The organism is Candidatus Micrarchaeota archaeon (genome assembly GCA_028866575.1).
Lineage (GTDB): Archaea > Micrarchaeota > Micrarchaeia > Micrarchaeales > Micrarchaeaceae > UBA12276.
Genome location: JAGWHU010000007.1, coordinates 1 through 56,333, shown reverse-complemented (window position 1 = coordinate 56,333; position 56,333 = coordinate 1). Strand labels below are relative to the sequence as shown.

Annotated in this window: 65 protein-coding genes and 2 tRNA genes; 35 read left to right on the top strand and 32 right to left on the bottom strand. The window is 47.1% G+C overall.

Annotation, left to right across the window (positions count from 1 at the left end; genetic code table 11):
- Window positions 1-7: 7 nt before the first annotated feature.
- The 4 genes from KGI06_04805 to KGI06_04790 are packed head-to-tail and all read right to left on the bottom strand — an operon-like array spanning window position 8 to window position 3,580.
- On the bottom strand, window positions 8-1,390 hold the full coding sequence (locus KGI06_04805; protein ID MDE1871527.1) for a DUF87 domain-containing protein: 1,383 nt from the start codon (window positions 1,388-1,390) through the stop codon (window positions 8-10).
- On the bottom strand, window positions 1,390-2,124 hold the full coding sequence (locus KGI06_04800) for a hypothetical protein (GenBank protein ID MDE1871526.1): 735 nt from the start codon (window positions 2,122-2,124) through the stop codon (window positions 1,390-1,392). The genes KGI06_04805 and KGI06_04800 overlap by 1 nt, the downstream gene beginning before the upstream one ends.
- Before the next feature lie 7 nt (window positions 2,125-2,131).
- Complete coding sequence (locus KGI06_04795; GenBank protein ID MDE1871525.1) at window positions 2,132-3,181, bottom strand: hypothetical protein; 1,050 nt, start codon at window positions 3,179-3,181, stop codon at window positions 2,132-2,134.
- A 12-nt stretch (window positions 3,182-3,193) separates the two neighbouring features.
- Window positions 3,194-3,580, bottom strand: a complete 387-nt coding sequence (locus KGI06_04790; protein MDE1871524.1) for a hypothetical protein — start codon at window positions 3,578-3,580, stop codon at window positions 3,194-3,196.
- A 216-nt stretch (window positions 3,581-3,796) separates the two neighbouring features.
- Between KGI06_04790 and KGI06_04785 the strand changes: the two genes are divergently transcribed.
- Window positions 3,797-4,582, top strand: a complete 786-nt coding sequence (locus KGI06_04785) for an Ig-like domain-containing protein (GenBank protein ID MDE1871523.1) — start codon at window positions 3,797-3,799, stop codon at window positions 4,580-4,582.
- Window positions 4,583-4,589: 7 nt separating this feature from the next.
- Here the strand turns inward: KGI06_04785 and KGI06_04780 are convergent, their stop codons facing one another.
- The 3 genes from KGI06_04780 to KGI06_04770 all read right to left on the bottom strand — a co-directional run bounded on the left by KGI06_04780 (window position 4,590) and on the right by KGI06_04770 (window position 7,108).
- Entirely contained in the window at window positions 4,590-6,149 is a 1,560-nt protein-coding gene (locus tag KGI06_04780) for an AAA family ATPase (protein MDE1871522.1), read from the bottom strand.
- A gap of 89 nt (window positions 6,150-6,238) precedes the next feature.
- The gene (locus tag KGI06_04775) at window positions 6,239-6,646 is read right to left on the bottom strand and encodes a hypothetical protein (protein MDE1871521.1); all 408 of its coding nucleotides are present in this window, start codon (window positions 6,644-6,646) and stop codon (window positions 6,239-6,241) included.
- Window positions 6,647-6,685: 39 nt separating this feature from the next.
- Complete coding sequence (locus tag KGI06_04770; GenBank protein ID MDE1871520.1) at window positions 6,686-7,108, bottom strand: ribonuclease HI family protein; 423 nt, start codon at window positions 7,106-7,108, stop codon at window positions 6,686-6,688.
- A gap of 68 nt (window positions 7,109-7,176) precedes the next feature.
- Here KGI06_04770 and KGI06_04765 point away from each other — a divergent pair, with 68 nt between their 5' ends.
- From KGI06_04765 to KGI06_04740, 6 genes are all read left to right on the top strand, one after another.
- A complete protein-coding gene (locus tag KGI06_04765; protein ID MDE1871519.1) occupies window positions 7,177-7,794 on the top strand; it encodes a TIGR00296 family protein in 618 nt (205 codons plus the stop codon).
- A 16-nt stretch (window positions 7,795-7,810) separates the two neighbouring features.
- A tRNA-Ile gene (locus KGI06_04760) sits at window positions 7,811-7,886 on the top strand.
- 115 nt (window positions 7,887-8,001) lie between these two features.
- On the top strand, window positions 8,002-8,889 hold the full coding sequence (locus KGI06_04755; protein ID MDE1871518.1) for a hypothetical protein: 888 nt from the start codon (window positions 8,002-8,004) through the stop codon (window positions 8,887-8,889).
- A gap of 577 nt (window positions 8,890-9,466) precedes the next feature.
- Complete coding sequence (locus tag KGI06_04750; protein MDE1871517.1) at window positions 9,467-10,798, top strand: hypothetical protein; 1,332 nt, start codon at window positions 9,467-9,469, stop codon at window positions 10,796-10,798.
- A 66-nt stretch (window positions 10,799-10,864) separates the two neighbouring features.
- Window positions 10,865-11,605 carry an SDR family NAD(P)-dependent oxidoreductase gene (locus tag KGI06_04745; GenBank protein ID MDE1871516.1) on the top strand — a complete coding sequence of 247 codons (741 nt, stop codon included), beginning with the start codon at window positions 10,865-10,867 and terminating at the stop codon, window positions 11,603-11,605.
- Window positions 11,606-11,617: 12 nt separating this feature from the next.
- Window positions 11,618-11,893, top strand: coding sequence for a peptidylprolyl isomerase (locus tag KGI06_04740; GenBank protein MDE1871515.1), 276 nt, complete (start codon window positions 11,618-11,620; stop codon window positions 11,891-11,893).
- 5 nt (window positions 11,894-11,898) lie between these two features.
- On the opposite strand, the gene KGI06_04735 is transcribed toward KGI06_04740, so the two are convergent.
- Window positions 11,899-12,543: a hypothetical protein gene (locus KGI06_04735; protein ID MDE1871514.1), complete on the bottom strand. Its 645-nt coding sequence runs from the start codon at window positions 12,541-12,543 to the stop codon at window positions 11,899-11,901.
- Here KGI06_04735 and KGI06_04730 point away from each other — a divergent pair.
- Window positions 12,506-12,724: a peptidylprolyl isomerase gene (locus KGI06_04730; protein ID MDE1871513.1), complete on the top strand. Its 219-nt coding sequence runs from the start codon at window positions 12,506-12,508 to the stop codon at window positions 12,722-12,724. The genes KGI06_04735 and KGI06_04730 overlap by 38 nt on opposite strands.
- A gap of 18 nt (window positions 12,725-12,742) precedes the next feature.
- Here the strand turns inward: KGI06_04730 and KGI06_04725 are convergent, their stop codons facing one another.
- On the bottom strand, window positions 12,743-13,126 hold the full coding sequence (locus tag KGI06_04725) for a VOC family protein (GenBank protein ID MDE1871512.1): 384 nt from the start codon (window positions 13,124-13,126) through the stop codon (window positions 12,743-12,745).
- A gap of 73 nt (window positions 13,127-13,199) precedes the next feature.
- A complete protein-coding gene (locus KGI06_04720) occupies window positions 13,200-14,339 on the bottom strand; it encodes a glycosyltransferase (protein ID MDE1871511.1) in 1,140 nt (379 codons plus the stop codon).
- Window positions 14,340-14,442: 103 nt separating this feature from the next.
- Between KGI06_04720 and KGI06_04715 the strand changes: the two genes are divergently transcribed.
- The 4 genes from KGI06_04715 to KGI06_04700 all read left to right on the top strand — a co-directional run bounded on the left by KGI06_04715 (window position 14,443) and on the right by KGI06_04700 (window position 21,460).
- Complete coding sequence (locus tag KGI06_04715) at window positions 14,443-15,834, top strand: TldD/PmbA family protein (GenBank protein ID MDE1871510.1); 1,392 nt, start codon at window positions 14,443-14,445, stop codon at window positions 15,832-15,834.
- A gap of 5 nt (window positions 15,835-15,839) precedes the next feature.
- On the top strand, window positions 15,840-17,198 hold the full coding sequence (locus KGI06_04710; protein ID MDE1871509.1) for a TldD/PmbA family protein: 1,359 nt from the start codon (window positions 15,840-15,842) through the stop codon (window positions 17,196-17,198).
- 10 nt (window positions 17,199-17,208) lie between these two features.
- A complete protein-coding gene (locus KGI06_04705) occupies window positions 17,209-19,749 on the top strand; it encodes a M1 family metallopeptidase (GenBank protein ID MDE1871508.1) in 2,541 nt (846 codons plus the stop codon).
- Window positions 19,750-19,999: 250 nt separating this feature from the next.
- Complete coding sequence (locus KGI06_04700) at window positions 20,000-21,460, top strand: DNA primase (GenBank protein MDE1871507.1); 1,461 nt, start codon at window positions 20,000-20,002, stop codon at window positions 21,458-21,460.
- 159 nt (window positions 21,461-21,619) lie between these two features.
- Here the strand turns inward: KGI06_04700 and KGI06_04695 are convergent, their stop codons facing one another.
- Together KGI06_04695 and KGI06_04690 are read right to left on the bottom strand one after the other, a co-directional pair.
- The gene (locus tag KGI06_04695; protein ID MDE1871506.1) at window positions 21,620-21,904 is read right to left on the bottom strand and encodes a TRAM domain-containing protein; all 285 of its coding nucleotides are present in this window, start codon (window positions 21,902-21,904) and stop codon (window positions 21,620-21,622) included.
- A 192-nt stretch (window positions 21,905-22,096) separates the two neighbouring features.
- Entirely contained in the window at window positions 22,097-22,819 is a 723-nt protein-coding gene (locus tag KGI06_04690; protein MDE1871505.1) for a hypothetical protein, read from the bottom strand.
- Between the two features lie 69 nt (window positions 22,820-22,888).
- Here KGI06_04690 and KGI06_04685 point away from each other — a divergent pair, with 69 nt between their 5' ends.
- Window positions 22,889-23,245, top strand: coding sequence for a hypothetical protein (locus tag KGI06_04685; GenBank protein MDE1871504.1), 357 nt, complete (start codon window positions 22,889-22,891; stop codon window positions 23,243-23,245).
- Here the strand turns inward: KGI06_04685 and KGI06_04680 are convergent.
- Window positions 23,237-24,433, bottom strand: a complete 1,197-nt coding sequence (locus tag KGI06_04680; protein ID MDE1871503.1) for an IS5 family transposase — start codon at window positions 24,431-24,433, stop codon at window positions 23,237-23,239. The genes KGI06_04685 and KGI06_04680 overlap by 9 nt on opposite strands.
- Window positions 24,434-24,698: 265 nt before the next feature.
- A complete protein-coding gene (locus KGI06_04675; GenBank protein ID MDE1871502.1) occupies window positions 24,699-25,649 on the bottom strand; it encodes a hypothetical protein in 951 nt (316 codons plus the stop codon).
- A gap of 155 nt (window positions 25,650-25,804) precedes the next feature.
- Between KGI06_04675 and KGI06_04670 the strand changes: the two genes are divergently transcribed.
- The 6 genes from KGI06_04670 to albA all read left to right on the top strand — a co-directional run bounded on the left by KGI06_04670 (window position 25,805) and on the right by albA (window position 31,326).
- Window positions 25,805-26,179 carry a PadR family transcriptional regulator gene (locus tag KGI06_04670; protein ID MDE1871501.1) on the top strand — a complete coding sequence of 125 codons (375 nt, stop codon included), beginning with the start codon at window positions 25,805-25,807 and terminating at the stop codon, window positions 26,177-26,179.
- A 4-nt stretch (window positions 26,180-26,183) separates the two neighbouring features.
- Window positions 26,184-27,179, top strand: coding sequence for an ATP-binding cassette domain-containing protein (locus tag KGI06_04665; protein ID MDE1871500.1), 996 nt, complete (start codon window positions 26,184-26,186; stop codon window positions 27,177-27,179).
- 4 nt (window positions 27,180-27,183) lie between these two features.
- A complete protein-coding gene (locus KGI06_04660; GenBank protein MDE1871499.1) occupies window positions 27,184-28,323 on the top strand; it encodes an ABC transporter permease in 1,140 nt (379 codons plus the stop codon).
- 18 nt (window positions 28,324-28,341) lie between these two features.
- Window positions 28,342-29,958 (top strand): COG1361 S-layer family protein, encoded by a 1,617-nt coding sequence (locus tag KGI06_04655; protein ID MDE1871498.1) that lies wholly within the window; start codon window positions 28,342-28,344, stop codon window positions 29,956-29,958.
- Window positions 29,959-29,994: 36 nt separating this feature from the next.
- Window positions 29,995-30,867, top strand: a complete 873-nt coding sequence (locus tag KGI06_04650) for a hypothetical protein (GenBank protein ID MDE1871497.1) — start codon at window positions 29,995-29,997, stop codon at window positions 30,865-30,867.
- Between the two features lie 138 nt (window positions 30,868-31,005).
- Complete coding sequence (albA, locus tag KGI06_04645; protein ID MDE1871496.1) at window positions 31,006-31,326, top strand: DNA-binding protein Alba; 321 nt, start codon at window positions 31,006-31,008, stop codon at window positions 31,324-31,326.
- 6 nt (window positions 31,327-31,332) lie between these two features.
- On the opposite strand, the gene KGI06_04640 is transcribed toward albA, so the two are convergent.
- From KGI06_04640 to KGI06_04625, 4 genes are all read right to left on the bottom strand, one after another.
- Window positions 31,333-31,713 (bottom strand): CBS domain-containing protein, encoded by a 381-nt coding sequence (locus tag KGI06_04640; GenBank protein MDE1871495.1) that lies wholly within the window; start codon window positions 31,711-31,713, stop codon window positions 31,333-31,335.
- A 95-nt stretch (window positions 31,714-31,808) separates the two neighbouring features.
- Entirely contained in the window at window positions 31,809-33,026 is a 1,218-nt protein-coding gene (locus KGI06_04635) for a translation initiation factor IF-2 subunit gamma (GenBank protein MDE1871494.1), read from the bottom strand.
- A 15-nt stretch (window positions 33,027-33,041) separates the two neighbouring features.
- A complete protein-coding gene (locus tag KGI06_04630) occupies window positions 33,042-33,431 on the bottom strand; it encodes a 30S ribosomal protein S6e (protein ID MDE1871493.1) in 390 nt (129 codons plus the stop codon).
- Window positions 33,432-33,436: 5 nt separating this feature from the next.
- Window positions 33,437-35,581: a CDC48 family AAA ATPase gene (locus KGI06_04625; protein MDE1871492.1), complete on the bottom strand. Its 2,145-nt coding sequence runs from the start codon at window positions 35,579-35,581 to the stop codon at window positions 33,437-33,439.
- 602 nt (window positions 35,582-36,183) lie between these two features.
- On the opposite strand from KGI06_04625, the gene tuf reads away from it, so the two are divergent.
- From tuf to speD, 3 genes are all read left to right on the top strand, one after another.
- The gene (gene tuf, locus KGI06_04620; GenBank protein MDE1871491.1) at window positions 36,184-37,461 is read left to right on the top strand and encodes a translation elongation factor EF-1 subunit alpha; all 1,278 of its coding nucleotides are present in this window, start codon (window positions 36,184-36,186) and stop codon (window positions 37,459-37,461) included.
- 12 nt (window positions 37,462-37,473) lie between these two features.
- Window positions 37,474-37,782: a 30S ribosomal protein S10 gene (gene rpsJ / locus KGI06_04615; GenBank protein MDE1871490.1), complete on the top strand. Its 309-nt coding sequence runs from the start codon at window positions 37,474-37,476 to the stop codon at window positions 37,780-37,782.
- 104 nt (window positions 37,783-37,886) lie between these two features.
- On the top strand, window positions 37,887-38,315 hold the full coding sequence (gene speD, locus KGI06_04610) for an adenosylmethionine decarboxylase (protein MDE1871489.1): 429 nt from the start codon (window positions 37,887-37,889) through the stop codon (window positions 38,313-38,315).
- Window positions 38,316-38,353: 38 nt separating this feature from the next.
- Here the strand turns inward: speD and KGI06_04605 are convergent, their stop codons facing one another.
- The gene (locus KGI06_04605) at window positions 38,354-39,109 is read right to left on the bottom strand and encodes an SIMPL domain-containing protein (protein ID MDE1871488.1); all 756 of its coding nucleotides are present in this window, start codon (window positions 39,107-39,109) and stop codon (window positions 38,354-38,356) included.
- A 60-nt stretch (window positions 39,110-39,169) separates the two neighbouring features.
- Window positions 39,170-39,727 carry a PH domain-containing protein gene (locus KGI06_04600; protein MDE1871487.1) on the bottom strand — a complete coding sequence of 186 codons (558 nt, stop codon included), beginning with the start codon at window positions 39,725-39,727 and terminating at the stop codon, window positions 39,170-39,172.
- 69 nt (window positions 39,728-39,796) lie between these two features.
- Between KGI06_04600 and KGI06_04595 the strand changes: the two genes are divergently transcribed.
- The gene (locus KGI06_04595) at window positions 39,797-40,849 is read left to right on the top strand and encodes a threonylcarbamoyl-AMP synthase (protein MDE1871486.1); all 1,053 of its coding nucleotides are present in this window, start codon (window positions 39,797-39,799) and stop codon (window positions 40,847-40,849) included.
- On the opposite strand, the gene dcd is transcribed toward KGI06_04595, so the two are convergent.
- Window positions 40,850-41,395, bottom strand: coding sequence for a dCTP deaminase (gene dcd, locus KGI06_04590; GenBank protein MDE1871485.1), 546 nt, complete (start codon window positions 41,393-41,395; stop codon window positions 40,850-40,852). It lies immediately after the preceding gene.
- A 68-nt stretch (window positions 41,396-41,463) separates the two neighbouring features.
- Here dcd and KGI06_04585 point away from each other — a divergent pair.
- The 6 genes from KGI06_04585 to KGI06_04560 all read left to right on the top strand — a co-directional run bounded on the left by KGI06_04585 (window position 41,464) and on the right by KGI06_04560 (window position 44,288).
- Window positions 41,464-41,538, top strand: a tRNA-Glu gene (locus KGI06_04585).
- Window positions 41,539-41,577: 39 nt separating this feature from the next.
- A complete protein-coding gene (locus KGI06_04580; GenBank protein ID MDE1871484.1) occupies window positions 41,578-41,964 on the top strand; it encodes an inorganic diphosphatase in 387 nt (128 codons plus the stop codon).
- 19 nt (window positions 41,965-41,983) lie between these two features.
- The gene (locus KGI06_04575; GenBank protein ID MDE1871483.1) at window positions 41,984-42,586 is read left to right on the top strand and encodes a hypothetical protein; all 603 of its coding nucleotides are present in this window, start codon (window positions 41,984-41,986) and stop codon (window positions 42,584-42,586) included.
- Between the two features lie 179 nt (window positions 42,587-42,765).
- The gene (locus KGI06_04570; protein ID MDE1871482.1) at window positions 42,766-42,924 is read left to right on the top strand and encodes a hypothetical protein; all 159 of its coding nucleotides are present in this window, start codon (window positions 42,766-42,768) and stop codon (window positions 42,922-42,924) included.
- A gap of 52 nt (window positions 42,925-42,976) precedes the next feature.
- Complete coding sequence (locus KGI06_04565) at window positions 42,977-43,771, top strand: hypothetical protein (protein MDE1871481.1); 795 nt, start codon at window positions 42,977-42,979, stop codon at window positions 43,769-43,771.
- Window positions 43,764-44,288, top strand: a complete 525-nt coding sequence (locus KGI06_04560) for a hypothetical protein (GenBank protein MDE1871480.1) — start codon at window positions 43,764-43,766, stop codon at window positions 44,286-44,288. Before KGI06_04565 ends, KGI06_04560 begins: the two co-directional genes overlap by 8 nt.
- 347 nt (window positions 44,289-44,635) lie before the next feature.
- Here the strand turns inward: KGI06_04560 and KGI06_04555 are convergent, their stop codons facing one another.
- The 3 genes from KGI06_04555 to KGI06_04545 all read right to left on the bottom strand — a co-directional run bounded on the left by KGI06_04555 (window position 44,636) and on the right by KGI06_04545 (window position 48,684).
- The gene (locus tag KGI06_04555; GenBank protein ID MDE1871479.1) at window positions 44,636-46,978 is read right to left on the bottom strand and encodes a PQQ-binding-like beta-propeller repeat protein; all 2,343 of its coding nucleotides are present in this window, start codon (window positions 46,976-46,978) and stop codon (window positions 44,636-44,638) included.
- Window positions 46,979-47,163: 185 nt separating this feature from the next.
- A complete protein-coding gene (locus tag KGI06_04550) occupies window positions 47,164-47,508 on the bottom strand; it encodes a hypothetical protein (GenBank protein ID MDE1871478.1) in 345 nt (114 codons plus the stop codon).
- Between the two features lie 162 nt (window positions 47,509-47,670).
- Complete coding sequence (locus KGI06_04545) at window positions 47,671-48,684, bottom strand: Lrp/AsnC family transcriptional regulator (protein MDE1871477.1); 1,014 nt, start codon at window positions 48,682-48,684, stop codon at window positions 47,671-47,673.
- 238 nt (window positions 48,685-48,922) lie between these two features.
- Here KGI06_04545 and ftsZ point away from each other — a divergent pair, with 238 nt between their 5' ends.
- On the top strand, window positions 48,923-49,990 hold the full coding sequence (gene ftsZ, locus KGI06_04540) for a cell division protein FtsZ (GenBank protein ID MDE1871476.1): 1,068 nt from the start codon (window positions 48,923-48,925) through the stop codon (window positions 49,988-49,990).
- 78 nt (window positions 49,991-50,068) lie between these two features.
- Here the strand turns inward: ftsZ and KGI06_04535 are convergent, their stop codons facing one another.
- From KGI06_04535 to KGI06_04520, 4 genes are all read right to left on the bottom strand, one after another.
- Window positions 50,069-50,596, bottom strand: coding sequence for a hypothetical protein (locus KGI06_04535; GenBank protein ID MDE1871475.1), 528 nt, complete (start codon window positions 50,594-50,596; stop codon window positions 50,069-50,071).
- A 59-nt stretch (window positions 50,597-50,655) separates the two neighbouring features.
- The gene (locus KGI06_04530; GenBank protein ID MDE1871474.1) at window positions 50,656-51,264 is read right to left on the bottom strand and encodes a hypothetical protein; all 609 of its coding nucleotides are present in this window, start codon (window positions 51,262-51,264) and stop codon (window positions 50,656-50,658) included.
- A gap of 24 nt (window positions 51,265-51,288) precedes the next feature.
- The gene (locus KGI06_04525; protein MDE1871473.1) at window positions 51,289-51,573 is read right to left on the bottom strand and encodes a hypothetical protein; all 285 of its coding nucleotides are present in this window, start codon (window positions 51,571-51,573) and stop codon (window positions 51,289-51,291) included.
- An 86-nt stretch (window positions 51,574-51,659) separates the two neighbouring features.
- Window positions 51,660-51,971 (bottom strand): Rieske (2Fe-2S) protein, encoded by a 312-nt coding sequence (locus KGI06_04520; GenBank protein ID MDE1871472.1) that lies wholly within the window; start codon window positions 51,969-51,971, stop codon window positions 51,660-51,662.
- 99 nt (window positions 51,972-52,070) lie between these two features.
- Between KGI06_04520 and KGI06_04515 the strand changes: the two genes are divergently transcribed.
- Entirely contained in the window at window positions 52,071-52,361 is a 291-nt protein-coding gene (locus KGI06_04515; GenBank protein ID MDE1871471.1) for a DUF59 domain-containing protein, read from the top strand.
- Here KGI06_04515 and KGI06_04510 read toward each other — a convergent pair whose 3' ends face one another.
- The 4 genes from KGI06_04510 to KGI06_04495 form a co-directional block, all read right to left on the bottom strand.
- Window positions 52,362-53,027: a hypothetical protein gene (locus KGI06_04510; protein ID MDE1871470.1), complete on the bottom strand. Its 666-nt coding sequence runs from the start codon at window positions 53,025-53,027 to the stop codon at window positions 52,362-52,364.
- Window positions 53,028-53,098: 71 nt separating this feature from the next.
- On the bottom strand, window positions 53,099-53,563 hold the full coding sequence (locus KGI06_04505) for a hypothetical protein (protein ID MDE1871469.1): 465 nt from the start codon (window positions 53,561-53,563) through the stop codon (window positions 53,099-53,101).
- Window positions 53,564-53,659: 96 nt separating this feature from the next.
- Window positions 53,660-54,073, bottom strand: a complete 414-nt coding sequence (locus KGI06_04500) for a DUF1801 domain-containing protein (GenBank protein ID MDE1871468.1) — start codon at window positions 54,071-54,073, stop codon at window positions 53,660-53,662.
- Between the two features lie 23 nt (window positions 54,074-54,096).
- Window positions 54,097-54,660, bottom strand: a complete 564-nt coding sequence (locus tag KGI06_04495) for a nucleoside-diphosphate kinase (GenBank protein MDE1871467.1) — start codon at window positions 54,658-54,660, stop codon at window positions 54,097-54,099.
- Between the two features lie 73 nt (window positions 54,661-54,733).
- Between KGI06_04495 and KGI06_04490 the strand changes: the two genes are divergently transcribed.
- The 4 genes from KGI06_04490 (at window position 54,734) to KGI06_04475 (ending at window position 56,113) form a co-directional block, all read left to right on the top strand.
- Window positions 54,734-54,901 carry a hypothetical protein gene (locus tag KGI06_04490; GenBank protein MDE1871466.1) on the top strand — a complete coding sequence of 56 codons (168 nt, stop codon included), beginning with the start codon at window positions 54,734-54,736 and terminating at the stop codon, window positions 54,899-54,901.
- A gap of 67 nt (window positions 54,902-54,968) precedes the next feature.
- The gene (locus tag KGI06_04485) at window positions 54,969-55,376 is read left to right on the top strand and encodes a hypothetical protein (GenBank protein ID MDE1871465.1); all 408 of its coding nucleotides are present in this window, start codon (window positions 54,969-54,971) and stop codon (window positions 55,374-55,376) included.
- Window positions 55,377-55,462: 86 nt separating this feature from the next.
- Window positions 55,463-55,642, top strand: coding sequence for a hypothetical protein (locus KGI06_04480; GenBank protein MDE1871464.1), 180 nt, complete (start codon window positions 55,463-55,465; stop codon window positions 55,640-55,642).
- The gene (locus KGI06_04475) at window positions 55,643-56,113 is read left to right on the top strand and encodes a hypothetical protein (protein ID MDE1871463.1); all 471 of its coding nucleotides are present in this window, start codon (window positions 55,643-55,645) and stop codon (window positions 56,111-56,113) included. It abuts the gene before it with no gap.
- Window positions 56,114-56,333 lie beyond the last annotated feature (220 nt).

The window sequence follows — 56,333 nt, the reverse complement described above, 5'->3', positions numbered from 1 at the left end:
AAAACCACTACGTTTTAGAAATACGGACTGCGCTGTTATATGCCATAACTATATGCTCGTCCTTTAGTCCAAGAAGTCTAAGGTAATAAACTATTTCTAATCTCGGAATGCCTGCATTCACCATGAATGCCACTAGATGTACATCATCCAGTTCCCTATTGTTTTCCGAAATGAATCCGATGAGCCTTTCTTTTATTTCATTGCTTGCATTCAATTTACTTGTGGATTCCATAAGTAATCTATGAGATATTCTTCTCCTCATTTTACCACTTTTTATGTTGTAAAAACTAGTGCTGATTCCATCTGTGGATTCTATAAAAAATTTACATATTTGATTATTATCATTTTTGAATGCTATCGAAAACATGCAACCTCCAGTTTGTAATTGCATTATAATTTTTTTATCCTCCTCCCTTATAATCCCAGAATTTAGAAGAAGACTATAGTCTGCCTCATTCTGTAATCTGAATATAACTATGGATGCGGCATTAGAAATCACTTCGTTGTCGATATCCTGCACAAGTTGTGTTGCAGTAATAATGCAGAACCCATACTTTCTACCCTCTCTATAAAGTACTCCAACGTCATTTGAATTCTTTATGAGTCTCCATGCTTCATCAAGAATTATCAATTTTTCTTTTTTTGCTTCTATTTTCGTGTTGTGCATCAGTTCTATTATGATCATAAATATAGATCTCGATATATCATTTCTTTGCACGTTGTCTTTGAGCATCGAAAAATCAATATTTATGATACCATCCAGTATTTCATCAACGGCAAAATCAGTTCCTTCTGCAAACATGGGATTCTCTTTCAGCTGTAAAAGCTTATTTGCAAGTTTTTCAGAATCTGGATTCGTATCATTTTTGAATCCTGTAATCAATTCAGACAGGTTTTTGATTACACTATTAGGATAGCACATAGATAAGATCTTATTATATATTATGTAACTTTCTTCTTCGTTCAAATTTAGCGAAAGCACTATACAATCGGATACAATTTTTATATTTTTTATGCTCTTTAGATCGTACAATTTGAATACGTTTACTTTAAAATCAGTTCCTAAAATTAAATTTTTCCCACCTAGAAATTCTATCACACTATTATATTCTCCATTCCAATCTATTATCAATACATATGAGTTCCTCTGCAAAGCGCTTCTTATTACGAAACTTTTAAGGAAATAGCTTTTTCCTGCTCCCGACATGCCTAAAATTGCCATGTTTCTATTTATCAAGTTATCAAGATCTAAAAAGAACGGGATTTTGTATATTTTGCTTTTACCTACGTATATTCCTCTATCACTATCAGTAAAATAGGGCTCTGACATTCGCCCTAAATAAATGCTTTTGCTTGCCTCTTTCGAATTTGAATTCTCATTTATATTCATCAAATCGCCATAGAATCGAATTTTAAAAGCTCAAGCAATTCGTTGCCACTCATTATATTCGATGATGTTCCAAGTAACGCCCCAAACTCACTAACTAATTCACGCAATTGAGATTTTGCCTGTTCTTGTGCACTGGATTTATTAGCAGCCATTGCACTTGTCATTATATATTGTGAAATCTTCAATGGAGTGCCTCCAGAACTTATGCTGTCCAATTCATGATTTATTTGATCTATTCTACGTTTTAACACGTTTATTTTTAAGGAATTATTTTTAGTTACATGATCATTGAGTTTATCTAACTCTATTTCTAACATGCTCCTTTTTGTTTGAAGTCTATCAAGCAACTTGTTGACATCTATGTGTTCAATTTGCATAATGAACCTGAATGTAAAATGTGAATTTTCCAAAATATTTTCTATTTTATCTCTTGTTATTGGTTCTTTAGAATTGTTTTTGAGGATTGCAACTGCAGTGGCTATGAAATTACCTTTTACTCTTCTCACTGTGGTTGTCCTATCTCCACTAAGTTCATTCCCGTCTATTAATTGTACTATTCCCGTCCTTTTAATTATTGATGCTTCAATTATGTAATACATTTTGTAAAATACGATTGATAATCCGGTAATTGTTAAGCTTACAATTATCAAAATCCATTTTAATGTGAATAAACTTGCTATAGTTAGTAATATTAGAACACTGGCAATCACATAAAACCTTATATCATGCTCCAAGATATCACTAAAATATGTAAAGTTTCCCAAAACTTATCTCAGAACCTAAAATATTTGCAAGTTCTCTTATTGATATCACAGTTAATATGAGGCTAAAAACGGGTAGGAAAAATACCTCTATTATTATAAGTGCTACCATGCTTGTAAGTTGATTAAGAAAACCATCAAATCCTTTTACGAGATTATTTATTGCATTTGTAAAGTAACTAACAAATCCAAATGTGTCATTTTTGTTGCTTTCGCTTATTTGAGTCGTCATACTTATTATATTGTTATTTGAATTTGTTTCAGAAGCTATGAAAGTACTTACCGATCCACTACTTAAACTAGTAATGTAACTATTTGCAAGGCTTGCATCCAAGACGTATGTCAATGGAAATACTGCATATAATCCAATTGCAATAGCCATTACTGCACCACCAAGTTTCCTAGTTACATAGACTGTCCTTAACAGTATGCCTACTGGAAGAAGAACAGGTATTGCAATTATTGATATAAATTTTAGCAGAATTCCTTGCACCTCTATGCTTATTATTGCCGCTGTAAGTATCTCTATTATATAATTCAGTGCAGTTAAAATCGGATTTAATGCACTATAAAAGCCGATACTTATTACACCCAAACTAAGTTTTATAGAACCCAAAAGGCTCAAGCTAGTGTATAACACGGAAACTGGAGCTAGTAGGCCAACTGATGTGTCTATAAGTGTAGGGTAGTTTGCACCATTTATGCCTACTGGCTGTAAGCCTACTAGATAATTGTAAGCAAAACATATCGCATAATTGGAGCTCATGGCTTGCTCGCATGTAGCTGTAATAGCAGCTCCTCCAGTTATATTGTTTATTAATAAAGTAAAAAATCCACCACTACCAAATGCAATTATTAATATTCCCACTATGGCTCCATTTATAACCGATTGATAAATTTCAGATTTCCCGAATTCTTTGAGTTTCCTATCATCAATTGCATAACCCAAACCCAAAATCATGCCTGCTATAGAAAGCATTATTGATATCAAAGCTATTGCAATTGTATATACTCCAAAACCAAGGGCCAAAAAATTCACCATTTATATTAAAGAATTCCCAGAAGTAAAGTTACCGATAAGATGCGTGGATGCAATAGCAAGAGACGTCGATGCTACACTCAATACCCCAACAACTATTGCACCAATAATCATGTTAACTGCAGCAGTGTGAAAATTAGCTTTTTTGTCTGGAGGCAACATTTGCCCTATTGCATAGAATATGCCTGCCAACACAAACAGTACAGCGCTTAATGCAGGACCTACTTGTGTAAGTACTAATTGAATATTATTTATTTCAGTTACTAACGGTACACTTCCTGCCTCAACAAATCTCGATGCTAACACTATAATTACCAAACTGGGTATTGTCAAATATTTTGTTATCTTCCTAACAAATTCGGGATAATTACGGCATATTTTAGGGCTCATACACTCATCCAAGTTCTTTTACTTTAGTATATATATTTTACCACAAATAAATATTTAAACATTTTGATAAAATGGGCTTTGTCGGATTAATTATTATTTTGTAGGAAAAATAGGTTTTTATGTTTTAGCAGAGCTATCTGGTCTATGGATAAGAATAAAATATCTCTAAAATATTTTACTATAGTCATAAAAAAAATATAATCAAAAGTAAGTTATATGCGTAATGAAAATAATGCACAAGCAGCCATGGAATACATGGTCACTTTCGGGTGGGCGATACTTATACTTGGGATAGTGATGGGGGTGCTTTACCTGTACCTTTATGCCCCGCAGAAGATCGTGGGCGACACGTGCAACTTTCTAAGCAGCATATACTGCAACGAGGTTATCGTTGGTACAAATACCATATCCCACAATACGGTAATAGCTCTGTTCCTCACGAATTCACAGCAGTATCCCATAACGAATCCGGAGATTTACGCACGGGTGAATAGCGCCAACACGACTGCAGTGCCATGCTCTCCAAGCTTCGTCCTCCAGGGCGGGTCAATGATATGCACGCTAAGCCTGAATTCGTACGTAAGCATAGGGGAACTTTCATCCGGGGACCTTTACCTCAACGCCACATACTGCGGCCTTTCCACTTCGCCCAAGAGTTGCTCCAACGGCGAGAAGCAAACCTATTCCGGGAGCTTTGCTGCTCACGCGCAGCCGATAGTAACCACAAGGTATTCGATCAAGCTGACGGCACTAAATTACACCCAAAAGGCAAGCGGCCAGGGAGACCAGCTCACGGCTTACGTCACGCTCCTTGGCTATCCACTGAAGGGCGCCACCGTGAACTTCACGGAAAGCAATGGCAACTACGTGCTTTCGCGCAACACGACCACGAACTCAAACGGCATAGCGATAGGCAGCATATACGGCACAGCCGCAGGCAACGTTATAGTTACGGCGCATTACGCCGGGCTTAGCAACAGCATAGCGATAAGCTTTGTTTGACCTGGAATCAGAATGCGTTGACTGCAAACCATCTCACGAACTTCCTTATGAATATGACCATGCTGCTGGTGTTCCTCTTTATGTCGCTCACCATCGTCTTGTATAATATCTTCTCCTGGGGGTCCAGCTTGCCCTCCTTCACTATCTCCTGCTTCTTGCCGTCTATTATCTGGACCTCGGTTTTGGTTATGACGTCCTTCTTAACCATCGCGTACCATTCGTCAAGGGAGCTCCCGCTGTAGTCCTTGTCGCGCAGTATGGAAAGTACGTCCTTCATGCTGTATTCCCTGCTCATGTTCAGGGTGTACTCGTGGAGCAGCGGCAGCATCGCGGCCTTGTCAGCCACTCTCTCTATGTCCGCAGGGGAGTATCCCATTGTTGCCCTAGCCAGCCTCCCGTAATTCAGGTTGCCAATCGGCTTGTTCCTGGTATAGTACTTGAACAGGTTCCTCCTGTCCTTATAGCTCGGGGGCTTTATGTAGACGCTGTCCCCGAACCTCCCGCTCCTCTTGAGCGCCGGGTCTATGTCCCACGGGTTGTTGGTTGCTCCTATTACGTATATGCCCTCCGGATTGCTCTCTACGCCGCTCATTTCCACGAGGAACTGGTTGACCGCGAGCCTCAGTGCCGAGCTGTTGCCCCCTCCGGGCTCGTCGCCGCCCCTCTTCACCCCGAGTGCGTCAAGCTCGTCGAAGAATATTATGCACGGGGTGTTCTTCCTTGCCTGCTCAAATATTGCATGTAGGTTCTTCTCTGTATTTCCTGTGTACATGTCGACTATCTGGTTCACCCTTGCGATTATCACGTTGGCCCCAGCCTCGCCGGCTATCGCCCTGACTATGTATGTCTTTCCGGTGCCCGGAGGGCCGTATAGCAAAAGGCCCAGTCCCAGCTTCTTCCCGTACTTCTTGAACAGCTCCGGCTTCTTTATCGCAAGGACGACGTTTTCCTGCAGGTAGCGCTTCACCTTCTCAAGCCCTATCACGTCATCGAACCTTACGTCAGACTTGAGGAATGCCACCTTCTTTATCTGCCCTTCCTCTATCACGTCCTTCTGCTCCTCCTTCTTCACCTGCACCTGCTGCGTGCCCTGCTTGCCCGCTATGTCAGTATCCATGTGCATCAGGGAATCTATGTGCTCGAGCCTGTTCTTCGCCTCCGTATAATCCGGGTTGTTTGCAAGCGACTTCTCGTACCAGTACTTGGCGCTGAGCAGGTCGTTGGCGTTCTCGGCTATGTCCCCTATGAGCAAAGGCGCGTCCGCGCTCTTCGGCTGCAGGCTCAGGACCATTTCCAGGTCGTTCTTCGCTCCGTCGAAGTCGTTTGTCACCCTTTTCGTAAGCGCCCTGTTGAAATACGCATCGGCATACTTGGCGTCTATGCGTATCGCCTCGTTGTACTCCCCTATCGCCTCCTCGAACTTGCTTTCCTCAAACAGGGAGTTGCCCTTCTTCCAGTGCTCCTTTGCCGCGATGTCCACTGTGTGCACTTCCTCCGCCTTCTGCGTCTCCTCGGACTTCTGCTTGCCCTCGTGATCTCCCTTTGGGTTCTTGCTCGCTGCCGGCATGTCTACACTCTATATCATAATAATTGCGTCCTATGTCTTATTTATAGTTACTGTTGCGGCAATATGCCGCAAATACAACCAAGCATGCATCAGGCCTTGTTCCGCAGCAGCACCCTCTTCAGGAAGGTGTTGTTGTACATCCTGTTTACCTCATCCTCAAAGGCCTCGGAGATGCTCTTGTCCTTGGGCACGTCGATGAATACCTTTTTTTCGCTGCCATTCCTCCTTATCAGGTTCAGGAAATTGCTGTCGGTGCCGTAATACTCGTTAATTGTTACAAAATGCAGGTCCTGCGGCTTTCTTCCCATCGCAGCGACATAGTCTTCCATCTCCCAGTCGTATGCCTTTCTCCCGTGCATATACAGGGATTTTGTGCCAAGGTCTATTCTGATGCCGAAGGAGCCGTTGCCCATGCTGATGCTCCTGTCAATCCTCGCGGACCAGTTGGGGCCTGAGCCATTGGAACTTTCGTTCACGATTTTTATCCTCTTTTCCATTTTATCACAGACATCATCAAGACGGACAGCGCCACAAGCTCAGTCCTCCATCCTGTCAAGCAGCTCGTTCAAGGACCTGTCTACCGCTGCTATGTAGATGTTCTCCCTCCTCACGTTCCTGAATTCGATTTTCCCGAATTTCCTTGATGTTTCCCTTATTTCCTCGTTGAGCGGCCGTAGCGACTCGGATTTCATCTTGTACCTTCCATTGAGCTGCCTTACGACGAGCTCGTTGTCCGAATACAGCGAAACGTGGAGCTCTTCAGCATCGAGGTTGGCAACGCACCACTTCAGCGCAAGAGCGACAGCCCTGTACTCCGAGTGGTTGTTGGTCGATTTGCCGTTGTATTCCGAATGCCTGTGAAGCAGCTTCCCCCCTTCATATACCATGAATCCGGATGCGCTTGGCCCGGGATTGCCGCGCGCGGCGCCATCAGTGTATACGGTTAGCCTCCTTTCCATGTAACCCGTGCCTAATTCGTATGTCAAATATTTATACTTGTATTGTAAATCTAATCCTAGTGTATATCATGCATGTGCTTGCAGCGAAGGAGGGCGAGAGGCTCGTCAAGGCCGCGAGATATGCGATAGAGCTGTTCATAATAAATCCCAATTTCGAGAAGGAAGTTGTTTCAAGCACACTTGAGGAGTTCGGCAGGCCTTACGGGGTGTTCGTGACGCTGGAGCACTACCCCACGAGGTCGTTGCGCGGCTGCATAGGTTTCCCGAGGGCGATAGCCCCGTTGGGCGAGTCGCTTGTAGATGCTGCGATAGCGGCAGCGTTCGAGGATCCTAGGTTCGTGTCCGTATCAAAAAAGGAGCTTGACGACCTCCTTGTGGAAGTTAGCGTGCTCTCAAGCCCAGTCCTGATAACTGGTGGCGAGAGGAAGAGGCTGGACAGCGTAAAAGTCGGCAGGGACGGCCTGATGGTGGAATACGGCATGCAGAGCGGCCTGTTGTTGCCCATAGTAGCAGTTGAGCAGGGATGGGACAGGAAGAGATTCCTGGAAGAGACGTGCGTGAAGGCAGGCATGCACAGGAATTACTGGTCGCAGCCAAAACTGAAGCTCTACAAGTTCGAGACGCAATTATTCAGGGAGGAAAAGCCCGGGGGCAAGGTATTAGAGGTTAAGTATGATAAAGATTAAGCATTAAACCCAACATGGGCTCGTAGCTTAGCCTGGTTAGTAGCACCCGACTGATAATCGGGAGGTCAGGAGTTCAAATCTCCTCGGGCCCATTTCTTATTACTCATAATAATACCTGGCTTAGTATTTGCAGGAAATTTTAGTATAAAGTTATTGGCACTTTTAGAGATGGTTCTAATTTTTATACTTATTTTACTAAATTGAAATATGACTTTAAAGGATGAAATTAAAGTATACTATACTAAAAATAGACCTTACCTATTTTTTGAACTTATAATTGTAATTATTGGTAGTTTATTCGGTGCTTATTTTGGTGGTGCCTTTAATCATACATATACAACAACTACAACTACTTCTATATCTATAATTACAACCACAATAACATCAAAGCCATTTGTCTCTATATTGGCATATAACGAAACTACAGCACCTAATCATTACTACATAGCCATACAAAATCAGGGTAATTTACCCTCTCAAGGTTTGGCGTTCTATATAAATCCAACCAATAATCTGGTAAAAATAAATGCCATAAAACCATTCATAGGTTATCCAAATATTAACTCGACCATTTTGGATAATTCAACTACTGGTTATGTCAGATTAGATAATATACCAATAGGAGATTGGGGAGTAATAAGTTTAATTTTAGATGGAAATTCAAAGATTAAAATAAACCCAAACTCTGATGCACAACTTTGTAGTTCGATATTGTACAATATAAATGGAACAACTTCCTCATATCAAGACGAGATGAAAAATATAATTTATACAGGAAATTGTACCCCTGATGTGTTGGGAAAACCGATGATAATAAATGTACCTATTGGACCAACCAAAAACCCAACAGATTGTGCAAATCTTCAATTTTATAATATATTTTTAAATGGTAGCCCATATGTTAATCTTAGCCAAAAGAACTTACAAGGGTTAAATTACTATATATATCGAAATTGGCATTTAATAAGTGAAACCAATGCTAATATAATAAACATAAGTTCTGTTGGAGCCAATTCAATTACATTTTATACGACTGGGAATAGTATTATAAACTGCTCTGGCACTCAATTTACTTTTAATTATACAAAAAAATAATCTACTTGCTTGATTTTATCAAGTGAAACCACTTATTCCTTTCATTTTCTATACTGATACCAGCTACATCTGGTGGTATACGATCATTTAGAGCCCTTGCATGATATATTACTTTGTCGTTTTCTTCCTTGTTAATATACCTATGTCCATCACAAACTTACGCTTTACTACCTTTGTGTTGGAATGCCCTTTATAAATAGCTATTATCTCTGACTTTTGCGAGATTGCCTCTTTTGCTTTTGTTGGAATAGGGGTATATATATTGTTGGTCTGTTAATTAATTTATTGACTAAAAAGGAATAGTGAAGAAATTGGGATTAACAAGTAGTTTTATTTTGGGTGTAATATTAGCATTTGTTGTAATAATCATTTTTTACTTACTGAAAAATAGGAAAGCAATAACGAAATTTAGTGGAGGATTTTTAAAAACTGATTAGTATAGCGAAAATAACCAACCGAATTGAGGTCCGAAGTTCGATTCTCCGCGGGCCCACTTGGATTTGCCTGCCTGTTTTATGGAATTTCGCATCCGAAGAAGCATATTTATATCACGCCAATGTCATATAAATTGATAAAATTGGTTACGGTCTCAAAGGAAAATAATAGCGACAACGCCAACCCTCTGTCCAAGAAGTTCTCGAGCGAGATGGAAGGCAATTTCAGCGCTTATTCGGATCTGTATGCCGACTACGATGCTTCGATGAAATCAGTATCAAGAGGGCTTTATCAGCCGGATACGGCATCAAAGCTGTCGGACAGCATTGAAAGGCTTTCCCTGTCTGTCCATGAAGCTAAAACCAGCGACAGGCTTGACGAAATACTGAAACTAGAGCTTTCTGCACGCCTGGAAATGATGGGCGCTAGGGTTCAAGCAGTCGCAAGCAATGAATTGGATTACAAGACTGTGCTCAGGTCATACGGAATTGAAAAAGAGGACATGAAGGAAATCGAGGGGCACTTCAAGAGGAAGGATTTCGGCAAGGCTGCTGAAAAATGGATGATAATAAACGGAAACAGCTATGAGGACAAGGCAAAAGACAGGGAGGAGCTGGGCATCATAGAGAACATGTACAGGGGCATAGTCATGAGCTCGTTTGAAATGGCCCCAAATAGCATAAAGTCCATATTCAGGGATTCCGAGGACTATATGAAAACAGTGAGGTTTACGGAAAAGAGCGATGAAGAATCCTACCAGAATCTGAATACGGTGTATTTGAACCTCTACGGCCCGAAGTTCGTAAAGATAAAGGACGGCCTCAAATACATAGCTGTCCCGGACATGTTCAGCGCCGCAAGTGCAGTGGGCAGCGAGGGCCTGCTGGGGCACCAGGGACAGTTCTTCATCACAGAGATAAAAAAGGCCCAGATTCCAGGGTTTTTGGCATATCCTCAAAGCCAGCTTTCTGCATCAAGCACCGCGGCACTGGGGAGGATGGGCTCGTCAAGGATGGTGAGGGAACTAAGCAACGGAATAGGCACCCTCGGCGACGAAGACAAAAAGGCCTACTCCAAGATCCAGGAAAGGTTCCTTGCAGCTTATGAAATGAAATCCTTGAAGAATTTCGTCAATGCATACGAGATGTACGCATACTCTGACAATAACATGGATCCGAACGCAGCGGCAAAGGCCGTATATTCCATAACAAGAAGCCCGGAGATGCTGTCCGAAACGCGCATAAAGGGCATCGGGTCCCAATCCGGTTCTCTGGTGTCGTTGGAGAATTGCGAGCAGTCTGCTAGCATAATCGCAGATCTACATGCCGGCATAATCGCAGACCGCATGGACAAAAAGCTTGAGAGCATGAACGAGGAGTCAAGCGACAGGGTTAGGGGCAGCATAATTACGGGTTATTGGACCAAAAGGGGATTTGAGCAGTACTTTGACTATCTGGTGGAGAAATTCGGCTAAAACCGCAAGCTTCAGGTACAATTATTATTGAAGCCCTTGCATATAATAATGTCAAATGGTGGTTTGGTGAAGACAAGAGGCAACGTCGTATTGATCACTGGCGGCAGCTCTGGCATCGGTCTCTCTCTCGCGGAATCTTTCGTCAAATCCGGGAACGAGGTCATAATATGCGGGAGAAGCACTGAAAGGCTGGAGGGAGCAAGGGCAAAGCTCCCATCGATACACACAAGAAAGTGCGATGTGTCAAAGGAGGACGAATGCAGGGCCCTCTACGACTGGGCTAGCTCGAACTTCAAGGTTAACGTGCTTGTAAACAATGCGGGAATACAGCGCAGGATAGACCTGAAGAAGGGGCTTGAGGACCTGGAAAACAGCGAAGACGAAATAACAATAAACCTGAAATCCCAGATATACATGTCCGCCCTTTTCATACCATTGCTCTCAAAAAGGGAGGAATCAGCGATAATCAACATATCATCCGGGCTGGGGTTCGTGCCGCTTGCGATATTCCCGGTTTATTCTGCGACGAAAGCGGCAATACACTCGTTCAGCATGTCCCTGAGGCACCAGCTAAGGGACACAACCATAAAGGTATTCGAGGTCATTCCACCCACTACCGATACTAACCTGAAAGGCGCAAGGAAAAACGACTACCCCGACAAGGGCATACCTCCTTCGGAAGTGGCCGAAGCGGCAATGAAAGGCATCGAAAGCGACCAGTACGAGATAGCAGTTGGGAGGGCGCAGGGCCTGAGCCAGGGGTCAAGGGAAGAAAAGGACCAGATGTTCAAGAACATGAATCATTGAAATGGTGTAAACATGGCAAACAAGATAAGGTGCGCGCACATATTGGTGGAAAAGGAATCCACCGCAAAGGAGATACTGGAAAAGCTCTCAAAGGGCGAAAGCTTCGCAAAGCTGGCCGGCGAGTATTCACTTGACGGGACAAGGAAGACGGGTGGAGACCTTGGATTCTTCGGCCGCGGCATGATGGTGAAAGAGTTTGAGAATGCAGCATTTTCATTGGAAAAGGGTCAAGTATCAGGAATAGTCAGGACGCAGTTCGGCTACCACATAATAAAGCGCCTTGAATGATGCAATTAGGTTCTGACTTTGGACCTTTCCGCCTTTCGGAGTATTTGACCTGCTTTATCGAGTATCTGATCGGCGCCATGCCCTGTCCTCAGCCTTTCGGTCATCGCGTGCCTCACTTCCTCCAGGTTTGTACCGTCATATTTGATTACCTGCCTGTGCGAATAGTCCTCATTTGATTTATTGACTGGCATTATGACTAGGCCGTTTTTCCTCCATGTGAGCCAGCGTTCCGCGTATTCCGGGAAATCATCCACTAGTATCTTGCCGTAAACTAGCCCCTTGTCCCTTGTTATTGTTATATCGACGTCCTGTCCCAGTTTTTCGTCTATCCATAGCTTCTTGCCAGTCCATGCTGAGGGGTTCTTCCGAGGGCCCTGCGTCAATATCATTATCCTATAATCAAGTTCCTGCGCAATCTCGAGCACGTCCCAGCCGAGCTGCAGCTTAGGGAGGTTCTTCCACCAGTCTTGTGAGGATCTTAATATGTCGGCCCTCCTTTTTACGTAATCCGGCGCTTTGTCTATCCTGCCACTAAATTCTGACTCTCCCGGAGACATCAACCCTTTCAAATCTTTAGAAAGCTGGCCGTCATAATCGCACAGCGTTCCATCCATGTCGAAAAGGGCAACATTTTCATTTTGCTTAATCATTTTACCACAGATAAGCTCTGTCCTAAACAATATAAAAATATATCTTTCAGGGTTTGGAGCATGTGGCCGCGGCATGATTATAAAAGAGTTTGAGAATTCAGCATTCGCACTGGGAAAAGGCCAAGTATCAGGAATAGTCAGGACGCAGTTCGGCTACCACACAATCAAGCGCCTTGAATGATTGGTTTGCCGAATATGCCTACTTCTTCATGTATTGCCAAAGCGCTAGGACGTTTCCCTCAGTATCCTGGAACCAGGCAACGAATCCCATGTCCATGACGCTGTCCTTCCCCTTCACTATCTTTCCGCCTCCCTTCTCGACGTTTTCCAGGGCCTTGTCGATGTCGTCAACTGTTATCGTTATGGTCGGGTTCTTAAACGTTCCTTCCCTCTTCATCATCCCGCCGTTGATTGCCCCGGGGCGCTTCGGCCTGTTGGAGTTCTCGTCGGTCTCGGCTGTTATGAGCCCTGTGTAGTCCACTCCTGGCACGTCATTGGTCTTCCACCCGAAAACCGAGCTGTAGAACTTTTTCGCGCGCTCCTTGTCATCCGCAGGTATCTGAAAATCGGTTACGCTGTACATATTCCCACATTCTTATTATTTTGTACTGGTATTAAAATGCATCGTTATGCTTTGGTTCGGATGAACCTGTAATTCATCTGGCCTTTCCCTTGAGCCTGCCGAACAGCGCAGCGTAGAATTCGTTGGTGTGCGACGCGAGGAAGCTGTTCAGGCCGCTGGCGTTGGTTATGAATTGGCCCTTGTCCTTGCTCTCCAGCATCTTGCCAAGCTCTTTTGGTATTTCTTCCTCGTCCCTTACCACGCACATCTCCTTTACTTCCTTCGGTATTGGCGAGTATTCGGGAAGCAGGACAGGCGTTCCAAGCGCAAGGCTCTCCAGCACTATTATGCTGAGTCCCTCCCTCTCCGACATGTGCAGCAATACCTTCGAGCCCTTTATTGTCCTGTACAGCTCGTTCTTGTCCTCCGTATGGTAGAAATCCCTGAGCTCTACGATGCGGTCCAGATTAAGCCTCTCTATTTCGCCCTTTATGCTGCTCTTCTCCGGCCCTTCCCCTATGAGCACAGCTTTCATGCCCTTTACGCCCCTGCTCGCCTCCTTTACGACCTTCAGCCATTTGTCCACTCTTTTCTCCTTTATGAGCCTGCCTGAGAAAACAACCTGCTTCCTGCTGTCCTTTGCCCTTATCTTCCGCAGCTCGTTGTCGTTTATCACCGGGGAAAACGTGTGTATCCTTGACCTGTCAATCCCGAGGCCCTCCAGCCTCTCCGCTGTCACGCTCGAGTTGGCTATGTATGCATCGGCCATCTTAAGTACAGTAGATGCGAACCAGTTTGCAAGATGGCCTCGTATGCCCCCGCCAAGGTAGCTAGTCCAGTATTCCTTGTCCCAGACCTCGTGCATGTCCAGTATGAGCTTGCATCCGTTGAGCATGCAGTAGAGCTTGAGCACGGGTATCTGCAGTATCGGGAACTCGTTGGACTGTATGTAGTCGAACTTGTAGAAGAATATGCGCGCAAGCCCTATCGTGTATATGATTGCCTGCCTTATGGACCTCCTGCCGTGGCTGTAGAACTTCTCAGTGGTTATGTCGTGCAGCGTGTGGTACATTATGTTGTTGTGCCTGAAGTCCTTCTCCATGCCCGGCCATCTGAGCGAGAAGAAATGCACATCGTTTGCCTTCGCCAATTCCTGCGCCTCGGTGCTCTCCAGCGTCTCGAGCCCCCCAACGTTCCACGGGTATACTGCATCGGAAACAAACGCTATTTTCATTCGCACACTACTGCATATTGCAACTATATAAAGTTTTTAACACAAGGTTTAAATTAACAGCTTAAATATAGGTATGTACTACAAACGCGCGCTACTTGATGACATGGAAATCGATTACGGCATAGCAGACTATGCCATGTCCGTTGCAGGGAAGGCTGGGTTGGATTACGCCGAGGCCTACCTGAGATACGACGTGGACAATTCCTATGCGATAGAGCAGGGCATCTTCAACGGCGGCCAGTATGCGGAAAGCGCGGGCCTGCGCATACGACTCATAAAGGGGAAGAAGCTTTACACATTCTCCACTAACATGCTGGAAAAGAAGGTGCTCGACAGGGCCATCAGGGGCTTCAGGGGCTTCAAGGGCATCGACACCGAGCTTTCCAGCGAGCCTGATCTGCATTCAAGCTACGGCGTAAAGGAAAATGCGAGGACAAAGCCCGAGGATTTCCTTGACGATTTGTCTGAAATAGACAGGGCGATGGGAAGTCTCAGGTACGTCAAATACAGGGGAGTGTACGGTGGATTCGGCTCCGGAAAGGAATACATAGTGAATACCGAAGGCAATACCGTGAGGAGCAGCATACCCGTGTTCTCTGCCGTAGTGAGCATGAGCCTTGCAGAAGGCAGCGACAAGAGGGACAGGATACTGCAATACGGCATAAAGGGCAGCTACCGGAATTTCAAGGCGCTAGGGATAATGGGGGACGTGCTTGACAACGCCAAGGAGATGCACAGCGTTATGAGGAATGGCGTAAACATGAGCGAGGACCAGATAAAAAAGGTAAGGAACGTGGTCATAGCCCCGGAAATAACAGGGATAGCTGTCCACGAGAGCGTCGGCCATCCGAACGAGGCGGACAGGATATACGGAAGGGAGGCGGCTCAGGCAGGGACGAGCTATCTCACAAAGGACAACCTCGGCATGAGCATAGGCAGCGGGATTGTCTCGATATACGACGATCCAACCATAAAAAACACCTACGGGTTCTATATGTTCGACGAGGAGGGCGTAAGGGCCGGCAAGCGGTGCATAGTCAAAAACGGAAGGCAGAACGAGCTGCTGACGAACCGCGAATATGCGCATATCCTTGGGAAACACAGCAACGGCTCATCGAGGAGCGACTCGTATTCGAACGAGCCCATGGTGCGCATGGGGAACACATACCTCGGGAATGGCACGTCAAGCCTTGACGAGCTGGTCGAGGAGGCAAGGGACGGCGTATACATAAAGAACTTCACGGAATGGAACATCGACGACACAAGGAGCTTCTCCAGGTACCAGGGGAACGTTGCGTACATGATAAAAAACGGAAGGCTGGGAAAACCGATAAAGAACTACAGGCTCGAGAAGGGCACGCTTGACTTCTGGCACGCTGTAAAGATGCTGGGAAACGACATCAAGCTTTACGTAGGCACATGCGGGAAGGGCGAGCCCATGCAGGGCGTACCTGTTACCATGGGCGGCCCGTCCGTGCTGCTTTCGTTCAAGTGACTTACATGGGAGAGACCACCGATGGGATAGTGAGGATCGCGAAGGGCATGGGTTTTGACGACGTTGCCGTGGACATAGGGACCGGGCGCAACCTGTACCTCAAGATAACAAATTCCGAGATCGATTCTGTTGTCGAAAAGCTGAACATATCCTGCAACATATTCCTGACGAAAGACAAGAGGATACTGCTGCTTTCAGACATCTCCGATACCAGCAGGCAGGGGATAAGGAGGATCATAGGCAGCGCATCTAAGGCCCTTGCAAGCGTCAAGCCGAAGGAGGACTATTTCGGGCTCGCATCGCCGCGAGGCGGCAGGCCAAAATACGTTTATCCGTACGACAGGAGCATAGAGGACTGCGGCAGCGCGGAAATGGCAGACAAGGCGATAGCTGCTGTAAACAGCGCATTGGACAACGGCGCGACTTCAGTTGCCGGAATGGTAGTGGTAGGATCAGGATCAGATACCGTAAGCACCAGCAACGGGTTCAACGGCACCGACAGGGGCACCTTCGCCAGGATGTCCCTGAGGGTGTTCCGCGGCAAGCTCTCCTACCAGAACGTTTTCGCCTCCAGGATGCTCAAGGACGTCAAATTCGACAGGGAGCCCAAGGAAATGGCAGAAATACTGGGTAGCACGAAGAAAATTGGCAAGATAAAGGACGGGAAATACGACATAGTGTACATGCAGTCTCCAGGCGGCTCCCTGCTTACGAATGCAGCTTCAGCTGCATGCATGGGCAACGCCGAAACCGGTAGCTGCTTCACCGGCAAGCTGGGCAAGGTGGTCGCAGGCAAGGATATCATGCTTTACGATGACGGAAGGATAAGGGAGGGCATACAGTCATCGGCCTACGATTTAGAGGGCACTCCATCCCAGAGAACAAAGGTGGTGGAAAGCGGGATACTCAGGACGTACCTGCACAACCATTCAACGGCAGAGAAGTACAACACCAAGAGCACCGGGAATGCGGGGCTCGTGAGGCCCAGCACCAGGACGCTGGTGATGGAGCACAGGAAAACCGTCAAGGACGTGGACAAGCTGATATCCAGCGTGGACAGGGGCATACTCGTAACGAACACGTGGTATACGAGGTTCAGCAGCTACATCAAGGGCGACTTCTCCACAATGCCCAGGGATCTAACGCTGTACATAGAGAAAGGGGAGCCGGCATTCGCGATAAAGCAGAAGGACATAGGACCGATAGTCGGCATAAGGATAAGCGACAACCTCATAAGAATGCTCAAGAACACCGTGCTCGCCGCAAGGAATGCCAGGCAGTGCACCTCGTGGGACGTCGACATGGACTATTATTTTGTCCCGAGCTTCACTGTAAAGGACGTTACTGTTACTACGGTGCAGTAGCTGTGATATTATGGCCGGAAAAAGGCAAACGCTCGGGAATAACGCAATACCATCCAATTACGTGCTGGTATTCCGACCCGACATGAGAAAATCAACGTATACGTGCAAGGAAAGGATATCTGTTAGCGTAAAGAAAAGCACCAGGAGGATAGCGCTGAACGCCATAGACATAAAAATAGTAAAGGCCACCGTATCGAAGGGCAGGTTCGTGCAGGAAGCAAAGGCGGTAATTGACAGGGCGCAGGAGCGCTGCGTCCTGGAATTCGAAACTCCTGTATCCGGAAGCTGCGAGCTTAAAATAGATTTCGAGGGCCTGAACAAAGACACCCTGAGCGGCTTCTACAGGAGCAGGTACAGGATAGGCAGCAAGGAGCACTACTGGCTTACCACGCAGTTCGAGGCTGCGGACGCACGCAGGGCGTTCCCGTGCTTCGACGAGCCGGAGTTCAAGGCAACTTTCGACGTTTCATTCATCATAGACAAGGATTTATCCGCACTATCCAACATGCCCGAAAAGGGCACCAAGCCAATGGGCCGCAAAAAGCTGGTCGCATTCCACAGGACGCCAAGGATGTCAACGTACCTGCTTTACCTTGGCATAGGGGAGTTTGAAAAGCTGGAAGGGTCTTACGGAAAGATAAAGCTTAGCGTAGTTACAACGCCGGGCAAGATAGGCATGGCAAAAACTGCCCTCGAATACGGGAAGAAATTCATGAGGCACTACGAGGAATATTTCGGGATAAAATACCCTCTGCCGAAGATGGACTTCATTGCGGTTCCTGATTTCGCGATAGGCGGGATGGAAAACTGGGGCGCCATAACATACGCGGAGAACGGGCTGCTTGCCGAAAAGGGCATGTCGGTTATGCAGGAGCAGAGGGTCGCGGAGCTGGTTTCCCACGAGCTCGCGCACCAGTGGTTCGGCGACCTTGTGACGATGAAATGGTGGAGCGACATATGGCTCAACGAGAGCTTTGCCACGTTCATGTCCTTCAAGGCAATGCACAAGGTGTTCCCGAAATGGCAGATGGACGTGCAATACGTTCTCGGAAGGACCGGGGGCGCATTGGGGGCGGACCAGCTGCGCTCCACGCAGCCTATAGGCATAGACGTGAAGAGCCCCGCGGATCTCGGCGATGCCTTCGACCCTAACATAACGTACAGCAAGGGCGGGGCCATACTCGCGATGCTCGAGGATTACGTTGGCGAGGATACGTTCAGGAAGGGTCTGCACGCATACCTGGAGAAATATGCGTATTCAAACGCAACAAGAGCAGACCTCTGGGCTGAAATAAGCCGCGCGGCAAGGCCCAACAGGTCCAACATAGGCAACATAGCAAGCAATTGGATAAAACTGCCCGGATATCCCATAGTTGAGGTCAAATACAACGGCAGCACGCTGTCTCTCGGGCAGCGCCGCTTCTTCCTCCTGGACAGGAAAGACGCATCTATATGGCCAATACCAATACACTACCTGAAAAAGGAAAGGGGCGAAAGGGCGCAGGAGGGCTCCATGCTGCTAAGCGGGAAAAGCGCATCACTCAAGGAGAAAGGGCTTGAATACATAAAGCTGAATTACGCTCAAAAGGGGTTCTACAGGTCAAAATACCCCAAGAGCATGCTTGGCGAGCTCGGCAGGCTTATAGAATCCGGAAAGATAAGCGCCCTTGACGGCTATGGGATAGAGAACGATCTGTACAGCGCGGCGAGATCGTGCAGCATAAAGGTATCAGAGTACCTGGATTTCATCGAGAGGCATTGCATGGATTGCGAGTTTCCTATGGACATTAGCGTTTCAGGGCATCTTACCGCCCTTACCCTACTATTGGCCAATGAGAAAAAGGTCGCGGAGCGGCCAAGGCGTCTCAGCATGGCATACCACAGGAAACTGCTCAGGAAACTGGGCTGGAAAAGAAGAAAGAATGACAGGAATTCCACAGTGCTTCTTAGGGTATATACGCTCAGGGCGCTTGGATTCATGAACGACAAGGAGGTAATATCAAGATCCAGGAAGCTTTTCTCCGACTACCTGGGCAAGGGCAGTGAGATAGACACCGACATACGCTCCACAGTGTACAGCCTTAACGCATGGGTGGGCGACCAGTCGACTTTCAGGAAATTTGTCGGATTGTACGAGAAAGAGGCTGTCCCGGAGGAAAAGATGAGGTTCCTGCTCGCCCTCGGCAGCTTCAACGACCCGAAGTGCATGGGAATGGCCCTAGAGTACACGCTGTCAAAGAACGTAAGGATGCAGCACGTCAACAGGATACCAGCATCAATCGCATCCCACGAGCAGGGCAAGGAAGCGGTATGGAAATGGACAAGATCCAACTGGAAGAGGCTGATGTCTATGTACGACAGGGGGGTCAGGGGGCTTACCGACTTCATAGACATACTTTCTGTCATGGATGACAGGAAGACAAGAAAAGAAATAGATGCGTTCTTCAGGGTAAAGTCCAACTACAGGGCAGATCTTGCAAGGAGCATATCAAAGTCATTGGAGTACATTGACATAAACATAAGGTTCAGGGAGCACAACAGGAGGGGATAGCTGCGGTATCTTCCATGCCAATGGAATATACAGAAGGCTTATAAGCATATTCTTGCCTAACTATAAGTAGTTAAGAATAGTCATATTTCATGAGGGGTTTGAGTATTTGAATTTCATAAGTCGTATGGATTGGGATCCTGGAAAAGTCGACCTGATACCCAGCTTCGGCTTTAGGCAATTACGTAGGCATAGAAGTTAACGTAACCTCCTTCTGATGTGGCTATTCTGACGCAAAACAATAGGTGTTTGAATGGCAAAAACTTACATTGACATTGTAAAGTACATGGTAGAGGCAAGATTCGAGATATCCGGATTGGCTGAGAAGCCGGACATAATAGGCGCCGTTTTCGGGCAGACTGAAGGGCTTCTCGGAGGCGGCCTGGATCTCAGGGAGCTCCAGAAGAACGGCAAGATAGGAAGGATAGAGATAGAGGCTTCCTCGCAGGGGAACAAGACGTACGGCAAGCTCTTCCTACCGTCATCGCTAGGAAGGGTCGAGACCTGCATACTCGGCGCAACCATAGAATCGGTTGACAGGGTGGGGCCCTTCGAAACGGTATTCAAGGTAAACAAGATAGAGGACACCAGGAACGAGAAGCGCAGGAAGATAGTAGCAAGGGCAAAGGACCTACTGAAGACGCTCATAACTACCGAGATGCCGGACAGCAAGGAGATAAGCGAGCTTGTGGAAACCGACGTGAAATCAAGCGTGGTAACCACGTTCGGACAGGACAACCTGCCTGCCGGGCCTGACGTAGAGGAGGAGAACGAGGTGATACTGGTAGAGGGCCGGGCCGATGTGATAAACCTGCTCAAGAACGACATAACCAACTGCATAGCGGTGGGCGGCGCCACCGGGAAGATACCCCAGACGATAATAGACCTCACGAAGTCGAAGGAGGCCACGCTCTTCCTTGACGGGGACAGGGGCGGCGACATGATACTGAGGGGCTTGCTGAACGTCTGCGACATAGACTACGTGGTAAGGGCTCCGGACGGCAAGGAAGTGGAGGAGCTCACCAGGAAGGACATCATAAAGGCGCTAAGGGCAAAGGTCCCTATAGACCAGGTCATACCAAGGCTCAACGGCGGCAGCCACAGGGGCCACTACCAGGAGCAGAGGAGGGACAGGTTCCAACAGCAGCACCAGCAGAGGGAAATGAGGGTGGAGCAGCAGGTGCAGCAGCAGTCAAGGCACGAGGTCAGGCTGGGAGGAGCCCCGAGGCAGCAGGAAAGGGACAGGAGCATACTGAGCCCGTCGGAGATATCCAGGAAGATGCTGAGCAAGGAGGATGCGAAGGCGGCAGTGGAGCCGATAAACGTAGACCCGGAGCTTGGCATAAAGGACATAAACCACGAGGACCCCAGCGGGATGGATGCGATAAAGTCGATAGACGACCGCGCCGCAGCTGAGCCGGAGCAGAGGTATATGGACTCGCTCACCGAATTGCACAACACGCTCAGGGGCAGGCTATACGACAAAAACAGCAACGTAATATCCGAGGTGCCCATAAGGGAGCTCATACAGACGGTCCAGGACACCGACGGGATAAGCGCAATAGTCTTTGACGGCATCATAACCCAGAGGCTGATAGAGCTTGCCAACAAGCGAAGGGTTAAGTCGATATACGGCATAAGGGCAGGCCAGGTATCCAGGATGTTCGAGGGCATGCTGCTATACACAAAGGAGCAGGGCAAGCTTGCCAACTGATTGAGCAGGGTGCCGGCCGCTTGCCGGCACTTTCCATTTCCGATTTCAGGTAAAAACCAGTCTTGCACTGCGGATTTTCCGCAATGCGCCTATTTCCGGGTAGCGCTCCCGCTGACTCACGGGAAAAATAAGAAAAAAATAAAAATAGAAGCTAAGGATTTAGCTGATTACTTCCCCTATTGCAAACCTTTCCTTGACCTCAGTTATCCTTGCCTTTACAGTCTCTCCTTCCTTTGCGCCCTTTATGAAGATTACGAAGCCGTCCTTCTTGGCTATTCCATCGCCCTTGGATGCAACAGCCTCGATCTTGACTTCTATCTCGTCGCCGGTATTTACCGGCTTCGGCTCAGAAGAGCCCGAAAATGAGCTTCTCCTTCCTTCCCTGCGCCCTCCGTATCCTCCTCCATAGGAGCTATTCCTTCCTGATCCTTCATCTTGGTACATTACATACACTTATTTTTTTTGTTTTTACGTAGAATTAGAACATTCATGTCTTCCTTCTCCGTAATATAAATTACAACATTCATATATATAAACCCTCTTTTAATTGGGCACGGGCCTGGGTGCAAAGCTCCTGTGCCAGGGTTTGCACGAAAACTAAGGTTTTTGGCTAACTTTTCGTGCATAATCTTTAGTTTAAGTGCAAGATGCTAAAGGTACTTGTTTCCAGGTTGTATTGGTACTTGTATTCCAACCATTAAAACCATTTGGATAGTTTACATTTATACTATTTGCTTTAACTTGCAAAAACGCTACATTATTACCAACAAGATATCTTGTTGGTGTTACGTTTACATATGAACAGGTTATCACATAACAATTATTAAAATCTGTACCAAATGTACCACCATTTGTTTTTATTTTTAATGAATATTGCAAACGAGACCAATTCCCTATTGATGGAAATACGCTTCCTTGAATTCTAAATGTAAATGGAGTTCCAGGAATTATTTGAATGGTTGTTTCATTTGGATAAGTTTGCCTTTCATAATCTTTTACAGTATCATTTTGGCTAAGACTTAAATATGAAAATCCTGTATAATTATAAGAGATAGTTGCGTTACCTGGTGATTTTCCTATATTAACTATAGTGTAGCTCTGATTATAACCACCAATATGATACCATATATATTTGCAAAATCCAGTATACGGTACTATATTAGCCTCACTAAGCAATTGTGTAATATGCCCTTGCTGTTGTGTAATATGTATTTGAGCTAAGGAAATATAAACACCCAAACCAGTCAAAGTTGAACCTAAAATTATACCTATTAATGTTAATGTAATCATTATTTTATTAGCGAAGGTCATGTTATTCCATTTTTCACACAAATGTTTAAATTTATTTTTCTTAGCCAAAAAGACCATCTTTTAATATTAATAATGGACGTGCTAAACCTTTAAAAGCTTAAGTATTGATTTTATAACATGGCTGATAAAAGTGTATCCCTATTAACCATAGGTGCTTTTCTACTTATTATAGCTGGTATATTAACATTCTTGATGGGTTTGAATCTTTTTATTGATAGTGTAAATTCTGCTCCAGGAGTTTTATATCTTGCTGGTTTTGATTTTAAGGATTTATCTTTATTTCTAATACTTGGTAGCTTAATGACTATAATCTCTGGGGCTATTTTGAGTACAGGATTAAAGTCGGTTAAAAAGATTTGGTCTATAATAGGAATTATATTTTCGTTATTTAGCATGGTAGGATTTTATACACTTCCAATTCTTTTAATATTACCAATTATTAGTTTGATAGGGGGTATTCTTTGCTTATTGTAAATCAATAGTCATACCCAATTCATACATTTCCTGAATCAAAACAGTAATATTGTATGCGATTATTTTACACAGCAATTCATTAATCTGTGATGTCCTATTTTTTGATTTTAAGGTATCGCCTAACTTCCTTTTTATAGACGCAAAAGTACTCTCTACATTACTTCTCTTATGATAATGCAACATAAACTCGTCCTTATTCATATTGAAATAATGATACATCTTATTCCAAATCCTACTTCCCTTTGGTTTTGCTCTTGAGTTTGATTTGAACGGTATGAAGGCAGTACCGCCAATGCTGTCTATATACGAGAAATTCTCTCTACTGCTATATGCTTTATCTGCCGAGATTTCTTGTATATCAAAGCCATTATCCTTTGTTGTCTGTGCTAACTGTATGAATTCCTTTGAATCGGCACTATAACCTTCTGTTATCTTTAGTGCCGTTATTACGTTTGTCTTTGTGCCAACGCAGATATGTGCCTTAATCCATTTATGTTCTCTTTTTATACCGTACTTATCATCAACATAAGGACTGAAAGAACGTGTCCTAAATCCAGAGCTATCTACTGCAAAGGCGACTTCTACAGATTTTAAAGGGGCTGATGTAGTAGCTATTAACTCTTGCAGAATAGGTGTTATATCTGCTCTATTTAGGACTACTGATAAAGCATTGAAATGTGGTATCTCTTTTACAAAGCCTCTATCTCGTACTATTCCAAATAAGGAATTAGCCCTTCTGCAGGACAATTGGGAATACACTTTGGCTATTGCAAGGTACATAGTATCATTGAATTTCATACGTGGTCTGCCCGTTTTCTGCTTGTTTAAAGGGTCTTCCAAATCTTTTACTAAATCTCTTAAAAGTTCATAAAATAGCTTGCCTTCTGACATTTGTGCTTGATTATAGGTAGTCCACGCTTGTGAGTAAGTAAGTGGTATTTTGTGAGTTTCAAGACCATGCATACTTCTTTTTTCAATATTTAGATAATATCTAACTGCAAAAGCATGTTTGCAGGTCTCTTTATGCAGTTCTGAGTCTGGACAGTTGCAGATAAATTCATTTGATACTTTATAAAATCCATTCCCTGATTGAGACTCTACAAGCCAGCCAGACTTTATTATCTTTATTGTCTTTTGTTGAGCTATCTCATAACCTCTTTGTCTTCTTAAGTTTGTTTGTGCTATCATATTAGGCACCTAATATTATTAGGTACCTAAGACATATATACCTTTCGGTACCTAAACCAAAGGCTTTTAAAGCTTTAGGCACCTAAATACATTATGCAACTACAAAAACGGCTTTCCCGTAAGATAGGGACAAAAGAGTACATTAAATGGGTTATAACAATACCACCTGAAGAAGTTAAAAAGTTAGAATGGAAAGCTGGGCAAGTTTTAGATGCAAGAATAGAGAATGGTATTCTAATAATTAAGAAAAAAAAGAAATGATTACTTAATGTATTGATAGTGTTTTTTTACCAGCGAATATGTCTTCGATATTTTTTTCTATTTCTACTATTGATTCATGCATTTTCTGATTTGAGGCTTCATAGCTTTTATCAAGTTCTTTTAGAAATTCAGGCTGTAGCATAGTGCCTTGTACTATTACATTCCCATCTTTATCTGAAATGCACCACATAACTCCTAAATCTGTTGATTTATGTCCTACAGTTAAAACTCTTTCAGCAGATTTTTTTGCCCAATAAACTTTTACAATGGCTTCACTTAAGGGGGTTGTAAGTTGATATGCTTCTTTTGTTATCTCTGGCAAGGACATAAGATTACCCATTCCTATTATCCCAAACCCATCTCCGTCTAATATCTCTATTTCACCATTTTCATTTATGAGATTTATGTGTGCGAGATATTTTTTACCGTTTTCCATTATGTCAAACCCTACAACTAAGAAATTCGTATCTACAGAGTACTTCTTAATTTCTTCGTCTACATTTTTCCAAAAAGTTTCTGGATATTTCTTTAAATTTTTGTAAAATGTTTCTAAGTTTAAACCACGTGGATTAAGAATTTGTGCATTTATCCTTTCGTTTCTAAGATGTTCTGTTTCTTTCCTTATAAGTTCAGAAATTTCCATTATAGTGAATATCCTACCTTTAGATATCTCTCCATCAAGGAAATCACCTACTCTGACAAGTATTTTGTCGGCATTATACCCATCACCAGCGTTTAATATGACGCAATTAGTACATTTTCTTGAAGCCAAAGCGAATTTTGCACGTGCTTGTTCAAATGTTAAACCACCAGCAGTTACTTGTCTATCTGCACAAAATACAATTCTCGGATATGTGCCGCTATCGCATATTACGCTTAAACAAACAGTCATGGGTCTTACCCTCTTGTATATCTTATTATTTTTTGGTCTAATCAAATCTATATTAGTTACCATAGGTTCACCTAATCATGAATTTTTGACTTTTCGTGCAAGAAGGAGAGTTTTCGTGCAAAATGGCTTTCTCGTGCAAAGCTCCTGTGCCAAAAAGATATATATACTTTTAGTTTTAAATTAATATAGTTTAAATTTAAACTAACTGGGGGGTTAATGTGGCGAAGCCAGCTGCGCAGAAGTACAAGTACGAGCACCCGTTCATGACGAAGGACATGGCGAGGACCGTGCTCAAGATCGTGCTGTTGAAGAGGATAGAGCGCGGCGAAATATACTCGTATGCCCTGATCAAGGAGCTGAATGCAAGCAGGTTCTCCATGTTCCTCAAGAAATACAGCACGGATCCCAAGAACGACATATACAACACGGTGAAGGCTCTGGAGAAATCCGGCTACATAAAGCTGGATGCGAGGATAGACGGCGGCAAGCTTAAGAACTATTACAAAATAACCGCAAAGGGGAGCAATGCCCTCAAGGAATCAAAGGGGCTTTTCATGAAAAGCATGAGGGAGCTCGTCAAGATACTGGGGTAGTCCTGTGGCTGCAAAAAACATAATAGAGGTGAACGGCCTGGTAAAGAAATTCGGGGACTTCACCGCACTCGGCGGCATAGACCTCAGCATCAAGGAGGGCGAGGTATTCGGCCTGCTCGGGCCCAACGGCGCCGGCAAGACCACTCTGCTCAACGTGGTGCTCGGGCTTCTCAAGCAGACCAGCGGAACCATATTCGTGAACGGGATAAACAACCAGGAGCACATAAACAGCATAAAGCAATCGATAGGCCTGATGACGCAGGAGACGGTTGTTGAAAACGAGCTTACCGCAAGGCAGAACCTGGAGCTGTTCGCAGAGCTGTACCAGGTTGATCCTGTAACGGAGAAAAAGAGGGTTGCAGAGGCGCTTCATGACGCCGACCTCATGGATTTTGCAGACAAGAAGGCAGGCACATTTTCCGGGGGCATGAAAAGGAGGCTGGAGCTGGTGAAGTCCATGGTGCACAACCCACCGATACTGATACTGGACGAGCCGACAACCGGCCTTGACGTACAGAACAGGAACCAGCTGTGGGACAGGATAAGGGAGCTGAACAAGAGCGGCGTCACGATAATACTTACTACGCAGTACCTCGAGGAGGCTGACGCGCTGTGCGAAAGGATAGCGATAATAGACCACGGAAAGATAAAGGCGATAGGCACCGCGTCGGAGCTCAAGGCGATGGTGAGCACCGGCAACATCCTTGAAATAGTCGCCAGGCACGGCGACATAGAGAACATCGTAAGGATATTGAAGAAATACGGGGTTGACCCGGAGATAAAGGGCGACAAGATAATAGGCGCCCTCGGGGCCAACTCCTCAAGGCTGTTCAGGAACATAACCAACGACATCGAGGACAAGAAGATACCTGTGCTTGCGATAAGCGCGCACCTCCCGACGCTCGACGACGCCTTCCTCAAGCTCACTGGATCGCAGATAAGGGATTCCACTTCGGAGGATGCGGCAACTGCAAACAGGAACAAGATGTGGAAAAGGTGATCATGTGGGGCTACTGAACGACACCATTACGCTTTACAAGAGGGAATTGCTCATATACAAGGCAAACCTCAGGACCAACCTCATAAGGGCCATAATATTCCCGCTCATACTGCTTCTCATATTCGGCAGCATAAACTCCGCGCCGAAGAACGTGCCCATTGAAGTTGTCAACTACGCCAACAATCCCCAGTCTGTCCAGTTCATGAACAACCTGCAGCAGCAGAACTTCGTGTCGTTGAAGGGCGTGACAACGGAGTACCAGGCCCTGAAGGACCTCAGCGCCGGGAGGATAGACGTAGTCGTTGTAATACTGCCCGGATTCCCTGGCAGCGGAACGGCCTCATCTACTAGCCCGTCCGTTTATGTTTATTATGCCAACAATTTCGCCAATCTCGGGAGCTCGCTCCAGCAGATCAGCGTAACCGCCTCACAGTTCGGCGCAAGGACCAGCGCGGCGCTGCAGCAGGGCTTCCTCCTCAGCAACGCCCCTCCGGTAAGCACCGTAACGCTCAATCCTACGTACGGCACCCAAGGGAACTACAAGACGTTCGTCGCAGGCGGGCTCTTCGGGATGGTGATAGTGTTCGGAAGCATGTTCGGCGGCGGCATGTCCATAATCCAGGACAGGGACTTCGGCAACCTCAAGGCGTTTCTTATAACCCCTGTTCAAAGGACCGCGCTGGTGCTCAGCAAGATGCTTGCTGGAACTACTACGGGGGTGGTGAACTCAATAGTAATGTTCGGGCTGATATTCCTGTTCGGTATAAACATAGCGATGGGCGCTGTCGGGGTGATATGGATACTCCTGCTGTCGCTCATCGCAGCATTCGGGTTCAGCGCGCTCACAAGCGCGCTTGCGTCGAGGATAAACAAGGTCGAGGTATACGCGATAGCTGCGCAGACCATAACGCTGCCGCTGTGGTTCGTGTCCGGGGCGTTCTCCCCTGTCAGCACGCTGCCTGCTTGGCTGCAGCCGGTGAGCGTTGTGGACCCGCTCACATACGTCACCACCGGCATAAGGGACGTGATGATGAACGGCTATTATCCTATAGCTACGATAGAGCTTGACCTTGCAGTGCTCGCGGTGTTCATCGTGGTTTCCACGATACTCGCAATCAAGGTCTTCAAGACAAGGATAGAATGATGTTCAATGGTGAATGAAATGAGAGCTAAAGAGATGATAAGGGTAATCCTTCTGGTTTCCATGTTTGCGCCAGTCCTTGCGATGGGCGCTGCGGGCGCGGTTTCGGTCGGGGACGGGGCGCTGTCCATCGTCAATCTGAGGATATCGCCGCAGCCTGTAGTGGCAGGAAGCAACGCCACGATAATGCTGCAGCTTTACAATTCATACTCGTCCACGCTTTACAACGTGAACCTGCAGCTTACCGCGCAGAACCCGATAATAAACGTATCGCCGTCAAGCACCTCCATAATAGACGCGATAGGCACGGGGCTCTACGGCGGGGGAGTGGGGCTTGACACATTCACCTATTCGGTGCACATACCCTCTACCCTGCATGCAGGGGAATACACTATAGACGTGGTCGCGAACTACCAGACCGACCAGCCGAACAGCTACAGCGGCGTAACGAGGCTTCCCGCATCAGCGGAAATCCCGATAAGCTTCTACGTCTACGGCACCCCTGTGATAAAGCTCAGCGCAAATCCCTCGTCCATGCTCTCCCCGGGGCAATCCACAAGCATGCAGATGAGTGCGGTGAATCCCGGAACCGACGTAGCAAACAACGTGACCGTGACGCTGCACGACTCGCAGTACTTCAAGGTTTTCGGAACTGAGCAGTTCAACCTCGGGTCCATAAGCCCCGACGGCACGGCCACATTCACCGCCAATCTGCAGCCGTCCATCAGCATAAGCAACGGCACCTACCCTGTAAACGCGACCATATCATATGTCGCGCAGTCGGGAAACGCAGTTACCGAGAACACAAGCCTTTTGCTTGACATAATAATAAACCAGCCGAACGTCGTGGCCAGCATAGCCAGCGCCACGCCGACGAACCTGTATGCCGGGGGCAACCAGACTCTCACCGTGCAGCTTCAGAATACCGGCCTTGGCACGGCAAAGAACCTGACAGCAAGCTTCCTGAACGGGCCCGGGGTTGAAATCGGGAGCATATCCCAGTTCTTCATAGCATCGCTAGGCCCGAAGAACTCCACGACGATGACTGTTTACATAAACGCCAACAGGTCCCTCAGCAGCAACTCCTTCTCGCTCCCCGTCTCGCTGAAGTACTACAGCTCCAACTACAACGACAACTTCACGCAGCTGCAGTACATACCCATAAACATACAGAAATCTGCGGTATTCAACATAACCAACGTTACCACAAGCATAAAGCCCGGGGATGCGTACAAGCCCATAACGTTCCACATCAAGAACACAGGGAACATAGCGGCCGAGCAGGTAACACTGAGCCTGCAGACAACATTCCCCATAACGCCGGTGAACCCGAACATATACATAAACTCGCTGGCGCCGGGCCAGAGCGTTAACGCTACGTTCTACGTCGGCGTCGACCCTTCTGGAAACCTGGGGAACTATCCAGTCACTCTCTTCGAGCAGTGGAGGCAGCCGAACGCAGCGGTCAACCAGCAGTTCTCCGGATCCAACGGCTACTACGCATATGTTGGAACTGGCAGGAGCGGCACCTCCGGATACATCAGCTACATAGAATACGCAGTGGTAATCGCCGTAATAGCCTTCGTCGCATTCAGGATATACTCAAGCAGGAAGTCTCAATCAAAGAAAAAGACATAAAAGGATATCAAGCGTATATTGCAGAGTGGTGGGCACTTGAATCTGCAGACAGACAGGCTGGTGGATTCTGCGCTTGAGAAATACAGGCTTCCGGTGTGGGTGAGGCCGTACGTGTACAGGTACGTGAGGGAAAACCCAATCAGTGCAGTCAAATACGCAATAAGCCTTGTCGATGTGAAGAGGAAGAAGGGGGAGATAACCAAGACGCAGGTGAGGCTCCCGAACGGGACCACGTTCAACATGGCGTCGGTGCTCAAGCTGCTCAACCTATTCTTCTACGGCGAGGAGAGCATGGCGCGCATAGAGGAGGCGTGGGCCACCAAGTCGCTTGACAGGAACGCGGAATACGAGAGGCGCTTCCTCGAGATATCCGTCCTGGACATGAGGCGCACGCGCGCGCTGAAGAACCTTGCCGAGGGTCTGGGCCATTCTGTGGGGGAGCAGCCCAAGTCGCTCGAGAAGGCATTCGAGCGCATATCAAAGATAGACTCGTGGCACGACAGGGTCATAACAACGGGCATAATACTCCGCTACTCCTACGCTGCCACTTTCGGGATAATATTCTACAAGGTGTTCTATCCCGTGTCGCCGGAATTCATGCGCTCCTTCAGCAAGGCATTCGAGGACAAGGGGACGGAGAGGTGGGACACGGAGGAGGCGCGCAGGCTCATAGCTGAAAATGTGGTGGAGAGAGAGCATGTTCTAAAGCTCGCTAGGGGCATACTCTCCAACGTGCTGTGGTCCATAGAGGCCAACATGAAGCTCGCAAGGGAGCTAAAGCTCGAGAGGGAGGTGAGGCTTCTCAGCGACATATCCATAGTGTACCCTTTCCAGGTATTGTCGGAGATGGGGCTGGATGTGGATCCTGACAGGGAGCTGAGGGGCATAAGGAAGCTCTCCTCTAAGTGATGCGTACGGCGGAATTCCCGCTCATGCATGCACCAATCGGCACCGGTTGCGATAAAAATACACACGGCACGCAAGAACCTATATATACTTTGATTAACAAGTCATTCTGCATCTAACACGAACGGAGCAAGTGATATCATGGCAAACGAAACAACGGAAGAGCAGAGGATGGACTTTGGTGGCGAGGGAAGGTCGGAGAACACGGTTTACATAGGCAGGAAGCCCACGATGAATTACGTGCTTGCCGTGGTGACGCAGTTCAACAGCGGCATGAAGGAGGTAACCATAAAGGCCAGGGGCAACTCCATATCCAGGGCTGTGGACGTGAAGGAGATAGTGGTCAACAGGTTCCTGCCGGAATTGAAGGAGAAGAGCATAAAGACATCCTCGGAGGAGCTTACGAACGAGGACGGCTCAAGGTCGAAGGTTAGCGCGATACAGATAGTGCTGCAGAGGTAGAGCCATTCAATCAACCTGCATCGATTTTTTTGCCTTGAGGAGCTCGGATGCAGTAACTATTCCTATGCATATCATCCCTATGCTTGATTCAACCACCGGTACCCTGTTGAGCCTGTGGCTTATCAGGTATTTTATCGCGTAGTCCAGGCTCCTATCCTTTTCCACGAAAAGCGGCTTGAGCATCAGCGCCCCTGCCTCATTTTCTGTACCGTTCACATTTACGGATTCGTCGCTAAGTATGCCGACGAGCCTTCCGTTGTCAAGCACAGGTACCATAGAGATGTTTGAATCCCTCATCAGCTTGCGCGCTGCAGAGGCCTTGGTGTCCGGGGCGACAGAGACCATTGACCTTTCGGCTATCATGCCTACGTGGATCCTTTTCGCCATTGAATGCACGCGCCTGCGTACAGGCATATATTAATGGACGTGAAAATATTAATAGCGTTGCAGCTGCTGCTCATTATCGGAACAGAGGCAAAAGGCTAGTTGAGCTGGCCGTAGCCTGTAAGCCTCCACCTGCGCCCTATGTTCCTCATCACAGCTATCTTGGCGCCCTTCTCAGCGCTTATCGGGTGCTTGAGCGTTATCTCTATGTTGTCCCTCTTCGCCTTCTTTATGTAGCCCAGGATTGTGGTGGTGCCTATGCCGAGGATGAGCGGCTCGTTCTCCGACATTCCCTGCTCAGGTATGTCGTCCCTCTTGAGCTTGTGGTATTTTATCGTGATGCTTCCTATCATCGGCGGCAGCTTGCCGACAAGGCCCACAACATTCCCTACAAGGCCGTCAGCCTTGGTGAACGTCGGGTCTATCTCCGTGGATATGCCGACAAGCCCGCCAGGTATTGCCTCGTCTATGCTGTCCTTGCCGTTGCTCATGCCGTTCACAACGGTTATTATCGGCTCGTACATCTCCCTCTTGGACTTGGTGTTGCGCTTTATCCCGGGCCTTATCTCTATCTGCGAGCCTGACTTCAGCCTGCCCCTTGTTACCGCGCATCCTATGACCCCTCCGGAGATCTTGTCCGCATCGACTCCCGGCTTGTTTATGTCAAAGGACCTCACCACGTACATCATCGGGTCGGACTCCAGGTCCCTCTGCGGCAGCTTCATGCTTGCTATGCGCTCCAGTATGGCGCCCACGTTTATGCCGAGGTTCGGCATCACCGGTATTATCGGCGCGCCCTCTATTATGCTGCCCTTTATGAATTCCCTTATCTTTGCCTCGTGCTCCTGCGCCTTCTCCCTTCCAACAACGTCTATCTTCGTCTGGGCTATTATCACGTTCTTGATGCCGAGTATGTTTATTATCATGAGGTGCTCCCTGGTCTGAGGCATCGGGACCGGCTCGTTGGCCGCTATCACGAAGAGTATCGCGTCTATGACGCTGGATCCGGCTATAGCTGTCGCCATGAGCGTCTCGTGGCCCGGCGCATCGAGGAGCGATATCCTCATGAGCGGCACAGCCCTTCCTTCGCATCCATCGCACTTCTCCCCAGTGGTGTACGCGCCGGGGCCGTCGCATCCATCGCACTTGCTGATTACCGCATCCGCATAGCCGAGCTTTATCGTCATGTTCCTCTTTATGCTTTCGCTGTGCCTGTCGGTCCAGGTGCCGGTTATGGCCCTTGTGAGCGACGTCTTCCCGTGGTCTATGTGGCCAAGCGTCCCGATGTTCAATACGCTATGCGTGGTCTTGTCCAAAGCTAAACACCATCATTACTGAGCCTTCTCCTTCTTCCCCTTTTCGGGGAAAAGCTCCGCAACCGGCCTGTCGCCGTATTCAACTATTACCGTATTGACAAGCTCGGTGTCGTTGCTCACCATGCTGCCCCTCACGGTGCGCCTCCTGTACTGGCCCTTCCTCTTGCCTGCGCGGCCAGCCCTTTCAAGGATCTTGGTCTTTATCGCGCCGCTTATGCTCCTGTTCATCGCGAAGCCGCTCTTGTCGCTGCCCCCGGTTATCCTGAGCTTGTAGCCCGAAAGCCCAAGGGCCGCACCGTCTATCACCTCGTTTATCCTGTGGTTCATGAAAAGCGAGGCCTTGTCATCGTCCAGTTCCATCTGGGCGCTCTTACCCGTTTTCGCATCAGCGTATACTACTTTCATATAATCTACCTGTACATGTTTTCCGGTTCTTCCTTGAACCGCTTTATCCTGTCGGAAAGCTCCTTCGGTATCGTAGGCTTCACCTCTTCCAATGCAACCTTGAAGTCCGGCTTTGTCACTATGTCCCTCTTGGCCCTTATCGCGTTCATGCCTGCCTCCCTGACTATGTTCTCTATCTCAGCTCCGGTGTAGTTCTCTGTTTCCCTTGCGAGATCGTCAAGGGAGACGTCCTTAGCTAACGGCATCTTCTTCGTGTGCACAACGAATATCGCCTTCCTCGTGGGCTCGTCAGGCATTGGTATCTCTATTATCTTGTCGAATCTGCCGGGCCTCAGCAGCGCCGGGTCTATTATGTCGGGCCTGTTGGTCGCTGCGAGCACGAACACGTTCTTTATTTCCGAAAGCCCGTCCATCTCCGTCAGCAAAGTGTCTACAACCCTTTCCGTAACAAGCGAATCTGTCGAGTCGCTGTTCCTTGCATATGCCATCGCGTCTATCTCGTCTATGAATATTATGCACGGCGCGGCCATCTTCGCCTTCCTGAATACCTCCCTTACCGCCTTTTCGCTCTCCCCGACGTACTTGCTTAGGAGCTCAGGGCCCTTTATGGATATGAAGTTGGATTCGCGCTCGGTGGCAACAGTCTTAGCAAGCAGCGTCTTTCCAGTGCCTGGCGCCCCGACAAGCAGCAATCCCTTTACCGGCCTTATCCCTATCTTCTCGAAGGCCTCCGGGTTCTTCACGGGCAGTTCAACAGCTTCCTTCAGCTGCGCCTTTACGTCCTCCATTCCGCCGACGTCGTTCCAGTGCACGTTCGGCCTTTCCACGAATACCTCCCTGAGCGCGCTTGGCTGTATCAGCGAAAGCCCCTCCCTGAAATCCTGCATCGTAACGTTGAGCGACATGAGTATCTCGTTCGGCACGGATTTCTTGTTGAGTATCTTTGGCAGTATGTGCCTGAGCTCGGCCATCGCTGCCTCCCTCGCAAGCGCTGCTATGTCAGCACCGGTATAGCCGTGCGTCATGTCTGCCAGCTCCTCCAGCTTCACGTCCTTGGCCAATGGCATGTTCCTTGTGTGTATCTGGAGTATTTCCTTCCTTGCGTTCCTGTCAGGAACCCCTATCTCAACTTCCCTGTCGAACCTGCCGGGCCTCCTGAGCGCCGGGTCTATCGCATTGGGCCTGTTCGTAGCTCCTACAACTATGACGTGGCCCCTTGTTCCCATGCCGTCCATGAGCGTGAGCAGCTGCGATACCATCCTGCGCTCCACCTCGTTGGTTGCCTCCTCCCTCTTGGGCGCTATGGCGTCTATCTCGTCCATGAATATTATCGTCGGCGCCTTCTCCTTTGCTTCGTTGAATATCTCCCTGAGGCGCTCCTCGCTCTCGCCAACGAACTTGCTCACGAGCTCGGGCCCTGATATGTATATGAAATGAGCATCGCTCTCGTTGGCTACGGCCTTAGCAAGCAGCGTCTTTCCAGTGCCTGGGGATCCGTAAAGCAGAACCCCCCTTGGCGGCTCTATCCCCAGCCTTTCGAAGAGCTCCGGGTACCTTATGGGCAATTCAACCATCTCCCTTATCTTCTCTATCTCGCCCTTCAGGCCTCCTATGTCCTCGTAGTGCACCTCCCCTATCTTCACCATTGATTCGGACACCGGCTCGTTCCTTACAAGAACTTCCGTATCCTTTGTGACCCTGACAACACCGTGCGGGGAAACCTGCGTTACTATGAAATTGAATGCATAGCCGAACATCGCTATGGGCACAACGTCCCCCTTTACCAGCGGCTTGTCCTCCAGCCTGTTCTTGGCGTATTCTGAGAAATCCGGCGATATCGGGGTGCGCTGGTTCGGCGGCGGCGCAAGGACTATCTTCTCCGCATCCTTGACCTCGGCCTTGGTAACGAAGACCCTGTCCCCTATGCCAACACCTATGTTCTGCCTTATCCATCCGTCTATCCTTATGAAGTCCAGTCCCTCGTCCTGCTGGTGGGCCTGCCACACTATGGCAGCAGTCGATTTCCTCCTGCCCTTCATCTCTATTACGTCCCCGGAAATGAGGTTGAGCATCTTCCTGGCCTTGGAGTCTATCCTTGCTATGCCCCTCCCGTCATCGGTTACCAGAGCCGCAGCAACAGTAAGTTCTATGCCATCCGCCAAATCTACACCTGATAAGCTAACATCATCAATCAGTCAAAATTATGAATAGAATATGATAAACCGAATAAAATGAATAATAATATTTAACAAAAAAATCCTTTATACTTTTCTATTGCCCGCGTGACAAGGGCGCAAAGCTACATGTCCTCCTCGTCGTCCATGTCCTCGTCATCATCGTCGTCGTCCACGTCGTCGTCTTCGTCCTCATCCTCGTCCTCATCTTCGGCTTCGACCCTTGCTATCGGATAGTATGGTATCTTCATAGGGATCACATACGGTTAATCAAGCTATTATGCACGACTGTGTTTAAATACCTTTGTGTTTTATTTTGGTTTCGCGAAAGGCGTCGCAAATCCATCATTTTTCCACTGCCAGAATGCCGCAATAATCCGCAGGATTGGGCCGCTACGCATGCAGGAACCAACACCTTCCTAGCTATCGATAAACCGGGAAAGGGCATAGTTTTTTATATCTTACATATATAAGTATTATGTCATATTTGTATTGCTATTCTGGGCACTCTAAGGGGCTAGTTTTCTTAGTCTCATTAAATGCATTGGAAAAATCAATGTTTATGCTAAATCGGTGAAATAATGGCAGATAAACCACACCTGAATTTAATCTTTATAGGACACGTTGACCACGGAAAGTCAACAACAGTAGGAAGGCTGCTTTACGAGAGCGGCGCGATAACAGACAGGGACATAGCGCGATTCAAGGAGCTCACCCAGCAGTTCAACAGGCCCACTTTCGAGTTCGCGTTCGTAATGGACAACCTGAAGGAGGAAAGGGAAAGGGGAATAACGATTGACATAGCGCACAAGGAGTTCCAGACGCAGAAGTACTTCTTCACGATCATAGACGCGCCGGGCCACAGGGACTTCGTAAAGAACATGATTACCGGAGCCAGCCAGGCTGACGCAGCGGTGCTTGTCATAAGCGCGGAGGAAGGCATAAAGCCGCAGACAAGGGAGCACGCGATACTGATAAACGTCCTCGGGGTGCCGCAGCTCATAGTCGGCATAAACAAGATGGACTCCCCGCAGGTCAACTTCAGCCAGCAGAAGTACGAGCAGATAAAGACAGAAGCCACTACCTTGCTGAAGCAGCTTGGCTTCAAGACCGACAAGGTGCTTTTCGTGCCATATTCTGCACTGGAGGGATCCAATGCAGGGAAGAAGTCGGAGAAGATGGCATGGTATACCGGGCCGACGCTGCTCGCATCGCTCGATACCCTCATAGTGCCTGAAAAGCCTACGAGCAAGCCGCTGAGGCTGCCGATACAGGACGTGTTCAGCATATCCGGATTCGGGACGGTTCCTGTAGGGAGGGTAGAGACAGGGGTTGTCAAGGTGGGCGATCCCATAGTGATAATGCCTAGCGGGGCAAAATCTGAAGTCAAGAGCATAGAGATGCACCACCAGCAGATGCAGCAGGCGGAGCCGGGGGACAACATAGGCTTCAACATAAAGAACGTCGACAGGAAGGACATAAAGCGCGGGGACGTCATAGGCCCAACAAGCAGCCCGCCGACAGTAGCCACGGAGTTCACCGCGCAGATAATAGTGCTGCACCACCAGAACGTCATAGCAAGGGGCTACACCCCTGTGTTCCACATACACACGGCGCAGCTCGCATGCACTATAACGGACATACTCGAGAGGAAGGATCCTAAGACAGGCCAAACTGCGGCGCAGAATCCCGAGACAATAAAGACAGGCGACGTTGCAATAGTGAAGATAAAGCCGACTAAGCCGATATGCATAGAGAAGTTCAGCGAATTCCCGCAGCTGGGAAGGTTCGCGATAAGGGACATGGGAGAGACGGTAGGCGCAGGCATAATACTCGACGTCGTCGCAAGGAAGTAGATGCGTGAATAGATGACGAAGGCGATAATAAAGCTGGTCAGCACGGTTGCCAAGGACATAGACGCAATAGCCGGCCAGATAAAGGCCATAGCGGTATCCATAAACGTGGAGTCCAAGGGGCCGGTGCCCCTTCCCACGCGCAGGCTTTCCCACACGACCAGGAAAACCCCGTGCGGCGACGGCAGCCACACCTACGAGAAGTGGGAGATGCGCGTCCACAAGCGCCTGATAATAATAGACGGGAGCGAGCAGGCGCTCAGGCAGGTTATGCGAATAAGGGTCCCGGACACGGTGCAGATAGAGATAAGCCTTGCCGGCTGATCCGGAAATAATTCCTATTTCTTTTCAATACTCTTAAATAATTATCCATCAAAAATAAAACTGGAAATTATAATTTATTAACATATCTGGCAGGTTTTATCGAAATGGCTAAAAATTCCACGGTGCACCAGAAGGTAATAGAAAGGATAAGCGGAGAATCCTTAGGCATCGCTGATTCCGGGGAAAGGATAGTCGGCTCACACGTGTTCGGCAACCTCTACGAGCCGGACGACAGGCTGGTGAACGACGAGGCATTCCTGAAGGACATGGTGCTCAAGGCCGTCGGGGTGGCGAAGATGACCCTTGTAGAGGTGAAATCCTGGTCTTTCGGCGGCAAGAAGGGCGGCATAACTGTGATGGCGCTGATAACCGAAAGCCACGTTGTGCTACACACGTGGAACGAATACAAGTACGCAACCCTTGACATATACACCTGCGGCGGAAAGGCAAAGCCGCACGAGGCATTCAAATACATAGTGAAGAGCCTGAAGCCGAAGAGGCACCACGCTTTCTACGCGGACAGGGGCATGTAGGGCGGGATCTCATCCTGAAAAGCCGATTGCATAAGACGCTAGCCACGCTTGGTCCCGTATACGAACACAACCGTTATGCTTTCCGTGACTTTGTTTGTACCTCCGTAGAATTCCGGCGGTATAGTGGTTGTTACGCCGCTACCTCCTGATATCGCAAGGTCGAGCCTGTACGGTATTGGGTACACGTAGTAGTTGTTTATCGTTATGTTGGTGGTGTATATGGTGCTGTTCCTCAGCAGCGCATGCGCCTGCGCCGTGGCATTGGAAAGCGCAAGTGACAGCGCGGCGACCCGCATAGCGCTCACCTGAGCGTCAGAGAGCTCGGGGCTTGCGCCGCCCACGTAAACGTTGGTTATGTTGGACAGCGCGCCTATCGCTGCGCTGGTATTTCCTATGTCTGGTATTGTGACGGACAGGCTTTCCGACGCCTCATAGCTGCTCTTGTTGTATACCTTGTAGACGTTGAAATAGCTGGTGGTTATGAGGCTCGCGTTGTTGTTAACGTATTTCATTATCGTGCTGTTGAATTTCTGCAGCGTAGCTGATATGTTCTGAACAGCCTGCTGGTTCGTCTTCCCGGTTCCGTTCATCGTGACGTAGATGACGGACTGCGAGGAGCTGTTGTATACGGTGCCCGTGGCGCTGATTGTGAGGGTGCTGCTCTGCTGTATGGTGCTTGTGGTCGGGCTCTGGCTGCGGTTTATAGTAAAGCCGTAGACCATCACCGCTGCAAAGACTAATATCGCGAGTACTGCAACCGCGTAAAGACCCAACATGCTGGACTGCTTTTTCATACAATCTATAATGAGTTGTGCGGATTATTTAATAATCCTTGCGGCAAACATAGGTTTTTGCTAGGTTGTCTCGCCTGAAAGCGGTTTCCCGCATTTGCTGCAAAACTTGGCAGAGGACTTGTTCTTGGTGCCGCAGTTGTTGCAGTATATGTAGGAGCCCACGCCGTTGTCTATGTGCGCCTCCTGGCCCTGTATCTCCTTGTCCACGTTAGCCTGCGCATCGAACCTTTTCTCGAGCTTCTTGTTCAGGTAATCGGTAAGCTCCGTCGCATCCTTGTTCTTCAGCCCGTCTATCTCCCCTTCCTGCTTCCCGGAGCCGCCTAGCAGCCCCCTGTCGGTGTCGTAGCCTAGGACCCTTATGAATACGGTTGATGTTATTATGCCGTGCTCCAGCCTTACGCTCATTATCGCGTTGTAGGGCACAACCTCATAGTCCTGCCTGAAGCCGAGCGAAGCCCTGTTTATTATTATGAGGCGCTTGTCCGTGACAACAACAGTGGTTGGGGTTATGAGCGATCCCCCGGGCATGAAGCGCCTCTGCTTTATCGTGCCCTCCACCTCCTCGTCTGGCCAGAGGACCTTCTTCGCTAGCATAAGCTCCGCAGTATCTATCTGCATCAAATCATTAAGTATTTGACAGTAAAGTATATTAAATAATAGCGGATAATCTGCTCATTGTGCATTTGCGTGACGAAAGTAATCAAGGTAAACCCGGTAAACCCGGAGATGGAGCTCATAAGGGAAGCAGCTGCAATTATAAAAAGCGGCGGGATAGTGGCCTTCCCGACTGAAACGGTATACGGGCTTGGCGCAGACGCATTCAACGGCGGCGCATGCCGTAACATATTCAAGGCAAAGAACAGGCCGATGGACAACCCGCTCATAGCGCACATATCGAAAACCAGGGATATTGAAAGGGTCGCAAGGGAGGTGCCTGAAGAGGTAATGAATGCGGTGAAGATCCTGTGGCCCGGGCCGGTCACGTTCAGGCTTAAGAAGAACGAAGCAGTGCCTATCGAAACGACTGCAGGGCTTGATACCATTTCGGTAAGGATGCCCGCGCATCCAGTCGCGCTCAGGCTGATAGAGGCAAGCGGGACACCTATAGCCGCTCCGAGCGCCAACATCTCCACGAGGCCTAGCGGCACCAGGGCGGAGCACGTCATAAAGGACTTCGACGGCAAGATAGACGCGATACTTGACGGCGGGGATGCGGCATTCGGCATGGAATCTACGATAATAGACGCTACAGTCGAGCCGTACCTGCTCCTCAGGCCCGGCGCGTTCACCATGGAGGAGCTAAGGAAATATCTTGACATAGAGGTGCCAGAATCGATAAACATAAGCAGGAAGGATGTCGTGGCTGTTGCGCCGGGGATGAAGTACAGGCACTATGCCCCTGACACAAAGCTGATAGCCGTGCAAAAGGACCTTCTCGAGAGCGCAGTGGAGCATCTTGGGAAGCGCGACGACTATGCCGTGCTGTGCAGCAACGAGACCGCAGAAAGGATATCCGACTCAAGAGCAAAGCTCATAAGGATGGGGAGCGAGAGGAGCCTTTACGAGATAGCAAAGAACCTGTTCGACTCGTTCAGGGAGCTCGACAAAAAGGAAGTGAAATTCGCATTGGTAGAAACATTTCCCGAGAGGGGAATAGGGCTAGCCATCATGAACAGGATAATAAAGGCATCAGGCTCTGCGCCTGTATCATCAATCGAGGGGCTCAAGGAGCTGGTGTGACTACTCGCTTATTACCTTGGGCAGCCTCACGCCCATCTGCCCTGAATAGGATCCCTTGGAGTAGCTGCTTTCCACGGCGTTGCTCGCCTTTATGAAAACTATGTGCGCGAACCTGGTGTTCGGCTTCAGCGCTATCTTGTACGGCGCGTTGTTTATCACCTCAAGGGTTACGTTGCCGTTGAATCCAGCATCTATTATGGTCGGGGGCATGGAAAAGCCGTGCCTTGCCCACGTGCTCCTCAGCTCAACGACGCCGACAAGATCGTCGGGCAGCGCAACGTGCTCTATGGTAGAAAGAAGAACCTGCTCGCGCGGCCCTATCACGAGCGTCTCCTGCTTTTTCCTCACGTCGTACGCCCTTTCTATCATCTCCTTGTTTGACGGATCCATAACGAAATCGTCGCCAAGGTCCTTCCTGTGGTATGCTATCTCGTCAGCAAGCCGGAAATCTATCCCGTTCTCGCGCACTATCTCCCTTGAGAACGGCTCTATCTTCAGCCTCTTGCTGTTCAGGTAGTTCATCAAATCGAAGTCTGAAAGTATCATTTTACCCCCCGTTTTATAAGTTATAAGGGAAAGTTAATATATTATTACCATACCATAGAATCATCCAAGCTCCTATCGTCCAGCTCGGCCAAGGACACTGGGCTTTCAACCCAGGAACTCGGGTTCAAATCCCGATGGGAGCACAGGGGAGATTTGAACCTAGCTAAAAATAGTTGGTTGATATGCGTGCAAATAATGAAGAACATATAAACTCAAGAAAATTTATAGGTAAAACTGTTAGTGTCACCATAGACCGACCATTAGGTAGTAGGCATCCTAAGCACGACTTTATTTATCCGATAAATTATGGTTATGTAAAAAGAGAAAAATCTGCGGATGGAGAGGATATCGATGCATATGTTTTGGGCGTATTCAAACCCATAAACAGTTTTCGTGGAAGGTGTATAGCAATAATAGTCAGAACTGAAGATAATGATGACAAACTCATTGTAGTCCCGTTTAATAAAGCCTACTTGGATGAACAAATAAAAGCATTAACTGAGTTCCAAGAACAATGGTTCAAAATAAAGATATTTAGAAAGGCAGATAGGCGTGTAAAATCAAAATAAGTACATTAAAGTGACTCGAATGGAGTATACATTGGATGGTAGCAGGCTGATATTCAATAGGGAATTGTCAGAGTTAGATGAGCTGGTTCTTAAATTTGTATCATTGTTCAATAATGTAGGGATAAAATACGTGGTAATCAGCGGCTATGTCGCCATACTGTTCGGCAGGACAAGGACTACGGAGGATGTGGACATTTTCATTGAGGTTACAGATTCAGCCACATTCGGCAAGTTTTTCGACGAACTTGGCAAGAACGGGTTATGGCTCATTAATGGGGATGGGAAAGAAGAGGCATTCGAAATCCTAAATGAGCATCTACCAATAAGGATAGCAAAGATTGGCGAAGCAGTTCCGAATTTTGAAATAAAGTTACCTAAAAAGGAGACTGATTTTATGTCATTGAATAAGCCATTGGAGGTCATAATTAACGACAGACATCTCAATGTTTCGCCATTCGAGATACAGATACCATTCAAGTTATGGCTCGGAAGCGACAAGGACATTGAAGATGCCACGCATGTCTACGAACTGTTTAAAGACAAACTTAATAAGGAACTAATGCATAATATAGCTAAGAGACTTGGAGTAGAAAAGAAGATGGTTGAATATGGCTTCGAATAGGGATCTGAAAGAAAGGCTTGGCTTTGTAAGGTTCTGGGTAAATTACATGAAGACCCACACCAATAGCGTATGGTCAAGGCAGCAAACTATGCTGATAAATTCCGTATTGAAGACCGCAAATAGAGACCCTAAGTTATACCATAAGGTAAAGGAACGTTTATCAATAAAACCATGATGAGATGAAAAGCATAGAACCTAAAGGTTCAAATCCCGATGGGAGCAAAAGGGAGCGGGATAGTGGTATTCAAGGAAAACCGCACTCTTTTATTTCATATAAACGAGAATACTTAATAATGCTGATCCATACATATAAAGGGGGATTTCCTGCAATTAGGTAAAAACGGATTCAAGCTACATTTAGATTCAAAAGAAATACTGGAAAATCTTAGCTTGGGTAGCACTCTTAGAAGTGCAATAAAAGAATCCGAAGCAGTAATTGGTGTAAGGGATATAATAAAACTAGCCGTATTTGAAGGAAAACTAGAGAAGTTAGATATAAGACCCATCAATGATATTGAAGTGCGTGATCTATTAAGAAATGTAAAAAATAGGAGAGGTACACGCGTATACAAAAATACATCTGTATCTACACATGAATTAAATGGCGACTCAGTATATGCTATGCAATTATTTGCATCTTCTGAAAAATTATCAATGCTAATTACAGATATAAATCCAACCTTTAGTCGTTTGGGTTTTGGCTCAATGCAAGCTTCACCATCCCTAGTTTTAAAATACAACAAATATGCAGCAATTTATCTACCAGTAATAGTAGAAGTGCTTCCTAAAAAGCTATTTAGGGAGGCTGTTTCTAATCTTGAAAAAAGAGTCAAAGATGCACCTACGATAGATTACAAAGGGTCAGAAGGCGATACCAAAATCGACTTAACAAAAATGTTGGCTGGAGCAAAAACCATATTGGATAAAAACAATATGCTTGCAGTTATACGTGATGGAACACATAGAGCATATCTGGCTGCAATACAAAATACACATTCGACTAACGGAAACGGACGTACAAATATCATTCTAGTACAAAATTCCACTGGTTCTGCTCACTCAATACCTATAAAAATATCAGATATTGTAGTTGTAAGAGAAAAACCCAAAAGTAATGAAGATAGGTACTTAGGTTTAGTTCAGAGAGAAATGGAATATTTTAAGGGCATTGGTGTAGATGGCTAGGAAAAAGAATCTATTACTCGTAGACTTTGATGATACCTTATTTTTTACTAAAGAAGGAATAGAACTTTCAAGTAAAGAAGTTTTGGGTAGAAGAATTGACAGAGAAGCTGTAAGGAAATTACCTAATGATATTAAGGAAAAAATATACAAGCTTGCACAGTCAAAATATACTAAATACTCTAAACTAAATAAAACGCTGTATAAGGTAATATCAAAAAGTGTGGATTATGATATTTTTATACTTACTGCACGAACAAATAAGACCAGAATTTTTACAGAAAAACTACTGAGTACAAACAGAGTAAATTATGATGAGCTTATAATCCGAAAAAGTTACAAAATAAAAGATGAGTTATGGAAATCAAATATTGTAAAGAAGTTATCTAAATCATACAAAAAAATTAAGTTGTATGATGACAAGGAAGACAATATATGTTATATTTCGGAAAATAATAGAGAAAAAAATATTGAATTCTATATTGTATCAAATAACAAAATAGAACGATACAAAGATTAACTATTTAGTTTCCACAAGCTAATATATTCTTCAAGACCTTACTACTCAACTTAGGCATCCTTCCAGCTTTAATGTTGATAATAATACTAATTACAGTTATAGCAAATTTCATTTTATATGATACAGTAAAAGAGTAGGATGCTTAGAACATTGATAAGGTTTTAAGCTATTCTTGAAGTAAGTTTATTATGATCTAAGTCGACAATGTTTTATAAGTGGGTTAATGGCTGTAACCGAAAAGCATAGAACCCAAATGGGTAACGCTCGATGGGACATCACGCTTCTATCGTAATGATTTGATTCACTTATCATAAGCATTGTATATGCCATTAAACAGCTGCTAATTCTTAGTCGGCGGATTTTCTAGTGGCCAGCCATGCCGCGATTGCTATAAAAATAAGAACCAGTGCTCCAATTCCGATATAGATTTGCGTTGCTGAGAATGAATTTTTAGAACCGCTTCTTATTGACGATATGCCATTCACCGTACTGCTGCTGACATTATGGTTGACGGTGCTTGTGCTGTTTATTCCTGGCTGTACAAATGGCGTTACCTTTTGGAAGAAGCTTAGAGTGGCAGTTGGTTTGGTCGTTGAGTTTAAGACGCTTGTAAGCTCTGCATAGCACCCGTTTGGCAGAGTAGTCAGTTGCACAGGTCTATTCAAGCTTAGGACATACTGAATATAGTTTAGGACTATTGTTGTATTTGTTGCACTTATGCCACTGGCAGCAACACTCAGGTTCCTTCCGCAAAAAGCAACGTTAAAGGAGCCACCCGAAGCCGTAACCCCGCTTACAACGGTGCCGTTGTTTGTCTTATTTATCGTAAGGTTTGAGTGTATTGTGGTCGTGGGGGGTGTCGTGCTTACCGGTACGGTTGTCTTAATGGTGGTGCTATTCAACGTGGTTGTTGATAGCGTGCTAGAACTCGAGCTGCTAGTAATTGTGTTGGCTGCAATGGTCGTAGTGGAGTTGATTGTATTGGTTGCGGGAGCAAAGCTTATTGAAAGCACGCCGTTTGCGGCAAGCGTGCCGTTGGATGGCGCAGGGACGTATATGACATTACCGGATATCACGTCCTTCACGATGAACTGGTTTGTAGGAAATATGAGATTAGAGCTGAAGATTATGGCATTCGGGGCAAGTGAAACCCTGATATTCGTGCTGTTCGGATAACTTACAGACCATGGTACGTTTGCCGCAAGCCCGTTTTCAACAAATGTTTCGCTATAAGTCTTGATGCCATTTGCGGGGATGGTTGTGGTCAGCGAGGTCGTGCTTACGGTCGTATTTGTTGCATTTATCGTGTTTGTAATGCTGTTAGAGGCTGGAAGCCTAAACGCATACAGACCCAGGGTATTTTTAGAGCCTGTAAGCCCCCCTGCAAGTATATATCCTTCAGCATCGCTAACCCCTCCTGCAATACCTTCCGGAATCTTGTAATGGAAGAGCTCCGCCCCACTTGCCATTGATAGCACATAGATGTTGCCATCCTGGTCGCCAAACAGCACCGCTCCAGGTATCGTTGTAACTGATCCATCTACGGTTCCCGGGGTTGTAAACCTCCATGCAACGGCGCCTGTTGATGGATTTAGCGCTTCAACAACACCGCTTGTCGTTGAGTTTGGATGATAGTATGAAGGTATGAATAGTTCGGGATTTGTTGTACCGTTCATGGCAGCAAGGCCTATTATGCCCCCATCCGGATTTGCCTGAGTCTCTGCAGTACCTACCGGAAAGTTTTCAAGCTGCGCACCGCTGCTTCTATCAAATATATAGTAACTTCCATCCTTGTTGCCTATTCCTACAACATTGTGCGTTGAGTTCTTTATGGTAACCGTGAATAGGTTCGGCGTTGACCCGAAGTCCGCATCGCCGCATGCATTTAATCCTTGGGTACATACCTGGTCAAACCAGTTCATATGCCCTGTTGTTGCATTTAGCGATATCACGGAATAGCCGTACAGCGAATTAGCGGAGGTATTATTTGAATAAGGGTTACCTGTTCCGAAGTATAGCGAGTTGAGGCTGGGATCAATAACTACAGAACTCCATACTCCGTCCCCGCCATCAGGCCCACCGGTCAGGGTGTTCCATGCTATGGTGCCGTTGCCCGTGTATATTGCATAAAGACTTCCCTTCCATGCGACTTCTGATTCGTCTCCCTGCGATGCAACGCCTATGTACAGCAAATTCTTGTATATTATCGGAGACCCCCATATGGCGTCCATATGGGTTGTTTTGTTTAGGTTCTCGACCCAGATAACATTTCCCGTATACTGGCTTAGCGCAAACACCGCTGTTGCATTCGGGCCCTTGAGTATTCCTACGGAGTGGCCTACATCTGCAGTTCCTGAGGGGCCCAGAGCTATGTAGAGCACGCCCCCAGAGAGTATCGGGGTTGACGATATCCCCGCACCCAGATTCTCCTTCCAGTTTACCGAGCCTGTCAGTATGTTTACCGAGTATACATATCCGCCCCAATCGTCGAAGTAGACATTCCCTCCCTGCACGAGCGGCGTAGAGGTTATTGAGTTCGCCGTTGTGAGATTCCATGCAAGGATCAACGCGTTGACGTTGCTTGAATTTATAGTGGAGTTAACCTGATATCTTGTGTCATAATTATTAAGCGTGAAATAGGTCCATTCGCCACCGCTTGGCTGCGCAGCAATTCCTATCGGAACTGCCAAAGCACCGAGAACTAAACAGACTAAAATTAACCTTTTAGTTGTATCCAATCACTCCCCAATTAGATAACTAATTAAATGAAATATAAAGCACTTTTGATTTCATACGGTTGCCTCCGTAGACCCTATCATGTATTTCCAGGAATTGACCTTCCTGTAAGGATCAGATTACAACTATTACAAGAATCTCATGTGTCGTCAAGATCCTTTATTATTTCGTGGTACTGTTTCCTTGATATCTCTCCCCTTGCATACCTTCTCCTTGCTATGCTCTTGGCATGTCCATGACCATGCCAGTGTCTTCCGCCATACCATCGCCATCCGAACATCCATCTAACCATGCACCATATAATCCAGACAAAAAGCAACAGCCAGAAAATATTCCATGCCCAGCTCCAACCGAAGCTAAATGCAGAGAAGCTTGGGTTTGATCGTGCTGCAAAAAAGAACACCGCTCCCACAAAAATGATTATCCCCAATATGAACAAGGCCTTGAAGAACCAGTGCTTTTCATCGTAATCCTTTTCCATCATTTAATCAGTGTAAATACTCAGTTATAGCATAAATAGGTGCGTATTTATGTACGTGGAAACTCTCCAATTAAAACGAGGCTAAAAAGCCAACGTTTCATGTTTGCTATGGGAAAACCGGCACCAAGCCGATAGCCGCATGCCGGCTATGCTGGCAAAAGATTATTATAGCCCAAAGGCACGGATCTCGTCCTTGCGCTGCTTTACAATTTTCTTGATGTCCGCATTTTGTATCGGAACGCTCCCGTATATTACATTGAGGATCTTTGAATGTTTGATATCAATTTTATCCTTTTCAAAAATTCTTTTATGGGTTGCAATCACTTCGTCCAAGTTGTCGAAATATGCCATGCCTATGGTATTATACATCCCAATTGCCGAGCTGACATAAAAAAACTTGTTGGTAAAAGGCAGGCTGCCTTCTACATCTGCGTAATAATCAAGGCTCCTCTTATAATTTTCAATCGTGCTGGACGTTAACGCAATCGAATAATTGTATACTAATATGTGCTTTTGCGGTGGTTTTTCAAGGACTATTGTGTATCTCCTGATCAATTTTGACTTATCGAGTACCTGTAACCTATAACGGATTGTTTGAGTATTTTCTTTAAGCTCTCTTGCTATCTCATTGTAAGTCATCCTGCAGTCCTTGTTTAGCAGTATGAGTATCTTTTTGTCAAGAGAGTCCATTTTTATCTTTGTCAGGTCAAACTTCTCGATGACGCTAGATGGCAGCGGCATAAAACCGATAATGTTGCTGACTATGTTCGATGACCTGATTACCGGATCGAATCTAATGAGCTTTTGGTAAATGCCTATGCCCCAGTATATGTATTCCGTACTGGTGTCTGCGATTGTTTTGAGTATCAAATCTGAATCGCCCTCCGTAACCGCTAAAAATATGATATAATTCTCGCCGCCCTTAAAAGCATCTTTTATCTCCTCAAGCGTGGGCTTGATGCCAAATTTTATGAACGAAATTTGCGTATGCGTATACCCAAGCTTTTGTATGTCAAATTCTAAGGTGTACCTTACTCCAAATTCCTTCTCCAGGAACTTTAAATTGCTGATAATTGTATTCCTTGAATGTTTGGTCTTTTGGGCCAATTCGCTGACAGAGACCCTGGAATTCTCGCTCAGCTCCCTGAGTAAGGCCCTTTTAGTATAAGAGTATTCCATAACAAGCCTTTCTTTGTAAGTCCTATAATATTGAAATTAAACATTTTAAAATATATGCATTCCAGTTTAAAAATTAGGCAGCATATAATCCGTCAGATTTAAGGGATGCTGGCAAATCTGCCCATCAAAATATCAGGGAAGAAGGGCCAAATGCCCCTAAATCTCCTATACTACCATTAATATTAAAAAACGATAGATGTTTAAAGCATACCAGATTACTATTAATCAGGCGATCACGATGACCGATATGGTACACGACGTATTTGGTGGAGGACAAAGTAGCAGCAATAGCGACGCGGCTGAGGAATTCAGCTCGACACAGATAAAGATAGTAACGGCAGGGTTTGGCGGTGCGGGATGCAACATCGTAAACAGACTTATAAAGGTGGGAGTGAAAGGGACGGACTTCGTAGCGGTGAATACCGATTCCCTGCACTTCAAGATAATAGACGACCGGATCAAGAAAGTCCTGATAGGAAGGGCGCTTACAAAAGGTTTGGGCGCGGGAGGAGATCCGACGGTAGGGGCAAAGGCGGCGGAGATTGACAGGCCATTGCTGGAAGGCGTCTTCAACAACACGCAGCTTGTATTCCTGTGCTGCGGAATGGGAGGGGGCACGGGCACTGGCTCAATAACGGTAGCGGCGCAGATTGCAAAGGAGCAGGGCGCAATAGTTGTCGCTTTCGTAACCTATCCGTTCGACCTTGAAAGGGTAAGGAAGGTCAAGGCAGAGGAGGGAATACAGAGGCTCAGGAAATACTGCGACAGCGTAATAATACTGGACAACAACAGGCTGGTAAAGCTGGTGCCGAACCTTCCGATGAATGAGGCGTTCTCCCTTGCAGACGAGGTGCTTGGAAAGGCAATAGGAGGGCTGGTATGGACGATAACGCAGCCAAGCCTTATCAACATAGACTTCGCCGACGTCAGGGCTATAATGGGCAACGGCGACGTGGGCATGATAGCCGTAGGTTCGGGAAGGGGAACCAACAAGGTAGATGCAGCGGCCGAAGGAGTGACGAAGAACAGGCTCCTGGACGTAGACCTCGAAGGCGCGAGCGGCGCGCTGATCCATATCACTGGCGGTGCGTCATTGACAATAGGCGATGCAATAAGGGCAGGAGAAAAGATAACGGACCAGATGGACAACAACAGCAACGTAAAATGGGGCGCGAGGCTGATGCCCGGCTATGACGACCAAATAGAGATAGTGGCGATAATAACCGGCGTCAAGGGCTCAAGCATAGTGGGCAACAAGGATGAAAAGCAGGAAACCACATACGGCGGCCTTGAAATGGTAGGTTAAAGCCCTACCTTTTTATTTTTATTCTTTTTATTTTTTAATTTTCTTTTTCTTTATATCTTTGGAAAAACTTAGAGCGGATTAGATCTTGAAGTGCTCGGACAGCCTTTCCTTCAGCGCTGCATCTTCAACGCATGGATTGTTAACCAGGTTTGCCGCTATGGAATGCGTGTCTGACTGGAGCCATCTCAGGATGACCTCCCTGTTGAACTCGCTGATCTCCTGGTTGCCTATCGAGGAGCTTATCTCATCGTCGAGCCTTATGACGGAATCAACCATGCTTTTGTGCAGCTCGGGATGCAGCTTCGGGTTTGCCGACAGCCTGTTCATCACTACGATGAAGTTCTTTGCCTTGAGCTTTCTGTTCAAGGATACGCTTGTGCCTATGAATTCCTCGACGCCAATCTCCTGGAACCTTTCGACGAACCTTTTCTGCACCGACTGGTGTATGCTTGGGTTGTGCGCAAGGCTCACCATTGTCCAGTGGTCCTGCGATGATGCAAGCCTGTGCTGCGTCTTTACGTCTATGCTCCTGATATTCGACGCGTGCGCCCTGCTCCTGGGCACGCCTATCCTTATTCTCTGAAGACTATACGGAATAAGCTCCATATGTACCCCCTATCTGAATAGATACTTGCAAATGGAAATATTTATACCTATGCAGTTCATCAGGAAAAGCCCAGCCTAAGTCCCTTTAGGCTGTCGACGTTGCCCTCCCCGACAATTCTTATTATATGCTCCACCTGCGCCTCCATCCCCTTCCTTTCATAATTGTTGAAGACCTCCATGTCGTAAGGCAGCCTGCCTATTCCGGTCTCGGATAAGTCGTTAAGTTCGCCCTCGGTAGGGTATCTTCCGTATTCCTTCTTGTAGACTTCCATCCTCTTCCCCTCGTCGGCCTCTATCCTTACGATGAGCATATCCGGGAAGCTGGCCCTCAGGGCCTCTGCCTCCTCCCTGGCCCGGATCCCGTCTATGATGAACTGCCCGCTGCCGGATGATTTTATCTTCCTGACTATGTATTTTGCCCATACCGATGCGTCTATCTCTCGCATCTTGTTGCCTATGCTGCTCATCAGCTTGCGGTCCCTGTCCTCCATGCCGAAGAGGTCCCTTGCGATTTCTATTATCTTCGTGGAAAATACGTATACTTTGGCATCGACCCCGAATTCCGCCCTTATCGATTCCCTCATCTGCCTGACATAGGTGCCCTTCCCGCTTGCCATCTTGCCTATGAACGCGAAAGGAGGTATGTACGCCTTGTTTTCTGAAGCCATTGCCCCACTTGGAAGATTGCAGGATCAGAGTTTCTTCAGCGTCGTGTCTGTCTGGTTGTACTCGTCCTTGAAGCTCTTGTATTCCTTCTTCAGGTTCAGCTGCGCATCGTATGCGAGCTTTATTGCTATGAGTATAACCAGCGCTGCCGACCATATCTTGAGCGAGATCACGTTCTCGCCTATGAATATGCTGTCCATTATCAGGCTTACTGCAGCAAGAAGCGCAAGAAACCAGAGCGTGAAATACAGCGCCATTTTCCTCTTGAGCCTTGCATAAGCGTACCTTATTTTTACGTCTATGTCTCTCATTGCAACGCCGCCTCGCCCTTTATCTAATAGATGGCAAACTTTAATAATATATGCAAGAGCGCGGCCCGCCCTTGACGGTGCGATTACTATGTCTCAACGAAGACTTCCTCGCCTTCGACTATTACCTTGTATACCGGCTCGTCATCCAGCTCTATCGCGAATTCCGTCATCTTGCCGGTTGTCACGTCCCACTTGGAGCCGTGCCATGGGCATGTGATTATGTTGCCTTCCAGCTCCCCCTCGGCCAGCGGCCCTCCCTGGTGGTTGCATATGCCCCTCATCGCGTAAAACTTTCCGTTCACGTTTGCAACGACTATGTCGTCCCCTCCTTCAACCGCTACGCTCTTCATGCTTCCCGGGGCAAGCTCGCTCGACTTTCCAACATGTATCCTTACCATGTGATCACCCTACCGATAATGTACAGGACTTTTATTTAACTTTTGCTTATTTATCATAGCATTTAAGTATTTTGGTTGCATAGGGAATACGAGGATATGGTGGAAGTAAGCGAAGTCATAACCGCGCTGTCGCAGTGCCTGGACCCCGAGCTTGGCGCAAACATAGTGGACATAGGGCTCATATACGGCGTGAGGATAAACGACGGCAAGGACGTGAAGCTGACGCTCACCATGACATCACCAATGTGCCCGGTCACCAGCATAATAATGGCCGATGCACAATTGAGGCTAGAGGCCATAACAGGCGTAGGAAAAGTGGAGCTGGAGCTCGTATGGGATCCATTATGGAATCCGGAGATGATGAGCGAGGAGCTCAAGTATACGAACTGACTAGTCAACGAATGTGCTGTTTGCTATCCTGAGTATGCCATCCAGTGCCTTCCTGTCGTATTCTATAAGCATGCTGTCCGGCTCGCGGAAGCAGTTGCATATCGGGTCTATGAGCTTTATTTCCATGCTGCCAGTGAGCATTATATTGCTAAGGCTGAGATCACCGTGCCCTATTCCCTTGTCGTGCATTTTTGCAATGACCTCTGACAGGTTCCCTGCAACGCGCACGAGCAGGCCGTTGTCCGATGGCCTTGCGAACAGGCTGGACAGGTCAGAGCCGTTCACGTGCTCGATAAAATATCCTACGGTCTCATCGCCCATTTTCGCGATGGCTATCGGGGCAGCAGTGTTGCCAGGTATTGCGCCGTGAATCTTGATTGACTGCGACACCTCGCTGTACAGGTGCACGCTGTCGTGACCATACCATGAAAGCTTTAGCTTCGACCTCCTCCCGTTTCCCCATATGCCGTGCGATTGCTCGGTAGTGCACTTGAAGAAAACGTCGTTTATGTCTGTTCCCAGCCCGGCCAATTGCGCCTTTATGTCATCCCTTGTCCTGAACGATATCCTTGGCAGGGATTCGGTCCCGCGAATCAGATGCCCCAAATAGCCCTCATCGGTCAGGTTCTTCAGGCCAGCATCCCATTGCACTGGACTCGGCCTCATTGCAGCATTCAGCAACTTATCACAATCTGTTTACGCAGTGTCAGATATATAAACATATCTGGCGGGGCAAGTCAGCCCCTAAGGAATCCTAGCATGCTGAATATCCCGGGCCTGCCCTTCTTCTCCTTGGAATCGTGCTTACTTGCAAGCACCTTGTCGAACTCCCTGTCCACGAACTCCTTGGTTTCTTCGGACACGTTCTGGTGCGCGCTTATGCTCCATAATATCCTGAGCCTCAGCCTGTTCCCGTTCTCCGGGATTTTGCTGTTGACTATTTCGTGCGCGACCTTTGCAAGGACACGGTCGTCCGAGCCCCTGGACTGCGCAAGCGCATCGAGAACCCCTATGTACCTGTTGTACCTGCCGTCCGATGCTACTCCGAATAGCGATAATCTCTCCCCTTTCACATTCACTGTGCCGCCGCTGTTTGATATGTCATCTATCAGCCTTTCAAGCTTTTCGTGTTGCAGCTCCGTCCTCCGCAGCCGTATCGCTATCTGTTTGTTTACATCGACTTTCCTCAGATACCTGCTCATTCCTTCACCTTTTTTTGGCAAGCGCTAATTGCTATGCTTTGCCAATTCCTTGATTAAAATGCCAATCTGACATCGGCATTCCGGTCGTTCAGGACTTTAATGAAGCTTAAGGTATTTATAGCTTTTGGCGTTTTTCGACAATATTCTGCCTTTTTGCATGTCCGAATCGTTAATCCTCATCCTTGCCCTTACGAGCTTCCTTATGAGGCCTGCTGGCATCTTTCTGTCAAGCGGCAAATGCACCGCAGATTTTGTCGTCTTATAATCCGCGAGCTCCTTGCCGTGTTTTTCTATTACCGGAGGGCGCAGATAAAGGCTGATGTACTTTTTGTGCAGCCCGAACCAGGCAAGACGCCCATTGTAGTTGTAATATGGCATCATGTAGCTGATCCCTTCAACTGCATTCGGGGCAACGCCCTTTATCGCCATCCTCACCTCCCTGAGCTTTCCCTGCGCTCTTACCGGCGCCATCGCAATGTATTCATCTACATCCTTCGGCCTTTTCCCCATATGCCCACTCCAATTACTGCGCATCAGTACATCGCGCTTTCGTCTGCCCTCTTGTAATCCATTATCTCGTTGGGCTTGAACCATACGCCTATTTCCCTCTCTGCGGTTGCCCTGTCCTCAGATGCGTGCACCAGGTTCTTCACAGCCCTTTTCTTCTCATCTGCAAGATCGTAGGAATCGACGCTTAACGCTCCTCTTATCGAGGAGGGATCAGACTTCCTGGGTTCTGTAGAGCCTGTTATCTTCCTTGTCACTGATATCGCCTCGTTGCCCTCAAGGACCATAACCACGACCGGCCCGCTGGACAGGAACTCTATGAGGTAGTTGCGCACCCTTGTGGCGAGCTCTACGGCGCTTTCCTTGAGTATTATGCCCTTCTCCTTGTACGATTGCAGCGTCCTGTTCCCTGTGTCCTCGAACCATTTCTGGTCAGCTATGTAGTGCCTGCCGGCAAGCTCCCTGTCGGGCCTGGACATCTTTATTGCAACCACCTTGAGCCCCGCATCCTCGAATCTGGATATGATCCTGCCTATAATCGCGCGCTGCACGCCATCAGGCTTTACGAGCACCAATGTTCTTTCAATCATGCTTATCACGTATAACCTAATTTTGTATACAAATGATTTATAATCATACTGCAATTATTATAGCGGTGGTGATGTGAGGCACGAGAACAGGATAACCGAGCTCAAGGCGCTGCACAGGCAGCTCCTTGCAAGGCTGGAAAGGCTCGATCCGGGCAAATTGCCCAAGAACGTGGACGTGAAGAAGCTTGAGCAGGCCTACGAGTCCCTGAAGGGATACAGGTTCGTACTGAAGAGAGCATAGGGACACGGCCAGTTTCAGGAAGGTTTATATATCATGCACTGCATAAGCCTTACTTCTAAGTGATAAAATGGCGACTATTACAGCATTGAAAAGGGAGCATGAGGTCTCAACTAAAAGGAAAAGGCACGTGGATGTTGATATCCGCAGGGCCCATGAAAACAGGTCCATAACAATAGAATTGTTCACGATGGACGGCAAGAGCAAGCGATGCGATGCATATTCCATGCTTGCGGTGGGCCACTACATGGCAGCTGCAAGGAAATACGAGGAAGCCGCCCTAAAGGCGCTGGTGTCTGTCGAGAAGGATCTTCTTTTGATCAGGAGGGACAACGCGTACAAGAATGCCGGAATCATGCTGCTCAAGCTGCAGAGGGTTTTCGAGGGCGTCGGATTCCTCAGGGAATCGGGAATGGCTGAATCGAGCATCTCGAGACTGGCCCACAAATATGTCATTACCGGCCCGGTACTGCTCTGATCCCTGGACAATTTTGCGCGAAAAAACCTTGAAGGAAAGTATTAAATAATATCTAATTGATTAGGTTTATGAGCTTAATTGGTTAGATGGGGAGTGTCGTTTCTATAACCTCCGGGCGCGACTGGGGAACCAGCAATGATGCAGGCAAGCCTAATCTGAAGAAGGATAAGGATGGTTCGAACGTAATAGCAATGCCCATCCCGCTCAGCATGATGCTAAGGGGGCCCATAGAACCCAGGCCAGTAAACGTCGAATACACTGATTGAATGGGGAACGTCGTTACAATATCTTCAGCACGAAACTGGGGCGCAACCGGAAACGCCGAAGCGCAGTCGCAAGGCAATCCTGAAGGCAAAGGCATGCTCATAGAAATGCCCGCGCATCTTCTCAGGAAGGGCCCAAAACTGTACGAGGTAGTGGATGACAAGTACCTTGCCTTTAAGGACAAGATATCCGGGAAGCAGGTGCTTGCGTTCAAAGACACGAAGGAGCCCATAACCAGGGAGCGCGTTGCGGACATTGTCGAGACAAGCAAGAAATGCAACAGCGTGCCAATGTTCCTGTGCTGCAACCTTGAGGGCCTGGACCTTTCCGGAATAGAGTTCGGCAAGTCGATATTCAGGCATGCAAGGGTCAACGGCACGAAATTCGAAATGTCCGGAATTTACGAGGCTGATTTCGACACTGCAATATTCAATATGCGGAATTCAAGCACAGGGCCTCAAAAAAGCATATAAATGCCGCAAAGAATCATCGGCAATCTGATCCTGCAATTTGCTTACGGCACTTGAACAAAGGACAGCAAATCAGCCTGTGTCCAATAATTCCACTATTTCCTAGGGGTTTATAGAAACCCCCAGGCATGTTTGTTTTGGCGACAAACATGAACGACCTTAGGAATTGGAGAGATATAAACCAGCGGTTGGTAAACCGTGGACGAACGTCAACATACCTCAA

Excerpts from the sequence above, each read along its gene's own strand:
- KGI06_04805 (MDE1871527.1), bottom strand. The coding sequence starts at position 1,390 with ATGAATATAAATGAGAATTCAAATTCGAAAGAGGCAAGCAAAAGCATT.
- KGI06_04790 (MDE1871524.1), bottom strand. The coding sequence starts at position 3,580 with ATGAGCCCTAAAATATGCCGTAATTATCCCGAATTTGTTAGGAAGATA.
- KGI06_04785 (MDE1871523.1), top strand. The coding sequence starts at position 3,797 with ATGCGTAATGAAAATAATGCACAAGCAGCCATGGAATACATGGTCACT.
- KGI06_04780 (MDE1871522.1), bottom strand. The coding sequence starts at position 6,149 with ATGCCGGCAGCGAGCAAGAACCCAAAGGGAGATCACGAGGGCAAGCAG.
- KGI06_04775 (MDE1871521.1), bottom strand. The coding sequence starts at position 6,646 with ATGGAAAAGAGGATAAAAATCGTGAACGAAAGTTCCAATGGCTCAGGC.
- KGI06_04770 (MDE1871520.1), bottom strand. The coding sequence starts at position 7,108 with ATGGAAAGGAGGCTAACCGTATACACTGATGGCGCCGCGCGCGGCAAT.
- KGI06_04765 (MDE1871519.1), top strand. The coding sequence starts at position 7,177 with ATGCATGTGCTTGCAGCGAAGGAGGGCGAGAGGCTCGTCAAGGCCGCG.
- KGI06_04755 (MDE1871518.1), top strand. The coding sequence starts at position 8,002 with ATGACTTTAAAGGATGAAATTAAAGTATACTATACTAAAAATAGACCT.
- KGI06_04740 (MDE1871515.1), top strand. The coding sequence starts at position 11,618 with ATGGCAAACAAGATAAGGTGCGCGCACATATTGGTGGAAAAGGAATCC.
- KGI06_04730 (MDE1871513.1), top strand. The coding sequence starts at position 12,506 with ATGTCGAAAAGGGCAACATTTTCATTTTGCTTAATCATTTTACCACAG.
- KGI06_04735 (MDE1871514.1), bottom strand. The coding sequence starts at position 12,543 with ATGATTAAGCAAAATGAAAATGTTGCCCTTTTCGACATGGATGGAACG.
- KGI06_04725 (MDE1871512.1), bottom strand. The coding sequence starts at position 13,126 with ATGTACAGCGTAACCGATTTTCAGATACCTGCGGATGACAAGGAGCGC.
- KGI06_04720 (MDE1871511.1), bottom strand. The coding sequence starts at position 14,339 with ATGAAAATAGCGTTTGTTTCCGATGCAGTATACCCGTGGAACGTTGGG.
- KGI06_04715 (MDE1871510.1), top strand. The coding sequence starts at position 14,443 with ATGGAAATCGATTACGGCATAGCAGACTATGCCATGTCCGTTGCAGGG.
- KGI06_04710 (MDE1871509.1), top strand. The coding sequence starts at position 15,840 with ATGGGAGAGACCACCGATGGGATAGTGAGGATCGCGAAGGGCATGGGT.
- KGI06_04705 (MDE1871508.1), top strand. The coding sequence starts at position 17,209 with ATGGCCGGAAAAAGGCAAACGCTCGGGAATAACGCAATACCATCCAAT.
- KGI06_04700 (MDE1871507.1), top strand. The coding sequence starts at position 20,000 with ATGGCAAAAACTTACATTGACATTGTAAAGTACATGGTAGAGGCAAGA.
- KGI06_04695 (MDE1871506.1), bottom strand. The coding sequence starts at position 21,904 with ATGTACCAAGATGAAGGATCAGGAAGGAATAGCTCCTATGGAGGAGGA.
- KGI06_04685 (MDE1871504.1), top strand. The coding sequence starts at position 22,889 with ATGGCTGATAAAAGTGTATCCCTATTAACCATAGGTGCTTTTCTACTT.
- KGI06_04680 (MDE1871503.1), bottom strand. The coding sequence starts at position 24,433 with ATGATAGCACAAACAAACTTAAGAAGACAAAGAGGTTATGAGATAGCT.
- KGI06_04675 (MDE1871502.1), bottom strand. The coding sequence starts at position 25,649 with ATGGTAACTAATATAGATTTGATTAGACCAAAAAATAATAAGATATAC.
- KGI06_04655 (MDE1871498.1), top strand. The coding sequence starts at position 28,342 with ATGAGAGCTAAAGAGATGATAAGGGTAATCCTTCTGGTTTCCATGTTT.
- albA (MDE1871496.1), top strand. The coding sequence starts at position 31,006 with ATGGCAAACGAAACAACGGAAGAGCAGAGGATGGACTTTGGTGGCGAG.
- KGI06_04640 (MDE1871495.1), bottom strand. The coding sequence starts at position 31,713 with ATGGCGAAAAGGATCCACGTAGGCATGATAGCCGAAAGGTCAATGGTC.
- KGI06_04630 (MDE1871493.1), bottom strand. The coding sequence starts at position 33,431 with ATGAAAGTAGTATACGCTGATGCGAAAACGGGTAAGAGCGCCCAGATG.
- rpsJ (MDE1871490.1), top strand. The coding sequence starts at position 37,474 with ATGACGAAGGCGATAATAAAGCTGGTCAGCACGGTTGCCAAGGACATA.
- speD (MDE1871489.1), top strand. The coding sequence starts at position 37,887 with ATGGCTAAAAATTCCACGGTGCACCAGAAGGTAATAGAAAGGATAAGC.
- KGI06_04605 (MDE1871488.1), bottom strand. The coding sequence starts at position 39,109 with ATGAAAAAGCAGTCCAGCATGTTGGGTCTTTACGCGGTTGCAGTACTC.
- KGI06_04600 (MDE1871487.1), bottom strand. The coding sequence starts at position 39,727 with ATGCAGATAGATACTGCGGAGCTTATGCTAGCGAAGAAGGTCCTCTGG.
- dcd (MDE1871485.1), bottom strand. The coding sequence starts at position 41,395 with ATGATACTTTCAGACTTCGATTTGATGAACTACCTGAACAGCAAGAGG.
- KGI06_04580 (MDE1871484.1), top strand. The coding sequence starts at position 41,578 with ATGCGTGCAAATAATGAAGAACATATAAACTCAAGAAAATTTATAGGT.
- KGI06_04575 (MDE1871483.1), top strand. The coding sequence starts at position 41,984 with ATGGAGTATACATTGGATGGTAGCAGGCTGATATTCAATAGGGAATTG.
- KGI06_04570 (MDE1871482.1), top strand. The coding sequence starts at position 42,766 with ATGAAAAGCATAGAACCTAAAGGTTCAAATCCCGATGGGAGCAAAAGG.
- KGI06_04560 (MDE1871480.1), top strand. The coding sequence starts at position 43,764 with ATGGCTAGGAAAAAGAATCTATTACTCGTAGACTTTGATGATACCTTA.
- KGI06_04550 (MDE1871478.1), bottom strand. The coding sequence starts at position 47,508 with ATGATGGAAAAGGATTACGATGAAAAGCACTGGTTCTTCAAGGCCTTG.
- KGI06_04545 (MDE1871477.1), bottom strand. The coding sequence starts at position 48,684 with ATGGAATACTCTTATACTAAAAGGGCCTTACTCAGGGAGCTGAGCGAG.
- ftsZ (MDE1871476.1), top strand. The coding sequence starts at position 48,923 with ATGACCGATATGGTACACGACGTATTTGGTGGAGGACAAAGTAGCAGC.
- KGI06_04535 (MDE1871475.1), bottom strand. The coding sequence starts at position 50,596 with ATGGAGCTTATTCCGTATAGTCTTCAGAGAATAAGGATAGGCGTGCCC.
- KGI06_04530 (MDE1871474.1), bottom strand. The coding sequence starts at position 51,264 with ATGGCTTCAGAAAACAAGGCGTACATACCTCCTTTCGCGTTCATAGGC.
- KGI06_04525 (MDE1871473.1), bottom strand. The coding sequence starts at position 51,573 with ATGAGAGACATAGACGTAAAAATAAGGTACGCTTATGCAAGGCTCAAG.
- KGI06_04520 (MDE1871472.1), bottom strand. The coding sequence starts at position 51,971 with ATGGTAAGGATACATGTTGGAAAGTCGAGCGAGCTTGCCCCGGGAAGC.
- KGI06_04510 (MDE1871470.1), bottom strand. The coding sequence starts at position 53,027 with ATGAGGCCGAGTCCAGTGCAATGGGATGCTGGCCTGAAGAACCTGACC.
- KGI06_04505 (MDE1871469.1), bottom strand. The coding sequence starts at position 53,563 with ATGAGCAGGTATCTGAGGAAAGTCGATGTAAACAAACAGATAGCGATA.
- KGI06_04500 (MDE1871468.1), bottom strand. The coding sequence starts at position 54,073 with ATGGGGAAAAGGCCGAAGGATGTAGATGAATACATTGCGATGGCGCCG.
- KGI06_04495 (MDE1871467.1), bottom strand. The coding sequence starts at position 54,660 with ATGATTGAAAGAACATTGGTGCTCGTAAAGCCTGATGGCGTGCAGCGC.
- KGI06_04485 (MDE1871465.1), top strand. The coding sequence starts at position 54,969 with ATGGCGACTATTACAGCATTGAAAAGGGAGCATGAGGTCTCAACTAAA.
- KGI06_04480 (MDE1871464.1), top strand. The coding sequence starts at position 55,463 with ATGGGGAGTGTCGTTTCTATAACCTCCGGGCGCGACTGGGGAACCAGC.
- KGI06_04475 (MDE1871463.1), top strand. The coding sequence starts at position 55,643 with ATGGGGAACGTCGTTACAATATCTTCAGCACGAAACTGGGGCGCAACC.